The 57,351-nt window shown below is 62.8% G+C and carries 50 protein-coding genes (1 of these 50 only partly in view); 32 read left to right on the top strand and 18 right to left on the bottom strand.

The window, feature by feature from the left end:
- The 8 genes from RMO51_RS17730 to gldN all read left to right on the top strand — a co-directional run.
- Positions 1-405 carry the end of an MraY family glycosyltransferase gene (locus tag RMO51_RS17730; protein ID WP_310396867.1) on the top strand. Its footprint begins 687 nt before the window's first position, so the window shows 405 of its 1,092 coding nt (coding positions 688-1,092); its start codon lies beyond the left edge, outside the window; it ends in the stop codon at positions 403-405.
- Between the two features lie 8 nt (positions 406-413).
- Positions 414-1,601, top strand: coding sequence for a DUF4271 domain-containing protein (locus tag RMO51_RS17725; protein WP_310396866.1), 1,188 nt, complete (start codon positions 414-416; stop codon positions 1,599-1,601).
- Positions 1,602-1,675: 74 nt separating this feature from the next.
- A complete protein-coding gene (locus RMO51_RS17720; protein WP_310396864.1) occupies positions 1,676-2,506 on the top strand; it encodes a uroporphyrinogen-III synthase in 831 nt (276 codons plus the stop codon).
- 149 nt (positions 2,507-2,655) lie between these two features.
- Positions 2,656-3,654, top strand: coding sequence for a PorP/SprF family type IX secretion system membrane protein (locus RMO51_RS17715; RefSeq protein ID WP_310396863.1), 999 nt, complete (start codon positions 2,656-2,658; stop codon positions 3,652-3,654).
- Positions 3,655-3,902: 248 nt separating this feature from the next.
- On the top strand, positions 3,903-4,919 hold the full coding sequence (locus RMO51_RS17710; RefSeq protein WP_310396861.1) for an SUMF1/EgtB/PvdO family nonheme iron enzyme: 1,017 nt from the start codon (positions 3,903-3,905) through the stop codon (positions 4,917-4,919).
- Positions 4,920-5,003: 84 nt separating this feature from the next.
- Positions 5,004-5,807 (top strand): gliding motility protein GldL, encoded by an 804-nt coding sequence (gene gldL / locus RMO51_RS17705; RefSeq protein WP_310396860.1) that lies wholly within the window; start codon positions 5,004-5,006, stop codon positions 5,805-5,807.
- 56 nt (positions 5,808-5,863) lie between these two features.
- Positions 5,864-7,444, top strand: a complete 1,581-nt coding sequence (gldM, locus tag RMO51_RS17700; protein WP_310396858.1) for a gliding motility protein GldM — start codon at positions 5,864-5,866, stop codon at positions 7,442-7,444.
- 59 nt (positions 7,445-7,503) lie between these two features.
- Positions 7,504-8,472 (top strand): gliding motility protein GldN, encoded by a 969-nt coding sequence (gene gldN, locus RMO51_RS17695; protein WP_310396856.1) that lies wholly within the window; start codon positions 7,504-7,506, stop codon positions 8,470-8,472.
- Between the two features lie 65 nt (positions 8,473-8,537).
- Here gldN and uvrC read toward each other — a convergent pair whose 3' ends face one another.
- The 3 genes from uvrC to RMO51_RS17680 all read right to left on the bottom strand — a co-directional run bounded on the left by uvrC (position 8,538) and on the right by RMO51_RS17680 (position 16,173).
- On the bottom strand, positions 8,538-10,361 hold the full coding sequence (gene uvrC / locus RMO51_RS17690) for an excinuclease ABC subunit UvrC (protein WP_310396855.1): 1,824 nt from the start codon (positions 10,359-10,361) through the stop codon (positions 8,538-8,540).
- A 250-nt stretch (positions 10,362-10,611) separates the two neighbouring features.
- The gene (locus RMO51_RS17685; protein WP_310396853.1) at positions 10,612-12,951 is read right to left on the bottom strand and encodes a transglycosylase domain-containing protein; all 2,340 of its coding nucleotides are present in this window, start codon (positions 12,949-12,951) and stop codon (positions 10,612-10,614) included.
- A gap of 114 nt (positions 12,952-13,065) precedes the next feature.
- Complete coding sequence (locus tag RMO51_RS17680) at positions 13,066-16,173, bottom strand: hypothetical protein (protein ID WP_310396851.1); 3,108 nt, start codon at positions 16,171-16,173, stop codon at positions 13,066-13,068.
- A gap of 218 nt (positions 16,174-16,391) precedes the next feature.
- Between RMO51_RS17680 and RMO51_RS17675 the strand changes: the two genes are divergently transcribed.
- From RMO51_RS17675 to RMO51_RS17635, 9 genes are all read left to right on the top strand, one after another.
- Positions 16,392-16,619: an AtpZ/AtpI family protein gene (locus tag RMO51_RS17675; protein ID WP_310396850.1), complete on the top strand. Its 228-nt coding sequence runs from the start codon at positions 16,392-16,394 to the stop codon at positions 16,617-16,619.
- 5 nt (positions 16,620-16,624) lie between these two features.
- A complete protein-coding gene (locus RMO51_RS17670; protein WP_310396848.1) occupies positions 16,625-17,020 on the top strand; it encodes a hypothetical protein in 396 nt (131 codons plus the stop codon).
- A 47-nt stretch (positions 17,021-17,067) separates the two neighbouring features.
- On the top strand, positions 17,068-18,138 hold the full coding sequence (gene atpB / locus RMO51_RS17665; protein ID WP_310396847.1) for a F0F1 ATP synthase subunit A: 1,071 nt from the start codon (positions 17,068-17,070) through the stop codon (positions 18,136-18,138).
- Between the two features lie 192 nt (positions 18,139-18,330).
- On the top strand, positions 18,331-18,603 hold the full coding sequence (atpE, locus tag RMO51_RS17660; RefSeq protein WP_310396845.1) for an ATP synthase F0 subunit C: 273 nt from the start codon (positions 18,331-18,333) through the stop codon (positions 18,601-18,603).
- Positions 18,604-18,773: 170 nt separating this feature from the next.
- Positions 18,774-19,268, top strand: a complete 495-nt coding sequence (locus RMO51_RS17655; protein WP_310396843.1) for a F0F1 ATP synthase subunit B — start codon at positions 18,774-18,776, stop codon at positions 19,266-19,268.
- Positions 19,269-19,367: 99 nt separating this feature from the next.
- A complete protein-coding gene (atpH, locus tag RMO51_RS17650) occupies positions 19,368-19,928 on the top strand; it encodes an ATP synthase F1 subunit delta (protein WP_310396842.1) in 561 nt (186 codons plus the stop codon).
- 200 nt (positions 19,929-20,128) lie between these two features.
- A complete protein-coding gene (gene atpA / locus RMO51_RS17645) occupies positions 20,129-21,712 on the top strand; it encodes a F0F1 ATP synthase subunit alpha (protein ID WP_310396840.1) in 1,584 nt (527 codons plus the stop codon).
- A 113-nt stretch (positions 21,713-21,825) separates the two neighbouring features.
- Positions 21,826-22,710 (top strand): ATP synthase F1 subunit gamma, encoded by an 885-nt coding sequence (gene atpG, locus RMO51_RS17640; protein WP_310396838.1) that lies wholly within the window; start codon positions 21,826-21,828, stop codon positions 22,708-22,710.
- Between the two features lie 269 nt (positions 22,711-22,979).
- Positions 22,980-23,360: a T9SS type A sorting domain-containing protein gene (locus RMO51_RS17635; RefSeq protein ID WP_310396837.1), complete on the top strand. Its 381-nt coding sequence runs from the start codon at positions 22,980-22,982 to the stop codon at positions 23,358-23,360.
- A 112-nt stretch (positions 23,361-23,472) separates the two neighbouring features.
- Here RMO51_RS17635 and RMO51_RS17630 read toward each other — a convergent pair whose 3' ends face one another.
- Positions 23,473-23,895: an HU family DNA-binding protein gene (locus RMO51_RS17630; protein ID WP_310396835.1), complete on the bottom strand. Its 423-nt coding sequence runs from the start codon at positions 23,893-23,895 to the stop codon at positions 23,473-23,475.
- A 65-nt stretch (positions 23,896-23,960) separates the two neighbouring features.
- Positions 23,961-24,107: a hypothetical protein gene (locus RMO51_RS17625; protein ID WP_310396833.1), complete on the bottom strand. Its 147-nt coding sequence runs from the start codon at positions 24,105-24,107 to the stop codon at positions 23,961-23,963.
- Positions 24,108-24,193: 86 nt separating this feature from the next.
- Between RMO51_RS17625 and RMO51_RS17620 the strand changes: the two genes are divergently transcribed.
- The 3 genes from RMO51_RS17620 (at position 24,194) to RMO51_RS17610 (ending at position 27,642) form a co-directional block, all read left to right on the top strand.
- Positions 24,194-25,996 carry an alkaline phosphatase family protein gene (locus RMO51_RS17620; RefSeq protein WP_310396832.1) on the top strand — a complete coding sequence of 601 codons (1,803 nt, stop codon included), beginning with the start codon at positions 24,194-24,196 and terminating at the stop codon, positions 25,994-25,996.
- A gap of 147 nt (positions 25,997-26,143) precedes the next feature.
- Entirely contained in the window at positions 26,144-26,695 is a 552-nt protein-coding gene (locus RMO51_RS17615) for an inorganic diphosphatase (protein WP_310396830.1), read from the top strand.
- A gap of 68 nt (positions 26,696-26,763) precedes the next feature.
- Positions 26,764-27,642: a hypothetical protein gene (locus tag RMO51_RS17610; RefSeq protein ID WP_310396829.1), complete on the top strand. Its 879-nt coding sequence runs from the start codon at positions 26,764-26,766 to the stop codon at positions 27,640-27,642.
- A 7-nt stretch (positions 27,643-27,649) separates the two neighbouring features.
- On the opposite strand, the gene RMO51_RS17605 is transcribed toward RMO51_RS17610, so the two are convergent.
- Positions 27,650-29,197 (bottom strand): NAD(P)H-hydrate dehydratase, encoded by a 1,548-nt coding sequence (locus tag RMO51_RS17605; protein ID WP_310396827.1) that lies wholly within the window; start codon positions 29,195-29,197, stop codon positions 27,650-27,652.
- 155 nt (positions 29,198-29,352) lie between these two features.
- On the opposite strand from RMO51_RS17605, the gene msrB reads away from it, so the two are divergent.
- The 3 genes from msrB (at position 29,353) to RMO51_RS17590 (ending at position 31,439) form a co-directional block, all read left to right on the top strand.
- Complete coding sequence (gene msrB / locus RMO51_RS17600; RefSeq protein WP_310396825.1) at positions 29,353-29,817, top strand: peptide-methionine (R)-S-oxide reductase MsrB; 465 nt, start codon at positions 29,353-29,355, stop codon at positions 29,815-29,817.
- Positions 29,818-29,985: 168 nt separating this feature from the next.
- Positions 29,986-30,888: an L-serine ammonia-lyase, iron-sulfur-dependent, subunit alpha gene (gene sdaAA / locus RMO51_RS17595; protein ID WP_310396824.1), complete on the top strand. Its 903-nt coding sequence runs from the start codon at positions 29,986-29,988 to the stop codon at positions 30,886-30,888.
- A gap of 92 nt (positions 30,889-30,980) precedes the next feature.
- Positions 30,981-31,439, top strand: a complete 459-nt coding sequence (locus RMO51_RS17590; RefSeq protein ID WP_310396823.1) for a GNAT family N-acetyltransferase — start codon at positions 30,981-30,983, stop codon at positions 31,437-31,439.
- Positions 31,440-31,491: 52 nt separating this feature from the next.
- Here the strand turns inward: RMO51_RS17590 and RMO51_RS17585 are convergent, their stop codons facing one another.
- From RMO51_RS17585 to ispF, 6 genes are all read right to left on the bottom strand, one after another.
- Entirely contained in the window at positions 31,492-32,550 is a 1,059-nt protein-coding gene (locus tag RMO51_RS17585; RefSeq protein ID WP_310396821.1) for a hypothetical protein, read from the bottom strand.
- 71 nt (positions 32,551-32,621) lie between these two features.
- Positions 32,622-34,001, bottom strand: a complete 1,380-nt coding sequence (locus tag RMO51_RS17580; RefSeq protein WP_310396819.1) for a LutB/LldF family L-lactate oxidation iron-sulfur protein — start codon at positions 33,999-34,001, stop codon at positions 32,622-32,624.
- Positions 34,002-34,042: 41 nt separating this feature from the next.
- Positions 34,043-34,372, bottom strand: coding sequence for a GxxExxY protein (locus tag RMO51_RS17575; protein ID WP_310396817.1), 330 nt, complete (start codon positions 34,370-34,372; stop codon positions 34,043-34,045).
- A 110-nt stretch (positions 34,373-34,482) separates the two neighbouring features.
- Positions 34,483-36,165, bottom strand: a complete 1,683-nt coding sequence (locus tag RMO51_RS17570) for a M28 family peptidase (protein ID WP_310396816.1) — start codon at positions 36,163-36,165, stop codon at positions 34,483-34,485.
- Between the two features lie 201 nt (positions 36,166-36,366).
- Positions 36,367-38,037 carry a M28 family peptidase gene (locus tag RMO51_RS17565; protein WP_310396814.1) on the bottom strand — a complete coding sequence of 557 codons (1,671 nt, stop codon included), beginning with the start codon at positions 38,035-38,037 and terminating at the stop codon, positions 36,367-36,369.
- Positions 38,038-38,069: 32 nt separating this feature from the next.
- Complete coding sequence (gene ispF, locus RMO51_RS17560; RefSeq protein WP_310396813.1) at positions 38,070-38,549, bottom strand: 2-C-methyl-D-erythritol 2,4-cyclodiphosphate synthase; 480 nt, start codon at positions 38,547-38,549, stop codon at positions 38,070-38,072.
- Between the two features lie 330 nt (positions 38,550-38,879).
- Between ispF and RMO51_RS17555 the strand changes: the two genes are divergently transcribed.
- From RMO51_RS17555 to RMO51_RS17530, 6 genes are all read left to right on the top strand, one after another.
- Complete coding sequence (locus RMO51_RS17555; RefSeq protein ID WP_310396810.1) at positions 38,880-39,494, top strand: TetR/AcrR family transcriptional regulator; 615 nt, start codon at positions 38,880-38,882, stop codon at positions 39,492-39,494.
- Positions 39,495-39,603: 109 nt separating this feature from the next.
- Complete coding sequence (locus tag RMO51_RS17550; protein WP_310396808.1) at positions 39,604-41,298, top strand: TolC family protein; 1,695 nt, start codon at positions 39,604-39,606, stop codon at positions 41,296-41,298.
- A 125-nt stretch (positions 41,299-41,423) separates the two neighbouring features.
- Entirely contained in the window at positions 41,424-42,533 is a 1,110-nt protein-coding gene (locus RMO51_RS17545; RefSeq protein WP_310396806.1) for an efflux RND transporter periplasmic adaptor subunit, read from the top strand.
- 70 nt (positions 42,534-42,603) lie between these two features.
- Positions 42,604-42,984 (top strand): four helix bundle protein, encoded by a 381-nt coding sequence (locus RMO51_RS17540; protein ID WP_310396804.1) that lies wholly within the window; start codon positions 42,604-42,606, stop codon positions 42,982-42,984.
- Positions 42,985-43,004: 20 nt separating this feature from the next.
- Positions 43,005-46,448: an efflux RND transporter permease subunit gene (locus tag RMO51_RS17535; protein WP_310396803.1), complete on the top strand. Its 3,444-nt coding sequence runs from the start codon at positions 43,005-43,007 to the stop codon at positions 46,446-46,448.
- A 113-nt stretch (positions 46,449-46,561) separates the two neighbouring features.
- The gene (locus RMO51_RS17530) at positions 46,562-46,828 is read left to right on the top strand and encodes an acyl carrier protein (protein WP_310396801.1); all 267 of its coding nucleotides are present in this window, start codon (positions 46,562-46,564) and stop codon (positions 46,826-46,828) included.
- Positions 46,829-46,919: 91 nt separating this feature from the next.
- On the opposite strand, the gene RMO51_RS22620 is transcribed toward RMO51_RS17530, so the two are convergent.
- The 3 genes from RMO51_RS22620 to RMO51_RS17515 all read right to left on the bottom strand — a co-directional run bounded on the left by RMO51_RS22620 (position 46,920) and on the right by RMO51_RS17515 (position 49,942).
- Entirely contained in the window at positions 46,920-47,813 is an 894-nt protein-coding gene (locus RMO51_RS22620; protein ID WP_409025051.1) for a YkvA family protein, read from the bottom strand.
- Between the two features lie 259 nt (positions 47,814-48,072).
- Positions 48,073-49,257 (bottom strand): trypsin-like peptidase domain-containing protein, encoded by a 1,185-nt coding sequence (locus RMO51_RS17520; protein ID WP_310396799.1) that lies wholly within the window; start codon positions 49,255-49,257, stop codon positions 48,073-48,075.
- 106 nt (positions 49,258-49,363) lie between these two features.
- On the bottom strand, positions 49,364-49,942 hold the full coding sequence (locus RMO51_RS17515) for a sigma-70 family RNA polymerase sigma factor (RefSeq protein WP_310396798.1): 579 nt from the start codon (positions 49,940-49,942) through the stop codon (positions 49,364-49,366).
- A 162-nt stretch (positions 49,943-50,104) separates the two neighbouring features.
- Between RMO51_RS17515 and RMO51_RS17510 the strand changes: the two genes are divergently transcribed.
- Positions 50,105-50,362: a hypothetical protein gene (locus RMO51_RS17510; protein ID WP_310396796.1), complete on the top strand. Its 258-nt coding sequence runs from the start codon at positions 50,105-50,107 to the stop codon at positions 50,360-50,362.
- Positions 50,363-50,452: 90 nt separating this feature from the next.
- Here the strand turns inward: RMO51_RS17510 and RMO51_RS17505 are convergent, their stop codons facing one another.
- Positions 50,453-51,493 carry a 5-methylcytosine restriction system specificity protein McrC gene (locus RMO51_RS17505; protein WP_310396795.1) on the bottom strand — a complete coding sequence of 347 codons (1,041 nt, stop codon included), beginning with the start codon at positions 51,491-51,493 and terminating at the stop codon, positions 50,453-50,455.
- Positions 51,494-51,817: 324 nt separating this feature from the next.
- Here RMO51_RS17505 and RMO51_RS17500 point away from each other — a divergent pair, with 324 nt between their 5' ends.
- Positions 51,818-53,815, top strand: a complete 1,998-nt coding sequence (locus tag RMO51_RS17500) for a T9SS type A sorting domain-containing protein (RefSeq protein ID WP_310396793.1) — start codon at positions 51,818-51,820, stop codon at positions 53,813-53,815.
- Positions 53,816-53,823: 8 nt separating this feature from the next.
- On the opposite strand, the gene RMO51_RS17495 is transcribed toward RMO51_RS17500, so the two are convergent.
- Both RMO51_RS17495 and RMO51_RS17490 read right to left on the bottom strand, forming a co-directional pair.
- Complete coding sequence (locus RMO51_RS17495) at positions 53,824-55,146, bottom strand: AAA family ATPase (RefSeq protein WP_310396792.1); 1,323 nt, start codon at positions 55,144-55,146, stop codon at positions 53,824-53,826.
- Positions 55,147-55,276: 130 nt separating this feature from the next.
- A complete protein-coding gene (locus RMO51_RS17490) occupies positions 55,277-56,122 on the bottom strand; it encodes a hypothetical protein (protein ID WP_310396791.1) in 846 nt (281 codons plus the stop codon).
- 133 nt (positions 56,123-56,255) lie between these two features.
- Here RMO51_RS17490 and RMO51_RS17485 point away from each other — a divergent pair, with 133 nt between their 5' ends.
- Complete coding sequence (locus RMO51_RS17485; RefSeq protein WP_310396789.1) at positions 56,256-57,230, top strand: 2-oxoglutarate and iron-dependent oxygenase domain-containing protein; 975 nt, start codon at positions 56,256-56,258, stop codon at positions 57,228-57,230.
- The last annotated feature ends 121 nt before the right edge of the window (positions 57,231-57,351 follow it).

The following is a 57,351-nucleotide window of genomic DNA, read 5'->3' as shown; positions in this document are numbered from 1 at the left end:
CTGGCCATTCAGTTCATCGAGATGGGGCTGCGGGCGGGGCAGCCCTTTGGCTCGTCGTCGCCATCGGTGGCCGTGGGCATTCTGTTCGTGCCCCTGTTCGATACCATTCGGGTGTTCTCGCTGCGGATGGTGGCCGGTCGTTCGCCCTTCTCGCCGGACAAAAACCACATTCACCACCGCATTCTGGCCATGGGCTTCCAGCAAATCAGCACCGTGCTGCTGTTGGGACTGCTCAACGTGCTGGTCATTCTGTTCGTCATCCGCTTCGCGGCCCTTGGCAACACCATCCTCATCGCGGCTCTGGCCAGCTTCTCGGCCTTGCTGAGCATTTTCTTCGGCGTGTACCAAAGCCGCATATCCCGGCGCCAGCTGCAGGAGTTGCAGGCGGTCGAAAGCAACAGCTAATCGTTTCAATGGTGCCCATAAGCTCGTCGCGTCCGGGGCTGCTCAGGTTAAGCCTGCTGCTGGGGCTGGCGTGGGCGTGGTGTGCTGCCCACGCCAGCGAGTACCGCCAGCTGCCGCCCGCGCCGCCCACGGCCCTAGCCCCCGACTGGCTCATTCACGATGCGGCCCGCAACCGCCTCATCTTTTACTTGCCGGGCTACCACCAGCCGGCCCACGCGTACTACCAGTGGGTGCAAGTGAGTCGCAACCAGCCATTCCCGTTGTCCTTTGCTGCGCAGCCGGGTCTGAGCCTATTTCTCGACAATCAACTCGTGTTCACGGCCCGCACGGCCACCACGTATTCGCTGGACCTCGCGCAACTGCTGCCCCCCCAGTTGCCGGCCGGCACCCATTTGCTGGCCGTGTGGCAGCCCGACGGCTCACCGGCACTGGCCTCGTTCGTGGGCGTACCGGTCAGCAGCGCCGGGCCCGGCCAGCCCGGCACCCAAGCCGGCCGGGCCCAGCCCCGGCTGCCCAGCCCCCAAGGCCAAAACGTGTACCTCGGCTTTCTGCTGGTGCTCGGCCTGTCGTACGGCGCCGTACGCACCACTTATCAGCCCGGGCTGGCGCGCATTTTTCAGATTGACGAGCTGTTCGGCAACGGCAGCGACCAGCAAGCTTTTTTGACCAAACCCGCTTTTTCGCTGCTCAACCTGCTGCTGGTGCTGCTCTTTGCCTTGTCGTTTGGGCTGCTGCTCACCGCCTTGCACCCCGACCTGCAAAACCTGCCCCTGCTGCGCCGCTTTTTCGACGTGCCCGAAACTGCCATCGTCGCCCGCGTGCTCCTTTACACCGCTATCATCACCATGTTTGTCTTTGGCAAGTACCTGTACGTGCGGATTTTGGCCTACATTTTTGGTTTGCAGGGACTCGTCAACATTCAGTACCGGGAGTTCTTGCGCACCACGCTCCTGGCCGGCTTGTTTTTGCCCCTGGTGCTCCTGCTCTACCTTAGCCTCAACGGTGGTTTTCCGCGCCCCGTGGCCTGGGCGGCCAATGCCGCCGTTGGCATTGTGCTGGCCGGCACCGTGCTGCGCGTGGCCCGCACGGTGCATCACCACGCCTCCCTCCTGAATCTACATTTGTTTGCCTACCTTTGCGCCACTGAAGTACTGCCCTTGCTAATTTTACTCAAACTGGTGGTCTTCACGTACTGATTGGCTCTGCCACGCTGTTCGCTTTTGTTTATTTTCTCCTCTTTATTGTCCTAGCATTACCCCTTCCTTCCTGTATGGCCGAGAGTGCAGATAAGCCGGGCACAGGCCGGCATGCCAAGCGCATCAGTAGCATCCTGGTTACCCAGCCCAAGCCGACCAACGACGTCTCTCCTTACTTCGCCATCGCCGAAAAATACGGCATCAAGGTGGATTTTCGGGAGTTCATTGATGTGCAGCCCGTATCCTACAAGGACTTTAGGCGCGAAAAAATAAATATAGTAGAGTATACGGCGGTCATCTTTACCAGCCGAAACGCTGTCGACCACTTCTTCCGCATCTGTCAGGAAGCCAAGCTGGAGATGCCAGCCGAAATGAAGTACTTCTGCATTTCGGAGCAAACGGCCAATTACCTCCAGAAATACATCGTGTTGCGCAAGCGCAAACTTTTTGTTGGCGAGCGAACTGCGGCGGACCTGTTTGACGTTATCAAAAAGCACAAGGGGGAGAAATTTTTGTACCCCTGCTCTGATATTCGGAAGGACGACCTGCCGGTATTTATGCGGGCCAACAACCTCAAGTTTTCGGAGGCTGTTATCTACCGCACCGTGGCCAGCGACCTCTCCGATTTGTCGGATGTGAAATACGACTGCATTGCGTTTTTTAGCCCCTCGGGCATCAGCTCACTCTTCATCAACTTTCCCGATTTTGTGCAGGACGGCACCCGCATTGCTGCTTTTGGCCCCACCACCGCCAAGGCCGTTACCGACGCCAACCTGATTCTGGACATTGAAGCGCCGCACCCCAACGCACCGTCGATGACGGGCGCAATTGAAGCTTACATCCGCCACCACGCCCAGGCGGAAGTGAGCAAGGCCAGCGCCAAAAATGCCAAGCCCAACAGCTAGCGCCGCGGCTGTTTGAGGGTTCGAAAGCCGGTGCAACCCCCACGGCGCCGGGTTTTTTGGGTGAATTTTTTGGAGAGAGTTTTTGCCTTACATTTGGAAGCCGTTCTCCTTTTCGCCCCGCACTACCCGCCCTCTCCCCGCCCCGCCCCATGAAAGGAACGTTCCTTGCGACCCTGCTGCTCGTGGCTGCGGCGGGCTCGGCCGTTGCCCAGCAGCAACCCCAGTTCACTCATTACGGCTTAAATGCAATGTCTTTGAACCCGGCTTATGCCGGCATCAAGGGCCAGGGGGAAGTAAATCTCATCGGGCGCTATCAGTACTTGAATTACAACGGCAGCTACGATGGCAACGCGGGCTCCCCTCGCACGGGCCTCGTCACGGTTTCGCTGCCCATCTTGGCCATCAGCGGCGGAGTGGGCTTGGCCGTGTACTACGACCAAGCGGCTCAGGCCAAAATGACCAACGCAGCGCTTTCGTATTCGCAGCACATCAAGCTGGGGCCGGGCAAGCTGGGGCTGGGCATTCAAGGCATTTACACCTACTTGGGCAAAGGTACTTACATCGCCATCGACCCCAACGACTTGAACGTGCCGAAAGATGCTTCCGACAACAAGTTTGATATCGGCGCTGGGGTTTGGTACGAGGCCCCGAAGTTCTACGCGGGGTTGAGCCTCAACAATCTGGTCCGCTCCGAGTATTCGTTCAAGAGCGGCGGTACCGAGGGCACCCCAAGTCGGTACCTGGCCGAAAACCACGCCTACTTCACGGCGGGATATAATATTGACGCCACTGCTTCCGTTGTGGTCACGCCCATGGTGTTGGTCAAAACCGTTTTGCCAGGCGATTACTCCAGCAGAACTAAATTTGACAACCCGAAGAACTACTCTTTTGAAGGCGGCGTTCGTGCCACTATTGATGATAAATATTGGGCGGGCGTCAATTACCGACACGAAGAATCCTTCTCGGGATTACTCGGTTTGAGCATTTCCAAGGACAACGCCGTTCGCTTAGGCTACGCGTTTGACTTCATTGCTTTCGACCAAGCCGCGCGGGCCCTCAGCTCGCACGAAATCATGCTCTCCTACCGCTTGCCCAAGCCGGGCCTAGTTGTCCGGCCGGCAATTCGTACGCCGCGCTACAGCTTCTAATTTTCCTATTTTCTTATTCAGCCTATTGGGTCGCCTTGTTACCGTTAAGTTAGGATAAATTTTAGTCGGCCTCTTGAGCCTTTAAACGGATTAACCGAGTTATTTGCGCTATTCAGCGTGTTTATCCTGAATTTAGTCGCGTGCAGGGAAAGTGAGGTATTGCACAGCATCCCAAAAAAGTGTAGATTTGCCAGCCCATCTAAATGGATTTTAGCGGTATCGGCAATTAATCAGAATTTCTAACTCTCATGAACAAGCTTCTAGCAATATCCCTTTTCGCTATTTCCGGGGCATTATTAGGCGGGTGTGGCTTTGGCAAAGGCCCTCAGGGCGAATTGGTTGGCGCCAATGACCGCCCTATTTTTAACCCGCAGGAGGTTCCGTTGGGCATGGTGCCCTGCCCCGGCGGCACGTTTCATATGGGCCAGACCGACCAGGATATTTCCGCGTCGATGGTGAACATGAACAAGCAGGTGACTATCGCCGGCTTTTACATGGACGAGACGGAAATTACCAATAATGAATACCGCCAGTTCGTCGACGCCATCAAACAGGATTCCTTGGATGTGTTGGGAGAGGAATACGTGATGACGGAACTGTACCCGGACACCACGGTCTGGGTGCGGGACTTCACCTATCACATGGGCGACCCGCTGCTGGAGTACTACTACACCCACCCGGCCTTCGACGAATACCCCGTGGTGGGCGTTGACTGGTTTGCCGCCAAGTATTTCTGCAACTGGCGCACCAAGTTTCGGAACGCCGCCCGCGAAGAAACCGGCTACGCCAATGACCCGAACTTCCGCCTGCCCTCCGAGGCCGAGTGGGAGTACGCCGCCCGCGGTGGCCGCGACTTGGCTACTTATCCTTGGGGCGGCCCCTACTTGCGCAACAGCAAGGGGTGCATGCTGGCTAATTTCAAGCCCGGCCGGGGCGACTACGTTTCCGACGGATTCGCCTACACCTCCGAAGTGGGTTCTTTCTTCCCCAACGACTTCGGCCTGTATGACATGGCCGGCAACGTGTCGGAATGGTGCGACGACGCCTACATGGAAGCCTCGGTGCCCGTGGTGTGGGATTTGAACCCCACCAACCCCGACGACAATGAGCCGCGCAAAGTGGTGCGCGGCGGTTCGTGGAAAGATATTGCCTACTTCCTTGAAACCGGTAGCCGCAACTTTGAATACCAGGATTCGGCCCGTTCCTACATCGGCTTCCGGTGCTCGATGATTCAAATTGGCATGGGTTCCAACAGCTCCCTGTGATTAGCACACCAAACGGCTGACGCCATCTTTTCAACCACTTCCCCTTCAACACCTTCTTCAATCCCTTTCAACGGTTAAACTATCATGGCAGCTAACAGAAGTTTTCTCTACGACACACTGATGCCCAAAATCTACGGCCTTGGTGCGGCAGTAGTAATTATTGGTGCCCTATTCAAGATTGAGCACTGGGCTGGTGCGGATACGATGCTAATCATTGGTTTGGGTACCGAAGCTGTCATTTTTGCCCTTAGCGCCTTCCAGCCACAGTCACACGAGCCCGATTGGGCCCTGGTTTACCCGGAGCTGAACGAAGGCTATGACCCTTCAACCGGTAACAAGCTGCCCGATAACAACGCCAAAGGGTTGACGATGAAACTGGACGATATGCTGAAGAACGCCAACGTCACTCCCGAAGCCCTCACCAATTTGGGCCAGGGGTTGAACCGCCTCAGCACCACTACCTCGCAAATGTCGCAGTTGGGCGAAGCCGCTAACGTGACCGACGAGTACACCAAGAAGGTGCGCTCGGCCGCCGACTCGCTCGACAAAATCAACGTGGCCTACGGCAACACGGTGGAAGCCATTACGGCCATGTCGGGCGCTACCGCCGACGCCAAGGAATACCACATGCAGGTGCAGAACGTGACCAAAAACCTGGGCGCGTTGAACGCGGTGTACGAGATGGAATTGCAGGACGCCAACACGCACCTGAAGTCCATGAACCAGTTCTACGGCACCCTCAGCCACGCCATGGAGAACATGACCCAGGCTGGCAAGGACACCGAGCAGTTCCAGAAGCAGGTGGCCGACCTGACGGGCAACCTGACGTCGCTCAACCGGGTGTACGGCAACATGCTGAACGCCATGCGCGCTCCGGCCCAGGCCTAGCTGCCAGCGGGCAGCAAATCAGTTAGTTCTTCATCTACTTTTAGAGGAAACAGATAATGGCAGGCGGAAAAGAAACCCCGCGGCAGAAGATGATTGGCATGATGTACCTCGTGCTAACGGCTCTTCTGGCGCTCCAAGTGAACTCGGCCATTCTGCTGAAGTTCAAGTTTATCGACGACAGCCTTCTGGGCGTCAACGGCAAAACCTCGGCCGCGGCCGATGGCACGATTAAGGGCATTCAGGCGGCGGTGGTAAAAAACCAAAACCAAGCCCGCGACAAAGCCGTGCTGGTGCAGAGCGAGGAAATCCGCGCCAAGACGAAGGACATGATTACCTACCTGCGGGACATTCGGCAGCAATTGCTGAAGGCCACCGAGAACACCGGGCCGGAAATTGTGAACATGAGCGGCGAGGACAAAGTGGCCATCACCATGCTGGGCGGCAAGAAAAACGGCGTGGCTTACACGGGGCTCAAGCCCAAACTCAACGAGTACGCTGATTACATCAAACGGTACGTACCCGAAGCCGGCCAACTGGCGCTGGATGGTAAGGAGGACAAGCGGGTAACGGAAGTATCGCAAAAGACCAAAAACTTCGCGGAGCTGAACTTCGAGAACACCCCGGTGGTGGCGGCCTTGGCCACTATCTCGCAGAAAGAAACCGAAATCCTGGAATACGAAGCGGAAGCGTTGAAGAAGCAGGCTGAAAAAGTAGGCGCCAAGACGATTGTGTTCGACAAAATCGGGGCCTTCGCCAGCGCGGAATCTAACACGGTGGCAGCCGGGACCAAGTACAAAGCTGAACTGTTCCTGACGGCTTCGGCCACCAGCATCAGCCCGCGGATGACTCTGAACGGCTCGCCGCTGTCGGTGGGGCCGGATGGTCACGGCAAGATTGAGTTTACCGCTCGCCCGGGCAGCTTCGATGCTTCCGGCAACGCCAAAGCTTCCTGGAACGGCACCATTCGCTTCAACCAGAACGGCCGCGACACTACTTTCCAAGTGAAAGTGCCCTACACCATCACCAAGCCGGTGATGCAGATTCAGTCGGCTTCGGTGCAAGCGCTGTATTTCAAGTGCGGCAACAAGCTAAATGTGTCGGTACCCGCTTTGGGCGCGCAGTACAAGCCGGGCTTCTCCGCCTCAGGCGCTTCGGTGCTGCAAGGCGCTAAGCTGGGCGACGTGACATTGGTGCCCAACTCCAAAGAGGTAACGCTCAACGTGAGCAGCGGCGGCAATGCCATCGGCTCGCAGACTTTCCAGGTGCGCCCCATTCCCAAGCCGACGATTGAAGCCTTCGTAGGTGGCCGGCCAGTCAACGAAAAGCAGGGTACTCCCGGTACTGCCGTGCGCTCGATGACGCTGCGAGCCATTCCCGATGCGGGCTTTGCCACTTTCTTGCCGGACGATGCCCGCTACCGCGTGTCGCGCTACGAGGTGACGCTGGTGCGCGGCAAGCGCCCGGCTATCCCTACCAGGACCATCAATGGCCCGGAGGCTAACCTGAGCGACGTGGTGAACGCCTACCGCGAAGGTGACCGCCTGTACGTGGAAGTGAAGGAAGTGCAGCGCCAGAACTTTCAAGGCAACGTGGAGCCCGTTAACGTATCCAAGCAATTCAACGTGCCCCTGTTGTAATATCTGTGGCCCCGGCTACGTTAGCGAACTATCTTAAAATCAATTTGCTTTTGCCCGTTATGAAATCCATTCACACGTTGGCCGCAATCGCGGCAGGTTTGTCGCTGACGCTGACGGCGGCGGCTCAGGAGCAAGCCACCACGGCGAGCAGCACGGGCTCGCACCGGCCAATCCCGCCTTCCGACCAAATGTTTCGCAAGAGCATCTGGCGGCAGGTGGACCTGCGCGAGAAGCAGAACAAGCCAATGTTTTCGGAGGGCAAGGAAATTAGCCGTATTATCCTCGAAGCGGTGAAGCGCGGCGAACTGCAGGCTTATAAAAACGATTCGCTGACATCCACGTTCAACCCGCAGGAAGTAGCCGGCAATATGTCGTACGCCGACGAGAAGGTAGAACTGAGCGCCGACGAAAAGGCGGCAGGTTTCAGCGAAAAGGACTTGGGCGGTGGTAGCGACGATGGCTGGGGGGCGCCGGCTCCCAAAAAAGCGGCCGTGAAGAAGGTAGCCAAATTGGATGCTGCCGGCAAGCCGATGAAGGACAAAAAGGGTCGGACGATTATGGTGGCCGCGGCCGCTGCGCCCGTCGTAGCGCCGAAATCGCTGGCCAACGAGTACCGCTACAAGGACTTGTATGAGATGGAGATAAAAGAGGACATGATTTTCGACAAGAAACGGTCGAGAATGTACCACGACATCAAATCCATTCAGCTATTGGTGCCCTCGACGCTGGCTGCCAACATTTCGGGCATCGAGAAGCCTATCGGCACGTTCAAATACAGTGACCTGGTGAAGGTGTTTCGCAATAATCCGCAAAACGCCATCTGGTTCAACGCTGAGAACGACGCGCAGCACAAGAACCTGGCCGATGCTTTCGAGCTGTGGCTGTTCAACTCCTACATCACCAAAGTATCGAACGCGGGCGACAGCCGGTTGGACGACATCTACGGCGGGGCGCAGCAAGGCATTTTGGCCGCCCAGCAAACCGCGGCCGACCTAATTGAATACGAGTACAACCTGTGGAGCTTTTAACAGCCTGAGTTTTTTACACAAAAAAGCCACCGCATTGCTGCGGTGGCTTTTTTGTTGCCCGGAAATTACTGCGCGGGTTGGGGGTGGGACGGCGCCTCGTTCTGAGCAAAGTAGTTCTGCAAAACCCGGGCCTTGGCCTTGCCAACTTCGGCAATCAACTCGACCTCGGTGAGCTCCCGGATTTTCTTAACGGACTTGAACTTGTTGAGCAGCTTATCGGCCGTGACCGGGCCGAGGCCTTTCACATCGGTTAGCTCGGTTTTGAGGGTGCCGGCGTCGCGCCGCGAGCGGTGGAAGGTGATGCCGAAGCGGTGCACCTCGTCGCGCATCCGCTGGAAGAGGCGCAGGGATTCGCTCTTTTTGTCGATGTAGAGCGGCAGGGGGTCGTTGGGCACGTAGATTTCTTCGAGGCGCTTGGCGATGCCGATGACGGCCATCTGGCCCCACAGATTGAGGTCTTTCAGGGCCTTGACGGCCATGGTGAGCTGGCCCTTGCCGCCGTCGACGATGACGAGCTGGGGCAGGCTGGCGCCCTCGTCGACCAGGCGGCGGTAGCGGCGGTGCACCACTTCGTACATCGAGTCGAAGTCGTTGGGGCCGATGACGGTTTTGATGTGGTAGTGGCGGTAGTCCTTTTTGCTGGCCTTGGCGTTGCGGAAGCACACCATGGCCGCCACGGGGTTGTCGCCCTGAAAGTTGGAGTTGTCGAAGCACTCGATGTGCTTGGGCAGCTCGGTGAGGCGCAGGTCCTTCTTGATGGTTTCCATGATGCGTACCTCGTTAAGGTCCTTGCTGCGGTCGTTCATGCTTTCCTTCTCCTTGCGGGCGTAGAGCACGTTTTTCAAAGCCAGCTCCAGCAGCTTGCGCTTATCGCCGATTTGGGGCACCGCGACGGTGACGCCGGGCAAGGGCAGCTCCAGCGCTACGTTGGCGAGGATTTCGCGCGACTCGCTCTCGAATTCCTGCCGCAATTGCATCACGAGCGGGGCCAGGATTTCGGCGTCTTCCTCGTCCAGCTTCTTCTGCACTTCCAGGCTCTGGGTGAGGATGATGGAGCCGTTCATCACCTTGAGGTAGGTGATGAACGCCGATTTCTCGTTGCTGGCGATGGCGAAGACGTCGATGTTGGTGAGCGTGGCCGACACGATGGTGCTCTTCGTCTGAAAGGCCTCAATCTTGTCGAGCTTGACCTTGAACTGGTGGGCCAGCTCGTACTGCATGTCCTGGGCGGCGGCCGTCATCTGGTCGCGGAAGTACTGCTTGGGCACGCGCAGGTCGCCGTTGAGAATGTTGCGGATTTGCTGGATGTAGCCGCTGTACAGGGCTTCGTCCTCGTGATTCTCGCAAGGACCCTTGCAATTGCCGAGGTGGTATTCCAGGCACACCTTGAACTTGCCGGCCGCCACGTTGGCCGGGCTGAGGTTGAAGTTGCAGGTGCGGAGCGGATACAAGGCCCGGATGAGTTCCAACAGCACGTTCAAGGCGGTGCCGTTGGCGTAGGGGCCGTAGTAGCGCGAGCCGTCGTTCACCTTGTTGCGGGTGGGGATGAGGCGTGGGAACCGCTCGTTGGTGAGGCAGAGGTAGGGGTAGGTCTTGCCGTCCTTCAGCAGGATGTTGTACTTGGGCTGGTGCTGCTTGATGAGGTTGTTTTCGAGCAGAAACGCGTCGGATTCCGAATCCACGATGGTGAATTCGAGGCGCTTGATGTTGCGGACCAACTGCTGGGTTTTCTTGTTGTGGTCCTGCTTGGTGAAGTAGCTGCTCACTCGCTTGCGCAGGTCGATGGCCTTGCCCACGTAAATAATGCCCTCGTCGTCGAAGTACTTGTACACGCCGGGCTTGTGGGGCAGGGCAGAAATGAGGGCTTGTAGCTCGGGGTTGGCGGCCATAAATAATCGCAGATGGTGCCGAGGCCGCAGATGCGGACGGCGCGTTCAGACTTGTGTAACGAACAACAAAAAAAGGCCGCCGAAAGTGGCCAGCCGTGCGCTATGTCCGGGGGCAGCGGCGGTTCGTTCCCTCAACCGGTAGAGCAGGTAGCCGGGCTATTCGACCGGTCGGCACCAAGGGCACTTGCGCTTCGGCCAGGTCGCCTGCATCAGCGGCATCCGCATCATTTGCGCCGCCTGCGATTAGATGTTAGATGTCCTCGTCGTTCAGCGCATCGGCGTCGGGCACGTTCAGCTTTTGATCGTCGGGAATGGTATCGCGCTGGCCGCCGTAGTATTTCGAGCAGTCAATCTCAATGCTGAGCGGAGCGGCCGGCTTGGGGAAAGGGGCGGTGCTGATGCCAATGCTCTTGTCCTTGTATACCTTCTGCATGAACAGGCCGTAGAGCGGCAGTGCCAGGCGCGCGCCCTGGCCGTAGCCGCCGTTGCGAAAGTGAATGCTGCGGTCTTCGCCGCCTATCCACATGCCGCACACGAGGTCGGGGGTGATGCCCATGAACCAGGCGTCGGAGTAGTTGCTGGTGGTGCCGGTTTTGGCCCCGATTTCGTACGGAAACTTGAAGCCCGTGTGCAGGATGGTGCTGGTGCCGCCGGGCTCGGTGGTGCTGGCCTGTAGCATGTAGGTCATCAGGTAAGCGGTTTCTTCGCTGAGCACTTCCTTGGTTTGGGGCACGAATTCGCGCAGCACGTTGCCGTTCTTGTCCTCGATGCGCGTGACCATGACCGGCGACGTCCACACCCCCTTGTTCACGAACGTGGCGTAGGCGCCGCACAGCTCGAAAATGTTGCAGTCGGAAGCACCAAAGCCGATGGAGGGCACGGCATCAATCTCGGAGTTGATGCCGAGCCGCTTGGCGTAGCCCGCAATGGTTTCGGGCGTGAGCTTCATCACCAGCCAGGCCGTGATGGAGTTCATGGAGCGGGCCAGGGCCTGCCGCAAGGTGAACACGCGCCCCGAGAAGCCGCCCTCGAAGTTCTTGGGCGTGTAGGGCGCCCGGCCCGCCACGCCGGGAAAGGTGGTGGCCACGTCGGGCCGCGGGTAGCAGGGCGAATAGCCCTGGTCGATGGCGGCCGTGTACACGATGGGCTTGAAGGCCGAGCCCGGTTGGCGCTTGCCCTGACGCACGTGGTCGAACTTGAAAAACTTGTAGTTGGCCCCGCCCACCCAGGCCTTAATCTGGCCGTTGAGCGGGTTCATGGCCATGAAGCCGGCCTGCAGGTACCGCTTGTAGTAAGCCAGCGAGTCGAGCGGCGACATAAGCATTTCTTTCTCGCCCTGCCAGGTAAACACCGGCATCTTGTACTTCTTGCGCAGGTAGTAGTTCACCGAGTCGCGGTTGCCGTCGTAGATGTTCATCAGCGACTTGTAGCGCTGGGTGCGGCGCATGGAAATGTTCAGAAACTGGGGGATGACCTTGCCGTTCTCGTCGCGCCACGGCAGCTGGCCCTTCCAATGCTGGGTAAACCACTTCTGCTGCAAGGCCAAGTGCTCGGCTACTGATTTCTCGGCATAGACCTGCATCCGCGAGTCGACGGTGGTGTAAATTTTCAGGCCGTCGGAGTACAGGTCGTGGTCGGTTTCCCGGGCCCAAGTCAGCAGCGACTTCACCACCTCGGCCCGGAAGTAGGGCGCCAGGCCCTTGCTGGGGTTCTCCACCGAGTAGTGCAGCACAATGGCTTTCGCGGTGTCGCGGGCCAGCTCCGAGGCCGGCAGGTAGCCGTACTTGGTCATCTGGCGCAGCACCCAGTTGCGGCGCTTGCGCGAGCGGTCGGGGTGCAGCTTGGGGTTGAAGGCCGTGGGCCGGTTCACGATGCCGACCAGCGTGGCCGCCTCGGGCGTGGTCAGGTCCTTGGGCGCCTTGTTGAAGTAGGTTTTGGCCGCCACATTGATGCCGAAGGCATTCGAGCCGTACTCCACCGTGTTGAGGTACATGCGCAGGATTTCGCGCTTGGTGTAGTTGCGCTCCAGCCGGATGGCCAGAATCCACTCCTTGATTTTGATGATGAGCAGCCCCAGCTTGCCGTCGCCGTTCAGGCGGCCGTCGTTCAGGTCGGCTCGGGTGCGGAACAGCACCTTGGCCACCTGCTGGGTGAGGGTGGAGCCGCCGCCGCTGCGGTTGAAGGTGGCCACGCCCGCCACGCCCCGAAAAATGCTCTTCATGTCGATGCCCGAGTGCTGCTCGAAGCGCACGTCCTCGGTGGCAATCAGGGCGTCAATCAGGTTCTGGGGCAGGTCTTTGTAATCGACGGGCGTGCGGTTCTCGCGGAAGTACTTGCCCAGCAGCACCCCATCGGCCGAGTAGATTTCCGAAGCCAGCTCCGAGCGCGGGTTTTCCAGCGTCTTCAGGTTGGGCATGCGCCCAAACAGGTTCAGGAAATTGCCGCTCACGGCCAGCACCAGCAGGCCCGCGCCCACGATGCCCGCCCCAAACAAGAGCCACATGGTGCGCGCAAACGCCGTAAACCGCCCTTTGCGCACGGGCTTCGGGGGCGTCGGCTTGGAGCGGCGGGCAGGGGGGGAAGTGGGCATAGGAGGCAAAGACGAGTTAATGTAGCAAAAATAAAGCCTCCGGCGCGGGCCGAGGGCTTTGAAGTTTCTCGTTGCTCGTTTTTGTTATCAACCAGCAACCAGCGACGAGAAACCCTATTTGTACACCCGCTGGTAAAAGCTCAAATACCCGGCCAGGTCCCCCGTGGCTTGCAGCAGCGCCAGGTTCTCCAGGCTGATGACCACCGTCTGGTAGCCCGCCCCGCGCAGCCGTGCCAGCGGCGACTGCGGCCCCCGCAGTTTGGTGGCGTAGCTCTGGGCTACTTTGGCGCCGGGCAGGGCCCGCACCACCAGCAGGGTTTGGTCGGCCCCGAGGGCCGGGGTTTCTATCTGCAAGCTGTTGGCCCGGAAAAATCGGTTGTTGTACGTGCCCAGCTGCGTGGGTAAGTCTGCCGCCGCCGAGGCCGCTTTTGGAAACACCAGCACCACCGCATGGGCGCTGCTAAGCAGGGTGGTGTAGGCAGTGGCCGGGACCGTGGGTACGGCCGGAGCGGGGGCCGGGGCTGCGGCAGTCGCGGGCGCTGCCGTGCCACCGGGTGTTGCTGCGGGAAGGCTGGCGGGAGCAGGCAGACTGGCCGGTGGCATTGCGCCCGGGGCCGCCGGCGGCCCCGCTGCTCCCGCCACCGCGGTGGCGGGTTGTTTTTCTGCGGGTGCGGGCGAGGAAACGGCGCCTGTTGCGCTGCCGGCCGCGGGCGCGTTTGACTTAACCCCCGGCACCAGTTCGGGTGTCGGCGCGGCTTTGGGGGCCGGTGCGGCGGGGCTCAGCGCCTTGGCCGGGGTTTCGTCTTCGCGGTAGTAAATGCGCATCCGATTATCCACTTCACCGGGGCGGAAGAGCGACACGACGGGCTTCTCGGTCGAAGCCAGCGCGCCGGCTATCTGGCCCGACTCGCGCTTCTTGTACGAGTCGGCCAGCGCCTGGGCCTGGGGCACCAACGGACTTCCGGGGTAGTCCTTGTAAAACTTCTCGACCGAGGAGCGCGCCGTGAGCGGCGGCTGCGTGCGAATGACGAGCAGGGTTTTCAGGTAGGCCACCCGGTCGGTCAGGTCGCTTTTGGGGTACTGCTTTTCGGTGCGGGCCAGCACGGCCGTCGCCTTTCGGAATTCCTGGTTTTTGTAGTGCGTAAAAGCCGAGTCTACCCGGCTGGCCACGGCGTTGTGCAGGGCCAGCTCGTGCTCGCGGTACTGCGGGTCGGCAATCAGCTTGGCGTAGATGGACGTCGGAAACTCGCGCTGGAGCGCGGCGGCGTACTGCGCCGTTTTGGCGGCATCGGGCTTGTCCTTGTTGTAGAGGTACAGCAGGTAGTAGGCATCGGGTGCGTGGCTGCCGCGCACGTAGCGCGTCACCTGCTTCTCGTAGGTTTCAAAGCCCTTTTCGCGCTCCTTCAACTGCTCCTTGTAGATGCCGGCCAACTCGTAGAGCGCCGTTTCTACTTGCGCATCCGACGCCTGCAACTGCGCCGGGGTGAGGGGAATGTCTTTCCGAAACTGAGCTACCAGCGTGCGTTTTTCGGCGTCGGGGTCGGCCGCGGCGGCGGTGGCGGCCGAGTCGGCGCGGCCGCCATTCACGCGGGTGTTGTCGTTGCCGGTAACCGCCAGGGGCGCCCCGCCGTTGGGCGCGGTGTTGGGGGAGCTGCTGGCCTGGCGGTTGGTGCGCCAGTTGTCCTGCAGTGGCCGGTCGCTGAACTTGCGAATGAAGTCGGCCCGCGCCGTGCCCAGCGCCGCCGGGTTGTCGAAGTACCACTTGGCCCCGGTGCCCGCCGCCGTGGGGTCAAACGCCAGCAGGTCGGCCGCCGGCGCCAGGCCCGGCAAGGAGCTGGAAGACGGCCCCGGCAGCGAACTGGGGGCAGTATTGGCGGTGCGGCCGGCAATTTTGTCGGCGCGTTCCCGGGCCTTCTGCAACGCCGCGAGCCGGGCGGCTTCTTGCTTCTTCGCCACGATGGCCGCGTCGGCGTAAAGGTTGAGCCGCTCGTTCAGCGCTTCCTGGCTCAGCTTGGCCAGGGCTTGCAGGCTGTCCTGCGTTTCGATGACGGTGTACTGGTTGGCAAATTCTTTCAGGATTTCGCTGCGCTCCTTGATGGCGGCGTACGTTTTAGCTTCCGGCGCCAGGTTCTGCACCGTGCTGTCGTAGTAGGCCGCCGCGAGGCGGTATTTCTGCAGGTCGTCGTAGTAGATGCGGCCCGCCAGCAAATACGTGTAGCTTTTCTGCAATCGGTTGGTCGAGGTGGCCTTGATGGACTGCCGCAGCAGTTTCAGCGCCTCCGGGTAGTTCTTTTCGCGGTAGTTGAGCCGCGCCATTTCGTAATAAATCTTGTCGCGGTAGTCCTTGTTCTTGGGGTCTTTCTGCAGGCCCGCGAAGTTCTTGTTCAGCCGCGCCTGTTCCTCGGGCTTAAGGTCCGACACCTGCGCAAGCAGAAGCTTGGCCTGGAAGTCCAGCTCATACGGCGGGTTGTGGGCCAGCACCTGGTCGAGTTGCTCGTAGGCCTTCTTGTTCTCGCCCGCGTCCTGGTGCAGCTGCGCCAGAATGTAGCGCGTCCGCAACCGTTCGTTCTTGAATGCTATCAGCGGAATGGCCTTCTCCAGCTGCGGAATGGCTTTGGCCGGCTCATCGGTGCGAATGTAGTAGTCGGCCCGCGTCAGGAACAGCTGGCGGGCATCCTGCGGCAGGCCGGTTTCCTTGTCCAGCAGGTCCGACACCGCCTTGGCGCTCCCAAATTCGCCCTGGGCCACAAACGTCCGCATCAGGCCAATCAGCGCTTCGTGCTTGGCGTTGGCGTCCTTGCTGGTCGAGTTCACGTACTTGAACGTCAGGGCCGCGTCGTCGAACTGCATCTGGTAAAACCGCGCCCAGCCCACCAGCACGTAGGCGTCGTCGGTCCAGTCGGACCCCGGCCGGTGCTGAATCGGCATCGAGGCTTTCTTGATGATGTCGTTCAACTCGGCCCGACTGGCCCGCACGGTGGTGCTGTCCAGGGTCGGGAACAGCGGCAGGGTTTGGTTGTAGTCGTTGATGCGTCCCTCGTACAGCTTGTCTTCCAGCACCTGCAGCTTCTCGCGGGCCAAGAAGTAGGCGTTGTCCCGCGCCGCCACGTTGTTGAACGCGTGCGCCACCAGGTTTTTGTCGGAGGCGCAGCCCGCCGCGCCCAGCCCCAGCAAGAAGATGAGCAGCGCCGTCCAGCGGCAGGTCAGCGAATGTTGTGTCAAAGCCAAGGGAAAGAATAATTGCAGCCAACTGCTCCCGGAACGTGCGAGCGAACCCAAAATGTTCGCCCGGCCGCGCCTTCACCAGTTGGCTAACGTAGCCGGCGGGGTAAAATTACGTTTTTTCATTTCGGCCGGCCCGGCCCCGTACAAGGATGCCGGAGTCACCGGGGTTTTGCCCGCTACCTTGCCGCCCCTGTTAAAAAACCGCCGCCCCGCCAATGTCCCCTGACCCGCCCAAGCCCGATTCCTCCGCCGACCAGGCCAGCAACGTGGCCAAGTACTCGGGCATTGCCTTCACCATGCTGGCCATCATCGGCCTCAGCGCCTGGGCCGGCACCTGGCTCGACGGTCACTTCCAGAACAAAACCCCCTACTACACAGTAGGATTGATGGTGCTCGGCTTGTTCGTGGCGCTTTACCAGGTCATCCGCTCGCTGACGAAGTAATTGCCATGCTCCGGTTCCTGCTGTATCTGGCGCTGTTCACCCTGGGCCTGGCCGCCGTCATCTACTTGCTAGGCGCGCAATTCGGCCCGGCCATCATCCACCCCTACACCGGGCGCGTGCTGCTGCTCATGGCGGCCCTCACCGGCGGCACCTACTACCTCACGGCCCGCGTCACGGCCGTGAAGCAGGACTATTTTATCGCCGCGTATTTCGGCGGCGTCGTAGTCCGCTTTATGGGGTCCTTGCTGGTGCTGGGCATCTACTTATACCGGGCCGGCGGGGGGCGCCAGGAGGGCACCCTGAGCCTGCTCATTGGCTTCTTCATCCTGTACTTTTTGTACGCTGGGTTTGAAATTTGGGCTATCCTTAGTAACTTGCGCCCGTTTTCAAAATCAGGGTAATCGGACCGCCGGCTCCTTTCGCCGCCCCCGCCCCTAAGTCTGACTGAATGAAGCATTTACTGCTCGCCCTCTGTTTTTTCTTTACTCTGCCCGCCTTTGCCGCGCAGCCCGAAACGGGGGCTGCCGAGGGCGCTAAGTCGGAAACTTTCGACCCCGGCCGCGTTATCATGGAGCACGTGGCCGACGAGCACGAATGGCACTTCGCCACGCTCGGCAACGAGGAGACCGGCACCCACCTCACCCTGCCGCTGCCCGTCATCGCCTACCAGCCCGGCAAAGGCTTGTCGGTGTTCTCTTCCAGCCAGTTCCACCACGCGCCGGGCGGCGTGCACGCCGGCCTGAAATTAGAAGAAGGCCACTTAGTTGCCGAGGACGGCGGCAAGGTCTACGACTTTTCCATCACCAAGAACGTGGCCTCGCTCATCCTGAGCTGCCTGATTCTGATTCTGGTGTTCCACACCGTGGCTGGGGGCTACCGCACCCGGCAGGGCAGCGCGCCCAAGGGCGTGCAGTCGCTGCTGGAGCCCATCGTGGTATTCATCCGCGACGAGGTGGCTAAGAAGAGCATCGGCCCGAAGTACGAGCGCTACATGCCCTACCTGCTCACCATCTTCTTCTTCATCTGGTTCAACAACCTGTTGGGCCTCACGCCGGGCGCGGCCAACCTGAGCGGCAACATCACCGTGACGTTCATGCTGGCCCTGGCCACGCTGCTCATCACCCTGTTTAGCTCAAACAAGTACTACTGGTCGCACATCTTCCGGCCGCCCGGCGTGCCGCTGCTGCTGCTGCCCATCATCGTGCCGGTCGAAATTGTGGGCATCTTCATCAAGCCCATCTCGCTCATGGTGCGACTGTTTGCCAACATCACGGCCGGGCACATCATCATCCTGAGCTTCATCAGCCTGATTTTCCTGTTCAAGGCGGCCACGGTGGGCATCATCGCCATCCCGTTCGCGCTGTTCATCAACTTGCTGGAGTTGCTGGTGGCGCTGTTGCAGGCCTACATCTTCACCCTGCTGTCGGCCATGTACATCGGCGGCGCGGTGGAAGAGCACCACGACGCCGACTTCCAGATGGGCGGCGGCAGCGAGGGCGACCAGGCCCACGCTCACTAAATTTTAGCTAATAGCTGGTAGCCGTTAGCTGTTAGCTAGTCAACTAATTTTGATTTTCGGTCTGAAAAGCTAACGGCTATCAGCCATTAGCCAACAGCTAAAGCAAAGATTTTTCCTGCGAACCCGCGGCGCCCCTCCCCCCAGTCGCGATTAGCTGATTTTCAATTTCTTTTTTCTCTTTTTTTCAAGTTTATGCTTCTCTCTTTGTTTTTGCAGGCCGTGGCCGAAGTGGCTGGCAATGGTAATAACCTTGCCGTAATGGGTGCCTGTATCGGTGCTGGTTTGGTGGCTTTGGGTGCTGGTGTGGGCATTGGTCGCATCGGTGGCAGCGCCATGGATGCCATCGGCCGTCAGCCCGATGCTTCGGGCAAAATCCAGACGGTGATGCTGATTGCCGCCGCTCTTATCGAAGGTCTGGCGCTGTTCGCGGTGGTGGTTTGCTTGCTGGTGAGCTTCAAGCTGTAGCAGTAGCCGCTACGAGTTCGGCAGCCCGCTGGCGCGTCCGCCCCACGCGGCGCGGCGCGGGCTGCTTAACGTTTGAGCTGTTAGCTAATAGCTGTTAGCCGTTAGCTTTTAACCAAACTGAACAAACTATCAGCTAACAGCTATTAGCTAACAGCTTACACAACGATACCATGGACTTAATCACCCCCCAATTGGGCCTGCTGTTCTGGCAGACGGTCCTGTTCTTGCTGCTCCTGTTCATCCTCACCAAGTTCGCCTGGAAGCCCATCATGGCTGGCCTGCGCGAGCGGGAGGACAGCATCGAAAGTGCCCTGCGCATGGCTGACCAGGCCAAAGTGGAGATGCAGCAGTTGAAAGCCGGCAACGAAAAATTGCTTGCCGACGCCCGCCAGGAGCGCGACCGCATGATGCAGGAAGCCACCGTCATGGTTAACCAATTCCGCGAAACGGAAAAGATCAAGGCCGTGGAAGAAGCCAACCGCATTACGCAGCAAGCCCGCGAAGCCATCCAACAGGAGAAAAACGCCGCGCTGGCCGACGTGCGCAACACCGCCGCCAAGCTTTCCCTCGACATCGCCGAGCGCATCCTGCGCCGCGAGCTAACCGACCCGGCCGCCCAAACGCAGCTGGTGGACTCGTATCTGAAGGACGTAAAATTGAATTAGTGGTTAACGGTTAGTGATTAACGGTTAATTTTTTATTCGTTTACCGTTACGCATCAAGACCACTAACCACTAATCACTGACCGTTAACCACTAAAGAATATGGCTGACCAACGAGTAGCGGCCCGCTACGCCAAGTCGCTCCTCGACTTGGGCAAGGAAATGGGCACGCTGGATGCCGTGAAGCACGACATGGACCTGCTGAGCAAGACCGTGGCCGAAAGCCGCGAGCTGCGCCTGCTGCTGCGCAACCCGATTGTGAAGCACGACAAGAAGCTGGCCATCCTCACCGCCATTTTCCAGGGCAAGGTGTCGGACGTGGTGATGAAGTTCTTCACCATCCTCACCCAGAAAAACCGGGAGTCGGCGCTGGAAAGCATGGGCACCGAGTTCCAGGTGCAGTACAATGCGCTGCAGGGCATCCAGATGGCGCAGGTGACCTCGGCCACGCCGCTCACGCCCGAGTCGCGCGCGCAGTTGGAGCGGCTGGTGACCCAGCAGACTGGCCTGACTGACGTGAAGCTCACCGAGAAAGTAGACCCGGACCTCATCGGCGGCTTCGTGCTGCGGGTGGGCGACAATCAGATTGACGATTCGGTGCGCACCAGCCTGCGGAAGATGCGCATCTCCTTACAAGAAAATACTTATCAACAAAAGGTGTGATGAGGTAATGAGGCGATGAGGTGATGAAGTTAAACGGGCGGTCATGCTGAGCCTGCCGAAGCATCTCGCTCGCACCGTTGAACGATTGGATTGCTACCCCATGCGAGATGCTTCGGCAGGCTCAGCATGACGTTCATCGATTCATTGCTCCCTTCATCACCCCGTCACTCCATCACCTCATCATTTAGATTCCCAAAACCATGGCTGAAGTACGCCCCGACGAAGTCTCCGCAATTCTGCGGCAGCAACTGTCCAATTTCAAGTCCGAAGCCGAGCTGGAAGAAGTCGGCACCGTGTTGCAGGTGGGCGACGGCGTGGCCCGCATCTACGGACTGGGCAAAGCGCAGGCCGGCGAGCTGATTGAGTTCGAGAACGGCCTGCAAGGGCTGGTGCTCAACCTGGAGGAGGACAACGTGGGCGCGGTGATGCTCGGCGACTACTCCGGGGTCCGCGAGGGCGCTACGGTGAAGCGTACTAATAAAATTGCGTCGATTAAGGTCGGCGAGGGCATTGTGGGCCGCGTGGTGAACACGCTGGGCCAGCCCATCGACGGCCGCGGCCCCATCACGGGCGAGCTGTACGAGATGCCCCTGGAGCGCAAGGCGCCCGGCGTAATTTTCCGCCAGCCGGTGACCGAGCCCATGCAAACCGGCATCAAGTCGATTGACGCCATGATTCCCATTGGCCGGGGCCAGCGCGAGCTGATTATCGGCGACCGCCAGACCGGCAAGTCGGCCGTAGCCATCGACACCATCCTGAACCAGCGCGAGTTCTTCGAGGCCGGCCAGCCGGTGTTCTGCATCTACGTGGCCATCGGCCAGAAGGCCTCGACCATCGCCCAGGTGGTGCAGTCGCTGACCAAGGGTGGCGCCATGGACTACACGGTGGTGGTGGCCGCGCCGGCCGCGGACCCCGCGCCGCTGCAGTTCTACGCGCCCTTCACGGGTGCCGCCATCGGCGAGTTCTTCCGCGACACGGGCCGGCCGGCCCTGGTGGTGTACGACGACTTGAGCAAGCAGGCCGTGGCGTACCGCGAGGTGTCGCTGCTGCTCCGTCGTCCTCCCGGACGCGAGGCATATCCCGGCGACGTGTTCTACCTGCACAGCCGCCTGCTGGAGCGGGCCGCCAAAATCAACGCTTCGGACGAAATCGCCCGGAACATGAACGACCTGCCCGACAGCATCAAGCACCTGGTGAAAGGCGGCGGCTCGTTGACTGCTCTTCCTTTGATTGAGACGCAGGCGGGTGACGTGTCGGCCTATATCCCGACCAACGTGATTTCGATTACCGACGGCCAGATTTTTCTCGAGACGAACCTGTTCAACTCGGGGGTGCGGCCGGCTATTAACGTGGGCATCTCGGTGTCGCGCGTGGGCGGTAATGCCCAGATTAAGTCGATGAAGAAAGTGGCCGGCACCTTGAAGCTGGACCAGGCCCAGTTCCGCGAGCTGGAAGCCTTCGCCAAGTTTGGCTCCGACCTCGACGCTTCGACCAAGCTCACCATCGAGCGCGGCCGGCGCAACCTGGAGATTTTGAAGCAGCCCCAGTTCTCGCCCGTGAAGGTGGAAGACCAGGTGGCCATTATCTACGCCGCCACCAACGGCCTGCTCGACACCGTGCCCGTGAACCGGGTGCGGGAGTTCGAGAAGGAGTTTGGCCAGACCATGAACTCGCGCTATCCCGACGTGCTGAAAGCCCTGAAGGCCGGCAAGCTGGAGGACACCGCTATCAAGGCCATCCGCGAGGTGGCCAAGGATGTGGCGGCGAGCTACGCGGCGAAGTAGATTATCAATGAGGAATGAAGAATGAAGAATGAGGAATTAAGGGTTGCGCATCGTGAGAATAGCGCCTCTAGGTAATTCCTCATTCCTCATTCCTCATTCTTAATTTCCAAAGAATGGCCAACCTCAAAGAAGTCCGCAACCGCATTCAGTCGGTGAACAGCACGCAGCAGATTACCAAAGCCATGAAGATGGTGGCGGCGGCCAAGCTGCGCCGGGCCCAGGACAACATCATTCGGATGCGGCCCTACGCCCAGCGCCTGACCACCATTCTGGCCAACCTGACGCGCACGGCTGATGCCGACATTGCCAGCGACTACGGCGTGGCCCGCGAGGTGCGCCGGGTGCTGGTCATCGCCATCACCTCGGACCGGGGCCTGGCGGGCGCGTTCAATTCAAACGTGTTCAAGGGCGTGAATGCGCTGGTGGCGGAGCGCTACGCCGGCTTGCCAGCGGCCAACATTTCCTACCTGGCCATTGGCAAGAAGGCGCACGACTACTACACCCGCAAGAGCAGCGTGGTGGGCAACTTTACCCACGTCTTCGCCAAGCTCTCGTTCGAGACGGTGCGCGAGGCGGCTGAGGTGGCCATGGACGGCTTCCGCAACGGCGAGTACGACCAGGTGGTGATGGTGTACAACGAGTTCAAGAACGTGGCCACCCAGGTCGTCCGCACCGAGCAGCTGCTGCCGCTGGTGCCGGTGGCGGCCCCGGTGTCGGCCACGCCCACTTCGAACGTAGACTACCTCTTCGAGCCGAATAAGGAGGAAATTGTGCAGACGCTCATTCCGCAGTCGCTCAAGATTCAGCTCTACAAGGCGGTGCTGGAAAGCAACGCCTCGGAGCACGGCGCCCGCATGACGGCCATGGACAAGGCCACCGACAATGCCGGCGAGCTGCTCAAGGCCCTCAAGCTAACTTACAACCGGACGCGGCAGGCGGCCATCACGACTGAGATTCTCGAAATCGTGGGCGGCGCCGAAGCGCTGGCGGCGGGGTAATGGTTGATTCTTCGATGTGCTGATGTGCTGATGAAGCAACGACGTAGAAAGGCCCGTTTCCGGTGGAGACGGGCCTTTTTGTGCGGTTGAAGCAACGGAGAGCACAGGGTGCCCAACCGGGACTCGTCGGGGACAGCGGGTGGTTGGTCGGGAAAGCGGGCTGGTTGAACAGTGCGGGCATACGCCCTGGCCCGCTGCGTCGTTGAACCGACCTTGCCGCGCTGCTGGCGCTGCTGCCCGTTCTATTCGCCCTTTCCAACACCTCCGCTATGTTCACCACTGTCTCATCCGGCCTGCTTTCCGCGGGCCGCCAGCTGGCCTTGCCGCTGCCGCTGTTTATGCTGCTGGCCGGGCCCGCCGCCCGCGCCCAGGCGGCCGACTCGGCCGCCGCGCCGCTGGCCGACCTGAGCGTGTACCCCAACCCGGCGCACATTCGGGCCACGGTGCAGGTGCCGGCGGTGCCGGGCGCCACCCGGGCCACGGTGACGGTGACGGACGCCCAGGGCACCGTGGTATTTGAACAGCCGGTGAGCATGGTTGAGACTGGGGGTACGACGCAAGTGCCGCTGCTGGGACGCGCGCCGGGGCTTTACCGCGTGGTGGTGCAGGCGGGCGCCCAGCGGGTGGCCAAGACGTTGAAGGTGGAGTAGGGGCTCTACCACCGACCCCGCCGCCCACACGACCGGTCGTCAAGCCGCTGACGACCGGTCGTCGGACCTCTGACGACCGGTCGTCAGGCGCCCGACGACCGGTCGTCGTATTTTAGGCCTTCTTGGCGGCTTTGCGCACCACGGGCGGGTTGGCCGCCACGCGCCGCAGCACGGCTCCCGACAGCAGTTGCTCGAACAGGGCGCTGGGCACGAAGTTGACTTTGATGCGACTCACCCGGGCGCTGGTGAACTCCTCCTCCGTCTCGGTGCCCTCGCCTTGCAGCGTCACCCGAAACGAGCCCAAATCGCCGAGCTGCACGATTTGGCCGTCGGCCAGCTCCCGCGGAATCTCTTGCAGCAGCGACTCGATGGCGGCCTTCACGTCGGTGGAGCTGAGGGAGGTGCCGCGGCTGATTTTGTCGGCCATGTCGCGCTCGGTGGTCGTGCCGCTGGAGCGCACGTTGGCGTACCACTTCTTGGGGCTGTTGGGCTGGGCGGGTAGGCCGCGCTGCACCAGGCTGTATTCGATGGGCATAAAAGAAGAGAAGTAAAGTGAGGCGGTAATATACACGCGCAATTGCGGACCCCACCCTGGTCCGCTCATCCCATTAGCTGGCGGGCGTGGGTGGTCAGCCCCAGGTTGCGGAAGAGCAACTGGAAGGCGCGGGCCTGGTAGGCCGTGTTGTCGACGGGCACGCCGTCCAGGCCCAGGATGAAGGCGGGGGCAAAGCAATTAATAGTGGGCAATGAGCAATGGCCGGCCATTCTTTATTTCTCACCAAGCCCAGCGCCCGCCGGTATCTTTGCCACCGCTCAGCCTTACCTGCTTTCCGTTGAAAAAGATACTTGCCTTTGTGTTAGCGGCCCTGGTAGCCGGCCCGGCCCTTGCCCAAACCGCCCGGCGCGGCGCCGCTCCCAAGGCGCCCGGCGCCCCGAAACCGGCGGCCGGCATCCCGGCCCGCCCCAAGCTGGTGGTGGGCATCGTGGTCGACCAGATGCGCTACGACTACCTCTACCGCTACTGGGCCAAATTCGGCTCCGGCGGCTTCCGGCGGCTGCTGGGCGAGGGCTTCAGCTTCGAGAGCTGCCGCTACAACTACGTGCCCACCTACACCGGGCCGGGCCACGCCAGCATCTACACCGGGGCCACCCCTTCGGTCAACGGCATCGTGGGCAACAACTGGTTTGAGCGCGAAACCGGCCGCAGCACCTACGTCACCGAGGACAAAACCGTGCAGGGCGTGGGCAGCAGCGGCACCGCCGGCCAGCAGAGCCCCCGGCACATGATGACCACCACCATCACCGACGAGCTGCGCCTGGCCACCAACTTCCAGAGCAAGGTCATCGGCGTGTGCATCAAGGACCGGGGCAGCGTGCTGCCCGCCGGCCACGCCGCCACCGCCGCCTACTGGTACGACGGCGGCAACGGCTCCTTCATCAGCAGCACCTTCTACCAGAACGCCCTGCCCGAGTGGGTGGTGAAGTTCAACCAGCGCGGGCTGGCCACGCAGTACCTCTCGCGGCCCTGGACCACGCTACGGCCGCTGGCCGAATACACCGAAAGCACGCCCGACGACGTAACCTGGGAGGCGCCCTTCAAGGGCGAGGCCGCGCCGGTGTTTCCGCACAACCTGCCCGCCATCAGCGGGGTGCCGGCCGCCGCCCGCAAGGACAACCGGCCCGGCCCCGCCACCCGCACCGCCGCCGACGGCCCCACGGCCTCGCTCACGCCCACCCCCGGCGCCACCCCGGCCAACGCCGCCACCCCCAACCTGGGCGTATTGCCCAACACGCCCTTTGGCAACAGCATCACCACCGATATGGCCCTCGAAGCCCTCCGGGCCGAGCGCCTGGGCCAGCGCGGCACCACCGACTTCCTGGCCCTGAGCTACAGCAGCACCGACTACGTGGGCCACCAGTTCGGCCCGAACTCCATCGAGGTGGAGGACACCTACCTGCGCCTCGACCAGGAGCTGGCCCGCCTGTTTGCTTACCTTGACCAGACCGTGGGCCAGGGCCAGGCCCTGGTGTTCCTCTCGGCCGACCACGGCGCGGCCCACTCGCCCGAGTTCCTCAAGGCCCACCGCCTGCCCTCCGGCGTGGTGAGCGCCGCCCTGATGCGCGACACCCTGCAAAACCGCCTCGCCCGCCGCCACGGCCCCGGTAAGTGGGTGCTCGACTACGAGAACCAGCAAGTCTACCTCAACCGCCAGTTGGCCGCCGAGAAGAAGCTTAAGCTCCACGACCTGGCCGAGGAAGTGGTGCAGCTTCTGGTGGAGCAGCCCGGCGTGAGCCGCGCCCTCACCGCCGAGGACGTCCAGAAGTCGCACTGGGACAGCGGCACGCTCATGTACCTCGAAAACGGCTACTACCCCAAGCGCTGCGGCGACGTGCTGGTGGTGCTCGAGCCCGGCTGGTACGAGGCCTACAGCATCCCGGCCAAGGGCACCACCCACGGCGCCTCCTGGGCCTACGACACCCACGTGCCCCTCCTCTTCTGGGGCTGGCACGTAAAGCCCGGCGCGTCGGCCGCCCCGGTCAACGTGGTGGACATTGCCGCCACCCTGGCGCGCCTGCTGCACATCCAGGAGCCCAGCGGCTGCTCGGGCGTGCCGCTGCTGGAGGTGCTAAAGTAAAATCCAGTCCAACACTCGCGCAGGGTTTCGCGAGGTTGAAAGAAGTTTCGCAAGGGGGCATCCTGGGAAAAAACTTTGCGAAACCTCTTTTAACCTTGCGAAACCTTGCGCGTAAGCCCCATCACCCCATTACCCCATCACCCAAAAATGACCCATTTCAACCCCTGGCACGACGTGTCGCGCGGCGACCAGAACCCCGCGGTCGTCCAGTCCATCATCGAAATCCCCAAAGGCAGCAAAGGCAAGTACGAGCTTGATAAGGAGAGCGGCCTGCTGAAGCTCGACCGCGTGCTGTTCTCGGCCGTGCACTACCCGGCCGCCTACGGCTTCATCCCCCAAACGTATTGCGACGACAAAGACCCGCTCGACATCCTCGTGCTCTGCTCCGTCGACATCGTGCCCATGTGCCTCGTGGAGGCCAAGGTCATTGGCGTGATGCAGATGGTGGACCAGGACGAGGAAGACGACAAAATCATCGCCGTGGCCGCCCACGACATCTCCGTGAACCACTACAACGACATCAGCGACCTGCCCCCGCACACGCTGCTCGAAATGCAGCGCTTCTTCGAGGACTACAAGGCCCTGGAGCACAACAAGCACGTCACCGTGGAGCGCTTCATGGGCAAGGAAGACGCCTACCGCATCATCAACGACAGCATCAAGCTCTACGAGGAAACCTTCGGCGACCGGATGAAGTAGTGGAGTGATGGAATAAGTAGCCGCCCGCCCGGAAAGTCCGCACCGCGGCCGCCCCGCTACTTTCGCCCGTGCCCAAGCCGCATTTCCCCTCTTCCGCTGACCCTCGCCCTCGGTGGGGCCAGCTGCCCGACGCCGCGCTCTACAGCAGCGCGTGGCTGGCGGCGGCGGCAGCGGCCCAGACGGCGGTTACCCTGCAGCTGCACCCGCCCATGGGGCCCGGCGGCTACCGGCTGCTGGCGCTGGTGTTCGCGGCCACGCTGCTGGTCTACAACCTCGACGCGGCCCTGCCCTTCAAGCACCGCGAACCGGCGGGCACTTCGGCCCGCAAGGCCTGGCAGCAGCGCCACCGCCGCGGGTTGGTGGCGGTGGCGAGCGGGGCGGCAGTGGCAAGTGGCGCGCTGTTTCTGCTGGATGGCTGGTGGCGCTACTGGCCCGCGGTGCTGCCGCTGGCGGCGCTGGCGCTGCTCTATTCGTGGCCGCTGGGCCGCTGGGCGGGCCGGCCCCGGGCTCTGCGCGAGGTGCCCCTGCTCAAGGGCCTGCTGATTGCCGGCGTGTGGACGGCCGTGACGGTGGGCCTGCCCGTGCTGCAGCTGGGCCAGCCGCTGCGGGCCGTGGCGGGCCTGGCGGGGCAGCGGTTTCTGCTGGTGCTGGCCCTGACCATCGTGTTCGACATCCGCGACTACGGGCGCGACCGACGGGCGGGCACCCGCACCTTTCCGGGGCTGTTGGGCATCTCGTGGGCCAAGGGCCTGGCCCTGGTGCTGCTGGCCGGCGCGGTGGGGTTGGGCCTGGCGCGCGGGGCCGCGCCGGCGGCCGTGCTGCTGCCCGCGCTGCTCACCGCCGCCGTGGTGCTGGCCGCCGAGGAGTCGCGCGGCGACTACTTCTACGCCCTGCTCACCGATGGGCTGCTGCTGGTGCAGGCAGCGGCATATTTCGTCTTTGAGTAAGTAGCAACTAAAACGCCGGCTCCGCCACTAGCTCCCGCAAAGCCGGGCCGATGAACCGCACCACGTCGCCGGCCACCAGGCCCGCCTGCCCGGTTTCGGCGGCCGCCAAATCACCGGCCCGGCCGTGGGCATACACCCCCAGCCGCACCGCCTCGAACGCCGAAAGCCGGGCGTCGGCGCGCAGGGCCAGCAGCAGGCCCGTCAGCACGTCGCCGCTGCCGCCGGTGGCCAGGCCGGGGTTGCCGCTGCTGTTGAAGTGCAGTTCACCGGCGGGTGTGGCCAGGCAGGTATACGCGCCCTTAAGCACCACCAGGCAGCGGTGCTGTCGGGCAAAGTCGCGCAGCAGCGCCAGGCGGTGGTAGTCGTCGTGGGCCGGCTCGGTCAGGCGCTCGAATTCCTTGGGGTGCGGAGTGAGCACCGTGTTTTCGGGCAGCCGCGCCAGCAACTCGCGGTGCTGGCCCAGCAGATTCAGCGCGTCGGCGTCGATGACGAGCGGCAGCGGGTGGGGGCGGGTTGCGGAAGTAGCCAAAGCCGCTTCCAGCAACTGGCGCAGCACGGCGAGGCTGGCCGCGTCCTGCCCCAGGCCGGGGCCCATGCCCACTGCCTGGTACGGCCGCAAGTCGGGCAGTTCGCTGATGACGTCGGGGTGCGGGTCGGCCAGGCACATGGCTTCGGGCACGCTGGTTTGGAAGATGTCGTAGCCACAGCCCGGCACCCGGGCCGTGAGCAAGCCCACCCCGCCGCGCAGGCAGGCCCCCGCCGCCAGCACCGCCGCCCCAATCTTGCCCCGGCTGCCGGCCAGCAGCAGCGCGTGGCCGAAGGTGCCCTTGTGGCCGAACTTGGCGCGCGCGGGCAGGGCACCGGCCATAGCGGCCGCGTCGGTGTAGCGCCAGGGCGTTTCGGTTGCGGCAATGAATGGCTCGCTCAGCCCAATATTCAATACGTGCCATGCGCCCACGAACTTCGCGTTTTGCGGCAGCAGAAACGCCAGCTTCGGCAGCTCAAAGCTGACGGTGTGCTGCGCCCGCACCACCGGCGCGGTCGGGTCGGGCTGGGGCGCGTCGGCCAAAAGCCCGCTGGGAATATCCACGGCCACCGCGCGCGCGCGCCTCTCGTTGAGGTGTGCGACCACGGCGGCGGCCAGTCCCGTCAGCGGCCGGCTCAGTCCGGTGCCAAACAGGGCGTCGATGACCACGGTACCGGGTAAAATGTCCGGCAACTGCGACGCGCTGATTTCGGCCACGGGCACGGCGGCGGGCAGGCGCTGGCGGTTGTGCTGCCAGTCGATTGAGTGCTGCTCGGCCGGCAGCAGGGCCACGCGCGCCGCGTAGCCGGCCTGGTGCAGCATGCGGGCCGCCGCGAGGCCGTCGCCGCCGTTGTTGCCGGGGCCGCAGAGCACCAGGATTTCGCCGGCCTCGTCCGGGCCAAGCCGGCCGAAAAACCATTCGACAAAAGCCCCGGCAGCCCGCTCCATCAGCTGCGCCGATGTCAGGCGCTGCTCTTGGATGGTGGCTTGGTCGAGCAGGCGGGTTTGGGCGGCGGAGAAGATTTTCATTGGAGAGTACTGGCTTGACAAATGACCGAAACGAAGGTGCGCAGCCGCAAGCGAAAGCCCGGTAGCGCGTCTACCCCGCTGCTACGGCAAACCTCCCGGCCCGGGCCGCGTTTAGCTCATTACCGCTTTCTTCCATCACCTCATCACCCCTGAATATGCAAACCTGGAACGACGTCATCCGCCTTGCCAACCACCCCGCGCCCGCCCCGCGCCGCGTGGAGAAAACCCCCGCCGAATGGCGCCAGCAGCTCACCGCCGAGCAGTTCCACGTCACCCGCGAGCACGGCACCGAGCGCGCCTTCACCGGTGAATACTGCGAGGCCCACGAGGCTGGCCTCTACGCCTGCGTGTGCTGCGGCACCCCGCTCTACGACTCGCGCACGAAGTTCGAATCGGGTACCGGCTGGCCCAGCTTCACTCAGCCCGTCGACGAAAGCGCCATCCGTTACCATAAAGACACCAGCTTCGGCATGACCCGCGTGGAAGTGCTCTGCAACGTGTGCGATGCCCACCAGGGCCACGTGTTTCCCGACGGGCCGGCGCCCAGCGGCCTGCGCCTGTGCATCAACTCGGCCAGCGTGAAACTGGTGACCGAGAAAAGCGGCCAGCCCGCAGGGTAGCACTGGCTTGGTCAGCAGAACGTAGTGCCGCGCGCGGCCGAGGCAACTCGCGTGGGGGAGTAATTCAATCGTTCCGCGGTTTTGAGTACTACCATAAGCGAGCTGCCTCGGCTGCGTGCGGCACGACGTTCTATTTTTGTATACACATCCTCCCAGCTCCCACCCGCCATGTCGCTCCTCTTCACCGATTTTGCCTCCTGGGGCGCGCACTGCGCCGCCACCAGCGAGCCCCTGCACCAGCCCGTGCTCGATTACGAAATTGAGCAAAAAGGCCGCACCGAAGAGGAAATATGGGCCGGCCTGCAGCGGGCCTACGACGTGATGCGCGACGCCGTGCACGAGGGCCTGACCGGCGACATGACTTCGCGCTCGGGTATGATAAATAACGGCGCCAAGAAGATTGCCGCCTCGCCCGTCACCGTCCTCTCGCCCGAGTTCAAGCAGCTCATTACCCGTGCTTTGGGGGCCAAGGAGGTAAATTCCTGCATGGGGCGGGTGGTGGCCGCGCCCACCGCCGGGGCCTCAGGCATCCTGCCCGGTGTGCTCGTCACCATTCAGGATTTGCACAAGCTCGAAGACCGCCAGATTCTGGAAGGCCTGCTCGTGGCCGCCGGCATTGCCCTGATTATTGAGCAGAACGCCTCGCTGGCCGGGGCCGTGGGCGGCTGCCAGGCCGAAACGGGCTCGGCCGCGGCCATGGGCAGCGGCGCCATCGTGTACTGCCTGGGCGGGCCGGTGGAGCAGGTGTTTGCGGCCGTGGCCGTCACCATCCAGTGCATGTTGGGCCTGGTGTGCGACCCCGTGGCCGGGCTGGTGGAAGTGCCCTGCGTGGTGCGCAACGCCTCGGCCGCCGCCATTGCCTTCAGCTCGGCCCAGATTGCCATTGCCGGCATCGACCCGGTTATTCCCGTCGACCAGTGCGTGGCGGCGCTCGGCGAAGTGGGCCAGGCCATGGAAACCCGCTACAAGGAAACCGCCCTCGGCGGCCTGGCCAACACGAAGCGCGGCCGCGAAATTGAGCAGCGCGTGCTGGTGCACGACATTAACATCCTGCCTGATACGGGGGAGTGAGCAGGTCGGCTTGCTTGGCTAAAAGCATAGGTTCCGAGGGCGCCGTATGTTTGCCTGGCGGACGTAGCAGTCAGCCAGTAAGCCGCTTAGCCATGCCACACTTGACCCGGACGACCTCCGAAAACCCCGACTTTCGGGCACTGATCCAATTACTCGACCAGGACTTGCGGGAGCGCGACGGCGCCGACCAGATATTCTACGCGCAGTTCAACAAGATTGACAAGATAAACCACGTGGTGGTGGCGTACCGAGATGACGCGCCCGTGGGCTGCGGGACTTTCAAGGAATTCACTGCGGAGCTGGTGGAAATCAAGCGTATGTTTGTGCGGCCCGCGCACCGGGGGCAGGGCGTGGCGCAGGCGGTGCTGGCGGAACTGGAGCGGTGGGCCCACGAGCTGCACTACGCGGGCTGCGTGCTGGAAACGGGCAAGCGCCAGCCGGAGGCCATCGGGCTTTACCAAAAATGCGGCTACCGGCTCATCCCCAACTACGGGCAGTACATCGGCGTGGAGAACAGCGTGTGTATGCAGAAGGAAATACATCGGTCCTGACGGGGGCCCGCCGCTCGGGGCGCGGCTTCCGGGGGTGCGGGCTCATCGGGGCTCATACCGTGGGTTTCAGGCCTGGCGCCATGGTGAGGCGGGCCAGAAAATCCAGGGCCGGAACGTAGCGGCTGCGCAGCTCGCAGTACCGGAGCCAGGCGGCGGCGCGGTCCTCGCACAAGGCCAAGCCGTGTTCGGCGAGCTCGCCGCAGGCGGCATCAAAATCCGTGCGCCCGGGGTCGTCGGTGCCGCCTTCGGGCAGGGAGTTCGTGGGGGCGGCGCCCGCTTTTTCGTCAAAGAAGCGGTACACTCGGTTCAGGGCCAGGCAGCCGGCTTTGAAGGTGATTTCGACCTGCCGGGGGCGGGGGCCGTCGACGACGGCGAACAGCAGCGCGGCCGTGTCCAGAATCAGGCCGCTGCCGTTCACCCAGGAGCGCCCCGGCTGCGGCGACCGGAAAAAGGTGAGAATGGGCAGCGAGGTGTGGCTTTCCTCAACCTCCACGAACCATCGTTCCCACTCGGCCCACTGCTGGTCGTCGTTCTGCACCGAGCCATCGGAATTGAGCCAGCCCAGCAAGTTGGCGGCCGTGGCCGGGGTGCCGGCCCGCAGCTCCAGCAGGGCCACCGTCACCTCGCGCCGCGAAAATGCCTGGTAGATGGTGGGCAGGTACGAAAGCAGCAGCGTGAGCAGCAGCAGCCCCAGCGTGGCTTCGGAATAGGTGAGGGCCGCCGTGAGGGCGTGGTTCATGTCGGTGGTGCCCAGCGTGAGCAAGGAGCTGCCGCTCAGCTCGTAGCAGTGGCGCCAGCTGCCCTCGCCCACGGCCCAGTACAAGGCGGTGTAGCCCACGCTGACCAGCGCCTCCCACACCACGGGCAGCGCCACCAGGGCCACGGGCGCGTAGTGGGCCATTATCCGGTCGCGCCGCTCGTAGGAATTGGCCAGCCTGGCGGCCCCGTCGAAAAACAGGCGGATGCTTAGAAACACCCACACGTTCAGGCGCACCACCTCGTTGCGGGGCAGCACGAACGAGCGAATGGCGGCCGACAAGGCGGTGATAATCAGAACCACGCCGCCCAGACCAGTGAGCAGGCGCAGGCCCAGAAACAGAGGATGGGGCATAAAAGCGTAAAACAGCCTCTTACGGCAGTCCGCGCCAAAACGCTGGTTGTGGCCGGGTTGACTGCGGCTTGCTATGCCGGCGAATGGTCCCGCTTCCACAGCTCCCGGAACGAGAGCGGGGCAATGGCTAGCGCCTCGCGCCGCTTGTTCCAGCCCACCTGGCCCAGCAGGCGGCCCAGGCTCCAGTCCTTCACCCGGGCGGGCAGCACGTCGAGGGCCCAGCGGTGCTGCATGCTCCACTTCCAGAGGCCAATGGCCACCCGCTCCTCGGCGGGCGCGTAGCCCTCCTGCACGCTCTGCTGGCGGTTAAGCAGCAGCAGACTGTGCAGCGGCACCCGCACCGGGCACACGGTGGTGCAGGCCCCGCACAGGCTGCTGGCGTAGCTCAGGTGCTTGTGCTCGGGCAGGCCGCTCAGGTGCGGGCTGATGACCGAGCCGATGGGCCCGGAGTAGGTGGTTTCGTAAGTGTGGCCGCCGATGTTCTTGTACACCGGGCACACGTTGAGGCAGGCGCCGCAGCGAATGCAGCGAAGGGCGGCGCGCTTGTCGGGCTGGGCCAGCAGGGTGGTGCGGCCGTTGTCGAGCAGGATGACCACCATTTCCTCGGGCCCGTCCACCTCGCCGGGCTGGCGCGGGCCGAAGTACACCGTGTTGTAGACCGTGACCTGCTGGCCGGTGCCGCTGGTGCTGAGCAGTGGCCAGAACAGGTCCAAATCGAGCAGGCTCGGAATGACCTTTTCGATGCCCACCACCGCAATGTGCAGCTGGGGGAAGGTGGCCGAGAGGCGGGCGTTGCCCTCGTTTTCGGTCACGGCCACCGCCCCGGCGTCGGCGATGAGGAAGTTGCCGCCAGTGACGCCCACCTCGGCGGCGGTGTATTTGTTGCGGAGCAAGTGCCGGGCCGTGAGCACCAATTTCTGCGCGTCATCGGTGCTTTCGGTGCCCAGGTGCTTCATGAAGATGCCGTTGATGTCGGCCTTGCTCAGGTGCATGGCCGGCGTCACGATGTGGTAGGGCCGCTCGCCGTTGAGCTGCACGATGTACTCGCCCAGGTCGGTTTCGACGGACTCGATGCCTTGGGAAGCCAGGTACTGGTTGAGGTGAATTTCCTCGGTGGTCATGCTCTTGGCCTTCACCACGGTTTTGGCGTGGCGGGCGGCGGTCAGTTTGCCAATTTCGGCCAGGGCCTCGGCAGCGTCGCGCGCCCAAATGACCCGGCCGCCGCGGGCCGTGAAGTTGGCCTCGAACTGCAGCAGGTAGTCGTCGAGCTTTTCGAGCACGGTGGCTTTGAGGTAGGCGCCGCGGTCGCGGGCCAGCTCGTGCTGGTCGTAGAGCTTCATGCCGACGCCCACGGCCGCGTCGTACTTGCCGATGTTGAAGCGGATTTTGCGGCGGTGTTCGCGGTCGAAGGCTTTGACTTCGGCGTCGTGGAGAAATTGTTGAGCCTTCATTTGAGCGCAGAGTTTCGCGAAGTCGGCGGAGTTTCGCGGAGTTAAAGCCCGTTTACCAAGCGGATTATGCCATCGCGTAGTGAGCCGGTATTAAAGTTAAGCAACAGTCCCAGTTTTAGGTGCGACAGCTTGAGATAATTTGTGAGTTGCTTGGCGTGAATAGGCGAGAGTAGTTCTACGGACTTTAATTCCACAATAACCTTGGCCTCAACCAGCATGTCCAGCCGGTAGCCGACTTCCAGCTTTATCCCGTCATACAGAACCGGCAGCGCCACTTGCGTCTCTACTCGCAGCCCTGCTTTGCGCAACTCGTGCGCCAGTGCGGCTTCGTATACTGCTTCCATTAAACCAGGCCCCAAGACGGTATGCACTTAAAAAGCACCTTTCAAAATAGCTGACGAAATTTCGTTCTCGTGCATAAAAACTGCTTTATTCTTATTCAAGCTCCGCGAAACTCTGCCCACTCCGCGAAACTCTGCGCTCAGGGTTTAGCAGAGTCCACCACAATGCGCGCCTCCCGGTTCACCAGCTCCCAGGCCGTGTGAAACACCAGCCGCGCCCGCTCGGCCAGCTTATCGAACTCGATTTTCTCCACGTCATCGGTGGCCTTATGGTAATCGGCGTGCTCCCCGGTAGTGTAGAAGATGACCGGGATTTTGCGCCGCGCGAAGTTGTAGTGGTCCGAGCGGTAGTAGATGTGCTCCGGCTCGTTGGGTACGTTGAAGCGGTAGTCGAACTCCAGGTGCGTGTAGTCGCGGTTGGCCGCTTCGTTGATGCGGTGCAGGTCCGACGACAGCTTATCCGAGCCCACGATGCACACGAAGGGCCGCTTGGCGCTGTGCTTGCGGTCGGTGCGGCCCACCATGTCAATGTTGAGGTCGGCAATGGTGTTGGTCAGCGGGAATACCGGGTGGGCCGTGTAGTACTCCGAGCCAAACAAACCTTCCTCCTCCGCCGTCATGGCCACGAACAGGATGCTGCGGCGCGGGCCGTGCCCTTCTTTTTTAGCCTGGGCAAAAGCCTGGGCAATGGCCAGCACCGCCACCGTGCCCGAGCCGTCGTCGTCGGCGCCGTTGTAAATCGTGTCGTGCTTCACACCCAGGTGGTCGTAGTGCGAGGAAATGACCAGCACCTCATCTTTCTTGTCGGTGCCCTCCAAGAATCCCAGCACGTTCTCGGTGGTGAGTTGCTCCTGCGGCTGCGGGATGTGAATGGTCGCGGCCGGGGCTCGGAACGCCGCCGGCACCGGCCTTCCCGCCTGCCCCACCGCCCGCACGTAGCCAAGCAGACCTGCCATGTCGGTGCCCGCCAGCTGCAGGCCCAAATCCTGCGAGGTGAGGTACACGCCAATGCCCGGTGGAATGTCCTCGCGCACCGTGTCGACGACGGCCGGGCCGGGGTCGGGCAAGGAAAAGGCCGGCTCGCGCAGGGACTCGCCCAACTGCGTGGTCTGCTTGCGAAATGCCGTCGTGGGTGCAAACGTCACCAGAAAAATGCTCCGGGCGCCCTTGGCCTTAGCCAATGCCGCCTTGCGCAGGCCCGAGTCCCAGTAGTCGGCCGCTCGGCCGTTGGGCTTGAGCAGTTTGCGGCCCCGCTCGTCCTGCGGCTCGCCCATGAGGGCTACCACGTCCTGGCCCGCCACGTCCAGCCCGGCGTAGTCGGAGTAGGCGCCCTGCTCCACCCCAAAGCCCACGAACACCGGCTGCGAAACCGTCTCGGCACGAAACGGCGACGGCATCGGCCCGTAGCTGAAAAAGTCACTCAGCCACTCGTAGCGCTGGCCGTTCACCCGCAAGAATCCGCCCTCGGCGTGCGTGCCGCGAGTGAGGGCAAAGTGCTGCAAGTACGGATTGTCGCCGCCGGTCACGGGCCCCTTCAGGCCCAGCGCCGCAAACTGCTTCACCAGGTACTCAGCTGCCAGCTTCTGGCCCGGCTGCCCGGCCTCCCGCCCCAAAAATGCATCGGAAGCTACCACGGTGAGGTGCTGCCGCAGCTCTGCGGGCCGGATGGTCGCGGCGTAGGTGCGGGCCCAGTCCGGGGCGGCCGGAGTAGCGGGGGTAGCAACGCCTTTGGTCTTGGTTCTTATCTTGGTAGAAGCCTGCTGAGCCACGGCGGGGAATCCGTAAATCAGCGCCAACAGGCCGCACAGTAGCAGTTTTTTCATGTAATCGCGAAGAAGAAAAAGAGTCCGGGAAGCAGATAAAGAAGTGAAAAGGACGCAGCGGGTGCAAAAGGCCAAAAAAGAACGTCATGTCGAGCTTGCCGAGACATCTCGCCGCGCAACTAATTGTGTTTAGTGCAGCAGTAGAGGTGCTTCGGCAAGCTCAGCATGACGTTCTTTTCTATTGGTTAATGGCTCGACGCCTTACGGCTTGTTGGAGTCCACCACGATGCGGCCTTCGCGGTTGGCCAGCTCCCAGGCGAGGTGGAACACGAGCTGGGCGCGCTTCTCCATTTTCGGAAACTCAATCTTGCTGATTTCGTCGGTTTCCTTGTGGTAGTCGGCGTGCACGCCGTTGAAGAAAAAGGCCACCGGTATCTTGTTCACCGCGAAGTTGTAGTGGTCGGAGCGGTAGTAGAAGCGGTTCGGGTCGGCGGGGTCGTCGAAGCGGTAGTCCAGGTCCATCTGGGTGTACTGCTTGTTCTGGGCCTCGTTAATCACCTTGAGCTCCGAGGCCAGCTTGTCGGAGCCGATGACGTACACGTAGTCGGGCTTGCCCTCGTGCTCCACGTCGGTGCGGCCAATCATGTCCACGTTCAGGTCCGCCTCGGTTTGGGCCAGTGGAAACACCGGGTGCTTGGCGTAGTATTCCGAACCGAACAAACCTTTTTCCTCGCCCGTCACGCTCAGGAACAGCAAGCTGCGGCGCGGGCCGTGGCCCTCCTTCTTGGCCTTGGCAAACGCCTCGGCCATGGCGATGATGGCCGACGTGCCCGAGCCGTCGTCGTCGGCGCCGTTGAACACCTGGCCGTCTTGCGTGCCCAGGTGGTCGTGGTGGGCCGAAACCACGATGATGTCTTCCTTCTTGTCGCTGCCTTCGATGAAGCCCAGCGCGTTTTCCGTTTCGAGCGGCGTGCGGGTGCGGGTGGCCTTAATCTGCAGCGGTACCACTTTGAACGCGGGTTTCACCGGCTGCTTCGCGGCGTTGATTTTGGCCAGATACGCCTGCATGGCGGCGTCCTTGGTGCCCAGCACCTGCAGGCCCACGGCCGGCGAAATGAAGAACGAGGGCGCCCGGCTGGGCTTCTCGCCCGCCAGCACCGTGCTGGCCCGCATGATGGCCGGCGTGAGGCGCGCGGCCTGCTTGGCGAAGTTGCTGGTCGGGTTAAAGCTCACGTAGAACACCGACCGGGCGCCCTTCTGGGTGGCCAGCTGGGTTTTGGCGCGGTAGTCGGCGCCCCATTTGGTGGGCGCGCCGTCGGCGGTCAGCAGCGCCTTGCCGTCGGCCGCGGTGGGCTCGCCGAGCAGGATGAGGACGTCCTTATCCTGCACGTCCAGGCCCGCGTAATCCGAGTAGCCGGGCTGCTCGATGCCGTAGCCCGCGAACACGAGCTTCACGGTGGTTTCCGTGGCAAACGGCGAGTCGCCCAGGCCGTAGAAATCGGTGAGCCAGGCGTAGCTGGTTTTGCCCACTTTCAGGGTGGCGCCCCCGGCCCAGGTCACCTGCTCCACGTTGAAGCGCTGCAGGTACGGGTCGGTTCCGCCGGTAACCGGACCGGGGATTTCGGCGTTTTTGAACTGCTGGGCCACGTAGGCGGCGGCCATGTGCTGGCCCTTCATGCCCGTTTCACGGCCTTCGTACTCGTCCGACGCCAATACGGCCAGGTGGGTGCGCAGGCGCTCCGCCGACACCAGGGCGGCGTACTGCGCGCTCCAGTCGGTAGGGGTAGCCGCGGGGGCGGCGGGGGCCGCCATCGGCGCGGCGGCCGGGGCCGAGCGGCCCTTCTTGGTTTTAACTTTCACCTTGTCCTGCGCGCGCACGGGGGCCGCGCAGGCCAGGGCCAAGAGAACAATAAGCAGGTTTTTGGAGGTCATCAGAAAACGTGAATGGTGGGAATAGGCGGTGGTTAGGGACGATAAATGAGGACGGTGGCGTACGCCGCCACGCCTTCCTGCCGGCCCACAAACCCCAGTTTCTCGGTCGTGGTTGCTTTGATGGAGATATCATCTTCCGCAATGCCCATCACGGCGGCCAGCACGCGCTGCATTGCCGGGATGTGGGGGTTCACCTTGGGCTGCTCCAGGCAAATGGTCGAGTCGATGTTGCTCACTTCGTAGCCCTTGCCGCGCAGCAGGCGCAGCACCTCGCCCAGCAGGCGCTTCGAGTCGATGCCCTTGTACTGCGGGTCGGTGTCGGGGAAGTGGAAGCCGATGTCGCGCAGGTTGGCCGCGCCCAGCAGCGCGTCGCAAATGACGTGGATGAGCACGTCGGCGTCGGAGTGGCCCAGCGCGCCGTGGGTGTGCGGCACCTGAATGCCGCCGAGCCAAAACGGCAGCCCTTCTTGCAATTGGTGAACGTCGTAGCCGAAGCCAGTGCGAATTTTCATGGGGTTCGGATGGAAGCAGGCCCACGGGGGCGGTGCAAAAGTACCCGCCAACCGGCTTTCCCCGCGCGCCGGGCCAGGTCAACTATTCACAAACTAATAACAGCGTTAATAGGTATAATTCGGCTAAAATAATTAGCTTTGCATTACTATTCAAATTAGCTCATCGGTTGGCGCAAGCCGGCCATAATTTTTCGCGATGGCTAAAGTAAACCGTCCCCCCATCCGTCCTTCCCCGGGCGACAACCGCATCCACTCCCCAGCCGGTAGCGAAAAGATAATGGAAACTTTGGAGACGTAAAAAGTTTCCGTCGTATCTTTGCCCCGTCAGCTATGGAAATCAAAGACCGAATCTTGCTCCACGCCTCGGCGCTGTTCATGCGCAACGGCATCAAAAGCGTCAGCATGGACGACATCGCGGCCGAGATGGCGATGTCGAAAAAAACCCTCTACAAGTGGTTCGCCACCAAGGACGAAATGGTGCACGCTGTGATGGGGCAACACCTCGAAACCACCCAGGGCGAGTGCGCGCAGCTGCAGCAGCAGGCGGGCTCGGCCGTCGACGAGCTGTTCCGGATGATGGGGTGGATGCGCCAGCAGTTCGCCGACGTGCACCCCAGCATCTTCTACGACATGCAGAAGTTCCACCCCGCCACCTGGCAGCTGTGGGTGGCGCACAAAAACCAGTACATCCTGGCCCAAATCACCGATAACCTGCACCGGGGCATTGCCGAGGAGCTGTACCGCGCCGACCTCGACGTGGACGTGCTGGCCCGCCTGCGGCTCGCCCAGATTGAGCTGGCCTTCAACGCCGACGTGTTTCCGGCCCGGCAGTTCGACGTGCAGCGCCTCCAGCAGGCCATTCTCGAGCACTTCATGCTGGGCATCGCCTCCCTCAAGGGCCACAAGCTCATCAACGACCTCCGCCACGTGACGGAAGCCGAATAAAAAACAACGATTACGAACTAGTGACAAACAGCTGATGGCCAACAAGGGCTGGCTCACTAATCACTAACCGTTAATCCCTAATCACTGTCAACACCCTTCTCTTTTGCTGATGAAAGAACTATTTTCACCCAAGCTGCTGCTGCTGGCCGCACTGGCCGGCGCGGCCCCCGCCGCCCTGCGCGCGCAAACGGCCCCGGCCGCCTTGCCCCAGGCCCCGCCCACCGGCGGCGTGATGACCCTGAGCCTGCCCCAGGCCGTGAGCTACGCCGTGCAAACCAAGTCGACCCTGCTGGCCACCCGCCTGGCCGAGCAAACGGCCCGTGCCCGGGTCGGCGAAATCAGGAGCGCCGGTCTGCCCCAGGTGACCCTGGCGGCCAGCGTGGCCGACAACTTTAAGCTGCAGAAGTCGCTGGTGGACTTTGGCGCTTTTGGCGGCGCGCCGCTGCAAGGCACCACCCTCACCGCCGCCGACGTGGCCGCCGCCCAGGCCGGCACGGCCGTCACGCTGAGCCCGGCCTACGGCGAAGCGCCCCGCACCGGGCCCACGCCCTTCGCGTTCGGGCTGCAGTACGCCGGCTCAACCAGCGCCAGCGTGTCGCAGGTGTTGTTCGACCCCTCCCTTTTCATCGGGCTGAAAGCGGCCAAGGTGTACGAGCAACTGGCCAAGAAGCAGACCCAGCAGGCCGAAATCGACGTGGTGGAACAGGTGAGCAAGGCCTACTACAGCACGCTGGTGGCCCGCTCGCGCCTGACGCTGCTGGGCCGCAACGTGCGGCGGCTCGACACGGTACTGTACCAGACGCGCAAGATTTTCCAGGCCGGCTTCGCCGAAAAGCTCGACGTGGACCGCCTGCAGGTGCAGCGCAACAACCTGGTGGTGGAGCAGCAGAAAGCCCAGCGCCTGACCGACCTGAGCCTGGCCCTGCTGAAGTTCCAGATGGGCCTGCCGCAGCAGCAGGCCGTGCAGCTCACCGATTCGCTCGGGGCGGCCGTGGTGGACGCCGGGGCCCTGCGCCAGCGCCTGGGCACGGCCAGCCCCGGCGCGGGCGGCGGCGCGGGCGGCACCAACGCCCTGCCCGGCCAGCCCGCCGCCACGCCCGGCCAGGAAAACACGGCCGCGCAAAACCGCCTCGACCAGCAAACGGCCCTGAGCGGCGCCCGGCCTTCGCAGTCAGCCGCGGCCTTCAACTACAATAACCGCATCGAGTTTTCGGTGCTCGAAACCCAGCAGGCCCTGGCCGGCCTCGACCTGAGCAACCGCCGCGCCGGGGCCTATCCGCGCCTGCTGCTCACCGGCGCTTACGGCTTCACCGGCTCCGACCCCAGGCTCGGCGGGTTGTTCGGCTTTCGCGGGCCGGACTCGCGCAACGGGGCCGGCTTCATTAATCAGAACTGGTTTGGCTTCGGCAACGTGGGCCTGAGCTTGCAGGTGCCGGTGTTCGACGGCTTCCGCCGCAAGTACCAGGTGCAGCAGGGCCGCATTGCCCAGCAAACCATCGAGCGCGGCTTCGAAACCCTGCGCCAAAGCATTGACCTGCAAGATGCGCAGAGCCGCGCCACCTTGGTGAATGCCTTGGACGTGCTCGACAGCCAGCAGGCCAACCTGGACCTGGCCACCGACGTGGCCCGCGTTACGCGTATCAAATTCAACGCCGGCGTGGGCTCCAACCTGGAGGTCATCACGGCCGAAACCGACCTGCGCTCGGCCCAGACCAACTACTACGGCGCCATTTACGACGTACTGGTGGCCAAAGTCGACCGCGACAAAGCCACCGGCGAGCTGTATTCGCAAGCCAAGAAATAACCATACAACAGCAAAAAGAACGTCATGCTGAGCTTGCCGAAGCATCTCGCGTGAGACGTTAAACGATTGAATTACCACCCCAGGCGAGATGCTTCGGCAAGCTCAGCATGACAACAATTTTTCCTATGCGCCCCATCTCCTTTGTTTTTCCCGCCCTCGCCGCCTTGTTCCTCACTGCCTGCGGCGGTGGCGCCAAAGACCCCAAGGCCGAGCTGGCCGAGCTGCAAAAGCAGCAGGCCGACACCCAGGCCAAAATCGCGGCCCTCGAAGCCAACAACAAAACCGCCGCTCCGGCCCAGCCGGCCGTGCCGGTCACGGCGGTGGCCATCAGGCCCGAGAGCTTCAAGAGCTTCCTGGAAGTGCAGGGCCGCGTGGAGTTCGACCAGAACGCCACCGTGCCCGCCCGCATGGCCGGCACCCTCACCAGCGTGCGCGTGGTGCGCGGCGACCGGGTGGGCGCCGGCCAGGTGCTGGCCACGATTGACGCCAGCGTGCTCGACGCCAGCGTGGCCGAGCTGCGCACCCGCCTCGACCTGGCCCGCACGGTTTACGTGAAGCAGAAAAGCCTCTGGGATCAGCAGATTGGCACCGAAATCCAGTACCTGACCGCCAAGAACAACAAGGAAAGCCTGGAGCGCAACCTGGCCACCCTCAACCGCCAGCGCGCCCAGTACAACGTGGTGGCGCCCTTCGGTGGCACCGTGGACGAGGTGCTGCCCAAGCTGGGCGAGGCCGTGGCCCCCGGCGCGCCGGTGGTGCGCATGCTGAGCGGCCAGGGCGGCAAAATTGTGGCCGACGTCTCGGAAAACTACGCCAGCAGCATCAAGGCCGGCGACGTGGCCATGGTCACGCTGCCCGACCTGAGCGACGAGGAGTTTCCGACCACGGTGCGCACCGTGAGCCGCGGCATTTCGGCCACCAGCCGCACGTTCACCGTGGAGCTGAGGGTGACCGGCAAGTACGCCCGCCAGTTGCGCCCCAACCAGGTGGCGCAGGTCCGCATTCAGAACTACGCCACGGCCAGCGTGCCCGTGCTGCCCGTCGACGCCGTGCAAAAGGACGAAACCAACTCGTTCGTATACGTGGTGCAGGGCGGCAAAGCCACGAAGCGCATCATCAAAACCGGCAAGACCTACAACGGGAAAGTGGAAGTGAACGACGGCCTGAAAACCGACGACAAAGTCATTACCGGCGGCTACCAGAACTTGAACGAGGGTCAGGCCGTGAGCTTGTAAATTTTGGCTTACAGCTGGTAGCTGATGGCTATTGGCTTTTTCGGAAGGAGGCCACCACCAGTTCGAACAAATGAAGAATTACAAAGAACTTAGGGTCTGGCAGCGTGGGCTGGAACTGGCGGCTATGACTTATGCGGTGGTGCGGCAGTTGCCGCGCGAAGAAGCCTACGGTCTACGCAGCCAGATGACGCGGGCCGCGGTTTCAATTCCATCGAATATTGCTGAAGGAAGCAGCCGCGCGAGCGAGAAGGAATACCGACACTTCCTGGAAATCGCACTAGGCTCTTGTTTTGAACTGGACACCCAGCTCATCATCGCAGTTCAGGCAGCGCTCATTACGCTCGAGCCGGACAACCAGCTGCCGCAACTGCTGGAAGAACAAATCAAAATGCTGCACAGCTTCATCAATCGTTTGACCCAGAACGAGAAGCTGCCAGCTAAAAGCCATTAGCCACCAGCTTAAACAAAGTCATGCAGGAAACTCAAAAAGAATTCAAGCCCACCAGCTGGGCCATCGACAACCGGACGAGCATCTACATCATCACGGTTATCATCACCATCGCGGGCCTGTTCACCTACCTGAAGCTTCAGAAGGAGAAGTTTCCCGACATCGTGGTGCCGCGCATCATCGTGAGCACCGTGTACCCTGGTATTTCGCCGGCCGACATGGAAAACCTGGTGTCGCGCGTCATCGAGAAAGAGTTGAAATCGGTGAACGGGGTGAAGAAAATCAACTCCACTTCGAACCAGGACTACTCCATCATCGACGTCGAGTTCAACGCCGACGTGGAGGTGGAGTACGCCAAGCAGCTGGTGAAGGACGCCGTGGACAAGGCCCGCACCGACCTGCCCAGCGACCTGCCCGCGCCCCCCGGCGTGAAGGAGGTCAGCTTCTCGGAGTTCCCGATTATGAACGTGAACCTGAGCGGCAACCTGCCCCTGGTGAAGCTCAAGAAGTACGCCGACGACATCCAGGACCAGATTGAGAGCGTGCCCGAAATCACCCGCGTCGACATCGTGGGCGCTTTGGAGCAGCAGGTGAACGTGGACGTGGACCTGTACAAGATGCAGGCGTCGAGCCTGAACTTCGACGACGTGCAGCGGGCCATTCAGGCCGAAAACCTGAACGTGAGCGGCGGCTCCGTGACGGTGGGCGCGCAGAAGCGCGCCGTGCGCGTGGCCGGCCAGTACGCCCGGGCCGCCGATATCGCCAACATCTTCGTCAACAACGCCGAAAACCAGCCCATTCGCCTCGGCGACGTGGCCACCGTCACCGACGGCTTCAAGGACCGCGAGAGCTACGCCCGCCTCGACGGCAAGACTGCTATCACCCTGAATGTGGTGAAGCGCAGCGGCACCAACCTGATTGACGCTTCGGACAAAATCCGCGAAATCATCAACCAGGACCAGCGCACCGTGCTGCCCAAGGACCTGAAGGTGACCATCACCGGCGACACGTCGAACGACACCCGCGTGACCCTGACCGACCTGATTAACACCATCATCATCGGCTTCATCCTCGTCACGCTCATCCTCATGTTTTTCATGGGCACCACCAACGCCCTGTTCGTGGGCCTGTCGGTGCCGCTGAGCATGTTCCTGGCCTTTCTGGTGCTGCCCATCCTGGGCTTCTCGCTGAACATGATTGTGCTCTTCAGCTTCCTCCTGGCCCTGGGCATCGTGGTCGACGACGCCATTGTGGTGATTGAAAACACCCACCGCATCCACCACGACAACCACGAACTGAGCACCGAGCAGTCGGCCAAGTTCGCGGCCGGCGAGGTGTTCGTGCCCGTGCTGGCCGGCACGCTGACGACCGTGGCGCCGTTCATTCCGCTGGCGTTCTGGCCGGGCATCATCGGCAAGTTCATGTACTACCTGCCCATCACGCTGATTGTGACATTGCTGTCCTCGCTCATCGTGGCCTTCATCATCAACCCGGTGTTTGCCGTGAGCTTCATGCAGCGCGAAGACCACAACGCGGCCGAGAGCAAGCGCCCGCCGCTCACGCGCAAGTTTCTGGGCTGGATGGGTGGTCTGGTGGTCATTGCCGGCCTCGGCTATGCTTTCGGTTCCCCGTTCGTGGGCAACCTGACGCTGTTCCTGGTCTTCTTCATCTTCCTGAACCGCTACGTGCTCAACCGGGCCATTGCCTACTTCCAGCAGCGCATGCTGCCCGCCTTCCAGAACGGCTACGCCCGGGTGGTGGACTGGGCCGTGCACGGCTCGGGCTGGCGCCAGGGCGGCATTCTGGCCAGTATGCTGGGGCTGCTGGTGCTCTCCGGCGTGGCCGTGGGCATCCGCAAGCCCAAGGTGGAATTCTTCCCCGAGGGCGACCCCAAATTCATCTACACCTACCTGACCATGCCGGTGGGCACGGCCGTGGAAGTGACCGACAGCATCACGTCGGTGCTGGAAAAACGGGTATACGGCGTCATCGGCAACAATAATCCCGACGTGGAATCGGTTATCACCAACGTCGCCATCGGTGCCAACGACCCGCAGGAGCAGACCGGGGCCGCTCAGTCCAACCTCGGCAAGGTGGCCGTGGCCTTTAAGGAACTCAGCGAACGCACCGGCCCGAAAACCGGCACCTACATGACCAAAATCCGCGAAGTAGTAAAAGGCATTCCCGGCGCCGAGGTCACCGTCGGCCAGGAGAGCAGCGGCCCGCCCCAGCAGAAAGAAATTGCCATTGAAGTCACCGGCGACGACTACCAGCAGCTGGCCCGGCTCAGCAAGCGCGTGCACCGCTACGTGGACTCGCTGCAAATCCCCGGCGTGGAAAAGCTGCGCTCCAACCTGGAGGACGCCAACCCCGAAATCGCCGTGCGCGTGGACCGCGAGCGCGCCAACCGCGAGGGCATCAGCACCGCCCAGGTGGGCCTGTTGGCCCGCACGGCCATCTTCGGCCGCGAGAGCAGCAAGTTCAAGACCCCGGATGACGACTACGACATCCAGGTGCGCTACGCCGACAAGTACCGCAAAAACGTCGACGCCCTCATGGACGCGCCCATCACCTTCCGCACCAACCGCGGCACCCTGCGCCAGGTGCCCATTTCCGCGGTGGCGGATTTGGAGTACGGCACCACCTACGGCGCCATCAAGCGCAAAAACCTCAAGAAAATCATCACCATTAGCTCCAACGTGCTCACCAGCCAGGGCTACACCGGCGCCGACGTGGTGCCCCAGATTACCCAGGCCCTCACCCGCTTCCGGGTGCCCGACGGCTATTCGGTAAAAATGGGCGGTGCCGCCGAGGACCAGAAGGAAACCTCCGATTTCCTGGGCGTGGCCCTGGTGCTGGCCATCGGCTTGATTTTCATGATTCTCGTCACCCAGTTCAACTCCCTGGCCAAGCCGCTCATCATCCTGTCCGAAATCATCTTCTCCATCATCGGGGTGCTGTTCGGCTACGCCCTCACGGGCATGACCATCAGCATCGTGATGACGGGCGTGGGCATTCTGGCCCTGGCCGGCATCGTGGTGAAAAACGGCATTTTGCTCATCGAATTCACCGACATCCTCCGGGCCCAGGGTGTGCCGCTGCGTGCCGCCCTCATCGAAGCCGGCCGCACCCGCCTCAACCCCGTGATTCTGACGGCCACGGCGGCCATTCTGGGCCTTATTCCGCTGGCCGTGGGCCTGAACGTCGACTTCTACGGCCTGTTTGCCGCCGGCGAGCCGCACTTCTTTTTGGGGGGCGAGTCGGTGGTGTTCTGGGGCCCGCTGGCCTGGACAATAATTTTTGGGTTGTCGTTTGCAACCATTATCACCCTGTTGGTAGTCCCGGTCATGTATCTCCTCAACGAAGAGATTCAGGCCTACTTCACGGGTCGCGACGTGGATGCTCCCATGGCGGTTGCCATCAGCCGCGAGGAATTCGACGCCGCTACTCCCTCGGTGCTGGCCTGATTTCAGGTGATGAAGTAAAAAGTGATGGGGTGGTGGGGTAGGAAACGGCTTGCCTCTCCTCCTCTCACCCCTCATCACTCCATCGCCTCATCACTGCATTACCTTTTTCTGTCATGTACGTATCCACCATTAGCCCCACCCACACGCCCTCCATCGAGCAGCAGGTTTTCCGTATCATCAGCAAGCGCAAGGCCATTCGGGCCAGCCGCGTGCGCAAAACTGCCAGCCTCGCCCGCGACCTGCGCTTCGACGCTGTCGACGTGGTCGACATCATCCTCGAACTGGAGCGCAGCTTCAGCATCACCATTCCCGATGAGGTGCCGTTGTTCACCGTGGGCGACTTTGTGCGCTACGTGCGCGACCACGCCGCCGCCGCGTAGAGGGGAAACCCAGTTTGGCAGAGGTGATATGCCACAGCAAAAAAGGCCCCGAAACAGCTGTTTCGGGGCCTTTTTTGCTGAAAAGCGTGGGTTAGCGCACGTTGCCGCCCGCGTCGTTCGTGGCGTCTACGCTGCCGGTGCGGCTGCTGTCCGAAGTGCGGGCAACGTCGTCGCCGTGCGCCGCCGCCCCGGCCGAGGGCGTGGCGTCGGGGCCGGCCTCGTGCACGGGCCGGGCGCTGCTGCTGTCCGGCGAGCCCAGGCCGGCGTCGGTGGCCGACGGCCTGGCCACGGGCGGCGCGGCGGGCAGGTCGGTGGTGCCGGCGTGCTTGGCCGATTCCTTGGCCGGAACGGCGCGGTCGGCCAATGCGGTGGTGCTGCCGGCTTTGCCCGGAGCGGGCGCGGCGGCGGCCTGTTCGTCCAGCGCGTCGGCTGCGTGCTTGGCTTGGTTGCCGGCCGTAGCTGTGGCCGTAGCCGTGGCCGCCGCGGCTTCTTTGTCGGTGGGGGAGTAGGCGCCGGCCGCAGCGCCTGAGGTTACCGGCTGGGCCGGCAGCACCTGCGCGCTGCTCTTTTCCCACTCCTCAAACTTGTCCAGCTCGCCTTTCAGCGTGGTTGAAAACCAGGCCACCAACGCCACGTCGTCGAGCAAACCCAGCACCGGGATAAAATCCGGAATCAGGTCAATGGGGCTCAAAAAGTAGATGAACACGGCCACGGCGGCGGCTACGGTGGTGCCGGGCACGCCGGTATATTCGCCCGACAAGGACGCTTTGACGAGGCGGAACATGGTCTGGAGCGTCTCCCAGGCCTCGTGGGCCAGCGAGCCCACGTCATTTTTTTCGCTGGCTTTTTTGTAGGCGTCCGTCAGCAACTGCTTCATGCGGGTCGGCTGCCGCACGTAGCCTTCCGCCGTGCTGAGAAATTTCTTGAAAAGTGCGGAGCCAGCAACGTCATTGCTGGTAGGCGGGGTTTGTTGATTTTCAGCCACGGGGTGCGGGGTTTAGGAGTGCGAGAGAGAAAATGACGAGCCTGATTTGTCTAGGCCTAAATACTGTTTTGCGGCGCGCAAGGTTATCGGAAACACGTTTTTTGGCCAAGCAGACCCGAAATAACGCACTCAAATTGCATTGTGAAAACGCCCGTTACATATCAGCCAGAAACAGACAAGCACAAAGGCCCGCTGCACTGAAGAAACGGGCCTTTGTACGATTTGAGAAGCCGCCGCGCAAAGCCGCGCAGCGCGCGGTTTATTCGAATACTTTCACCACAAACACAAAATCCTGCAGCTTCTTGATTTGCTGCGGGCGCCCGGTGCCGGCCAGCTGGCCGTAGTGCGGCAGGTGGTACGGCGCCGTTGGCTTGGCCGCCGCCAGCGAATCCACCAAGCGCACCAGGTACGACGACTTAGTGGCAAATGCCGCGCTCTGAGCATCGTTCTGCCGGCCGCTCACCACCCCAATCAGGTTGCCGCGCTCGTCGAGCAGCGGGCCGCCCGAGTTGCCCGGGTTCACCGGAATGCTGACTTGGTAGAAGGCCGTGTCGCCCTCAAAGCCCGAGCGGGCGCTCAGGGCGCCTTCGCCGTACACCACGTCCTCGCGCGGGTAGCCCAGCGTGAACACCCGCTCGCCCAGGTCGGCCTGGCCCGACTTCACGGCGTAGGGCAGGCGGCCGAAGCCGGTGAATTTCTTGTCGGTGATGCGCAGAATGGCCAGGTCGTGCTTCACGTCGGAAAACACGGGCTCGGCGTGGTAGCGCTGCCGGTCGCGGCCCTCAATCAGCAGCGAGTCGGCCCCTTGAATGACGTGGTAGCTGGTTACCAGGTAGCCTTCCGAGGTGAGGGCGAAGCCCGTGCCGCTGAACTTGCTCTCCTTCAAGGCAGTTGTTCCGGCGCCGGGCTTGCCGAACTGGTTCAGGGTCAGGGTCAGGTCTTTCTGGCTTTTCTTGATGCGCTCCACCTCGCGGCGCAGCACCGTGTAGCCGTACAGCGACGGCTGGGTTTTGGCCGCCCGCCACCACTCCAGGCCCAGCAAGGTGCCGAACACGGCCAGAATGGCCACCGACGCCGCCACGCCCACTGTGGCCCGGTGCCCGTTCCAGAAGTCGCGCAGCCGGCGCTCGGTGCGCGAAATGTGCAGCGCGGGGTTCACCGTGTGGGTCAGCTTGGCGGGTTGGGCGCCGGTTGCGGGCTGGGCAAATTCGTCGGCCGCGTCGGCGGCCAGCATGCCGGCGTGGATGCTTTGCAACTGCTGGCGCACGTGGCGGCGCTGGCCGTAGGCGCGCAAGGTGCTGGCCAGCTCCGCGAAGTCGGCGTAGCGCAGGGCCAGGTCGGGGTCGGCCGCCAGGCGCGCTTCGAGACTGGCGCGGGCGGGCGCGGCCAGCTCGCCGTCGGCGTAGGCTTCAAATAAGGCGTAGTAGTCGGCTTCGGTCATCATATCACGGGTTGTCAGTTGCTGGTTGTTAGGCGTTAGTCGGCAGCGTTGCAAAGCAGAGAAACAACGATTCTGACGACTGATGACCAGCAACTGGCAGCTAAACAGGTCAAATGGGCTCTTCTTTATAGTGGGCAAAGAATAATTTTTTCAGGCGCACCAGGCACTTGTATTTTTGGTTTTTTGCGTTGTCGGCGTTGGTGTAGCCGAATTCCGCGGTGAGGTCCTGCATCGATTTGTCGAGCAGGTAAAAGCCTTCCAGGAGCGAGCGGCACGGCTCCCCGAGGTGGTGCAGGGCCTCGCTCATGGTGGCGAAGCGGCGGTCCTGTTCCTCCGCGGCGAGCAAGTCGTCCTCGGCCCCCGTGTTGAGGTAGGGGCCGTGCTCCTCGTCGTCGAGCAAGCGCACGCCGAAGCGGCTTTTGCTCGTCAGGCGCTTGAGCCACAGGCGGCGGCACACGGCGTAGAGGTAGGTTTTAATCTGGCAGCTCAGCTCCAGCGAACCGTCGCGCACCTTTTCATAAAACACCATCACGCCTTCCTGGTACACGTCCTGGGCGTCGTCCTCCGAGCCGCTGTTTTGCAGCACGAAGTGCGACACCATGGGCCAGTGCAGCCGGTAGAGGCGGGCCAGGGCCCGCTCATCGCCGCCGCGCATGGCGGCAATCAGCGCGTCGTCGGTGGGAGGCAAAGAAGAGGAAGAATTGCCTCTGCTCATTCACTTTGGTTGTTAATACAAGCGCGGGCGGCAAGTAACCCGGCGGCAAAATATTTTTCTGGGCCGGGTTACCTTTCTCATGAGCCGGGATAAAGGGCGTTTTTTAGCTAACCCATTTTCAAAATTACCCCCAAAATGAATAACCTGTTGAAAGTTGCCGCTCTGGCCCTGACCCTGACCGCTGGCCTGACCTCGTGCGAGTCGAAAACCACCGAGTCGACCACCGTTGAGACGCCGGCTGCTACCACCACCACCGAGACCACGACCACCGCGCCGATGGACAGCACCGCAACGGCTGCTCCGGCTGCTGATGGGGCGATGGCTCCCGCTACCACGGACGCTGCTGCGCCCGCTGCTGGCACCACCACGACCACCGAAGAAGTTAAGAAGTAGTTGGCCGCTGGCCTTTGGCCAGCCCCGGTCTACTCTGCTCGGACAGCCCGGACTTTCCAACTGGAAAGTCCGGGCTGTTTTTTTTAGCCCCTACGCAATCAGCCCCAGCAGGTCGGCGGCGATGCCGGGCCAGGGCTGATGCAGGTTGAGCGTGACCACGCGCACTGGGTGCCCGCCCAGGGTGTAGCGCACGTCCACGGCCCGGGCGGCGGCCGGATAAAGGAGAATGCCTTCCAGGGCCTGGCCCGGGCCGGGGCGCTGGTTTTGCAGGTAGGCGTAGAGCTGGTAGAGGTGGGGAGCAATGAGGCGCTGCCGGTCGTAGCGCGGGCGCAGGGCGGCGGCGTAGTACTTGGTGTCGAGGATGATTTTGCGCTCGGGCGCGTCGAGGGTCGTGTCGGTGAGCATGGTGGGCAGCAGGGCCAGGTCGGCGGGCTGGCCGGCTTCGGCTTGCCAGGCAATGGTTTCGGCGTACACGCGGTAGTGGCGCTGCTCGCGGCGGAAGAAGTTGCGGGTGAATTGCTCAAACAGCCGTGCCATCAGCACTTCGTCGCGCCGAAAATCGGCGAAGCGACGGCGGCCTGCGGTCGCGGGCTCGGGTAGGGCCGACAGCCACACCAGCTCGCACACGTGCAGCAGAAACGCCGCCGGGCCGCCCGGCCGCTGCCGCCGCAGCTCCCGGAACGCGGCGGCGGTGGGCGGCGGGCCGGGGGCGGCGGTGAGCCCCGCTGGGAACCGCCGGCGCACCTGGTGCAGCTCGCGCCGCAGGGCTAGCGGCAGGCTGGCGGCGCCGGCCAGCGTGGCCAGCGTCTGGGCCAGCAGGCGGTGCAGCGGCGAGTCGGCAGTCAATTCGTCAAACGTGCAGATGGCGCGGCCCCGGGCCAGCAGGCCGCGGCCCAGCGTGGGCGCCAGCTCCACGCGGCCGCGCAGGCTGGTCAGCTCGGCTTCCTGGGCCACGAAGGCCCGCGGCAGGCCGGCCCGCAGCAGGCGGCGGGTACCGTGCAGCAGCACTTGGGCCAATAATCCTAGCGGCCGGTGGAACGGCGCCGCCTCGCTGGCGCGCAGCACGGCCGGCTCGGGCAGCCGGTTCCAGGCGTAGCAGAGGAAGTAGTAGAGGGTGGCGAGGGGAATCACGAGGAGGTAAAGTTCGGGCTTCCCGCCGCCAAGAAACAGCACGGGGAGTTTCGTGAAGACGGGGGTTAGCGCAGTGCTTGCACGCTGCCCGGCGATGGCACACCATCAGGCGAGGGTTGCATTGGGGAACAGGCACTCCGCTTTGGAAAGGAGCGGCGGCGGCGTACCAAAAATGCCTTTGTACTCTCTGCAGAAACAATTTCAATTTGGCCGCTTCCCCGAACGAACGAGCAATTAGTGCCCCTTTTCGATTTAGGTTTGTCTTTATCAAGCACTCTGTCTGATGTTTAAAAGATTAATTTTTTCGCCACTCATCAACTAGTTATGAAAAAATTTACATTGCTTTTCTTCTCGTTGGCTTTGGGCACTGGCCAGTTGGCGGCCCAGTCCGTCACCATTGACGCCAGTGCGGGCGGACGTCGGCAGGTCATCGACGGCTTCGGCACCTGCTTGGCGGGAACTTCGGGCGAAAGGCCCTGGATGCAAAGCCTTTACTACGATGACGCCTACTGCTCGGTGCTGCGCATGGACTTGGTGCCGCACTTCAAGGCGCCGTACTCGGATTTTACGTACAACTCGCCTTGGTTTCACAACAGTCCGGCCCTGCCCGGGCCCGACAACAACAACGTCCGAACCTACACCAACGCGGCCGATTACGGCCGCTCCTTCGCGGGTCGGCAAGCCCAAATTGCCGTGATGGGGGCCGACATCGACCAGAACATCCAGAAATTCGACCTGGATGACGAGGGCCCCCGCGTGGCGGGGGCCATGGCCCGGAAAGGAAACGACAAACGGGCACAGCTGGGCGACTTCAAGCTCATTGGTTCGATTTGGTCGCCCGCGCCGTGGTTGAAAATCTCATCTGGCAACACCTACGGCAGCAGCGGGGGCATCTTCCCCACCCAGGGCACTCCCTTTCCCTTCGTCTGGGGGGGCAACTACGCCGGGGGCCGGCTCGACGTGTCCGGTACGCCCCGGGCCGAGTTTGGCAACACCAGCGCCCTTACGCAGTTTGCGCGCAGCACGGCGGCCTACGTGCGTGGTTTTCAGAACAAATACGGCGTGCGGTTCTACGCCCTCAGCATCCAGAACGAGCTTAATTTTGAGGTGTTTTACAACAGTTGCACCTACCCGCTGTCTGCCCAGTACATCGCGGCGCTGAAAGCCGTGCGCGCGGAGCTCGACCGGTACCCCGACCTGGCCGGCATCAAGCTCATCGGCCCCGAAGACCTGCTGGGCGACAACGCCTACAGCCTGTGGCAGTACGGCGGCGGCAATTCGGCGGTGCACAAAAACCTCCAGTACTTGACCGAGCTGGCCCGGGACCCGGCCGCGCAGGCCGCCGTGGATTTCTACTGCATCCACGGCTACGCCGCCGACGGGGTGAGCAGCGGCGGGGCCAACCCCACTTCGTGGGACTGGTGGGCCAGGGGCTGGGCCGCTTCGCCCGCCGCGGGCATTCCCGGCAACGTCAAAGGATTCCGCGACTACAACAAGAAGTCGTGGATGACGGAAACTTCGGGCGAGAACCCGGCGTGGCTCTACCCCACCACGGGCTTCCCCAACAACGGCGGCTTCAGCGTGGCCCTGAGGATGCACCAGGCCCTTACCACCGGCTACCAAAGCGGGTGGGTGTACTGGCAGTTTGCGGATGGCTCCACCCTCAGCGACTTCACCCTAACCGATGAGCCGACGGGCAGCAACAGCGGTAAGTACGCGGCCTTTAAGCACTTTGCGCGCTACATCCGCCCCGATGCCGTCCGGCTGGAGAGCGCCGTGAGCGGCGGTAGTGGCTTGAGCGCCAGCAGCTACCTGCACGACGCCAACCGGACGCTGACCGTGGTGCTCATCAACGGCAGCAGCAGCGCGCAGAACGTGACGGTGAACGTTCCCGCCACTGGTTTCACGGTGCCTTCTTTTCAGGCGTACACTTCCAACAACGGCAATCTGTGGCAAAACAGCACCGTGGCAGTGTCGGCTGGCCGCGCCTCTCTTGCCGTCCCCGCCTATGGGGTGGCTACCCTCTACGGGAGCGGCGGCGTAGTCACCGCGGCCCGGGCTAAGTTGGACCAGGCCGCCATTGAGGTCTACCCCAACCCGGCCAAAGGTGAGCTGCTCCTGTTCCTGCCCAAGGCGAAAGCCGGGGAAGTAGGCATTGTTTTCAGCAATTCCCTGAACGCGGCAGTGCTCAAGGAAACCCGGGTATTGGGTGCGAATAAGCAACTGACGCTCTCGGTGGATAAGCTGCCAGACGGCTATTATTTCCTGACCGTCACGCAGGGCGGCCAGCGTTTTGTCAAGTCCGTCATCGTGGCGCACTAGCCGTCATTTCACGCCAGCAGTTTGCGCAGCTGGGCGGCCGCCGTGGCCGGCTGCTCGCGCCAGTAGTCAGCCAGCAGCGGGCCTATTTCCTGCTCGAACACCAGGCGGAGCCAGTCGGCCGCCTGGGCCGGGTCGGGCGGGGGCTGGCAGAAGTAGCTGTGGCCAATCTCGAAATCAGGGCCCAATTCGGGGTCGTCGGCAATGACTTGGTTGAGGGCCAGCAGGCGCGTGCACAACTGCTCAGCTAGGGCTTCGGGCACGCGCCGGGCCGCCAGCAACTGCCGCAGCGGCGGCCCGAACTGCGGCCCCAGCGCCACGAAAGCGAAGCGGCGGCGCAGGGCGTAGTCCAGCGGGCTGAGCGAGCGGTCGGCCAGGTTGAGGGTGCCGATGACGTACAGGTTGTCGGGCACGAAGAAGCGCGGGGCCTCGGGCGGGGCGTAGGGCAGGCGCAGGGCGTGGGCGGGGCCGCGCTTGTCGGCTTCCAGCAGCAGCAGCAATTCGCCGAAAATGCGCGGCACGTTGCCCCGGTTCACCTCGTCAATCAGCAGGAAATACGGCCGGTGCGGGTCGGCCGCGGCGCGCTCGCAGAGCAGCGGCAGCACGCCGGGCACCAGGCCAAAGCGCCCGTCGGCGTCGGGTCGGAAACCCAGCAGGAAATCCTCGTAGCCGTAGCTGGGGTGGAACTGCACCAGCTCGATGCGGCGCTCGTCCTGGGCACCCAGCCGCAGCCACGCCAGCCGCCGGGCCAAAAACGTTTTGCCCGTGCCGGGCGGGCCTTGCAGCAGCAGGTTGCGCCGCCGCGCCAGGCCCGCCAATGCCGCATCGAGTTCTGCTTCGCTGATGAACAGCTCGGCCACCGCGTCGGCGCGGGTGTAAGCGGGGGCAGCGTAGGCGGCCGTGGGCTCGGCGGCTTCGGTGACGGCGGCGGCCCCGGCATCTTTTGCCAGGCCCGTGTACAAGTCCTCGGCTTGCTGGCGGGCGGTTTCTTCGCCGTCGGGCCCCGAGCCGGAGGTCAGCACCGGCCGCTTGGTGCTGATGGTGAAGTCCAGGCGTTCGAGCAGGGCGTTGGTGGGGGCGCCGGCGGCGCGGGGCCAGTGGGCGGTAGGGTTGCCGGTGGCCAGGCGGTAGGCCAGCTCGGCCACGGCGCGGGGCGGGTAGCGGCGGCCCCGGTACACCAGCTCGTACACGGTGCCGGGCGGCAGCGGCCGGCCTTCGCGCGCCACTTGGCGCAGGGCCCGCAGCACCTGCTCGCGGGTGAGCAGCGCCGCCGGGCCGGGCAGTGCGGCACCGGGCACGGCCGAGGCAGCAGAATCGGGTGGGGCGGCGGGCATGAAGGGCAAGGTAGAACCGGGACAACAAACGGCAGCAACCAAAAAAGCCCCTTGGCCAGGCCAAGAGACTTTTCGGGGAAAATAACAGAAACACCGCGGCGCGGCGCAAACCGGCAAGCCGCAGCGGGCGCTACGGCGTGACGGTGAACGTGCGCGTGACCGAGTTGTAAGCGCCCGGAATCATGTTGCCGCTGCCGTCAATCAGCTCCAGCTTCACGGTGTTTTCGCCGGCCGGCAGCCCTTCCATCTGGTAAGGCATCCAGCGGTCGAGCATGAACTCGGCGCCGTTGATGGTGGCGCGGACGCGGGTGCCGCCGGGCGCCAGGGTGGTGTTCACGAGGTAAAAGTCCAGCATGATGCGCTTGGCGTCGGCGCCGGCGTAGGTGTCTTTCGGGCGGCTGTAGAACAGGTTGGGGCCCTTCACGTCGATGATGGGCGTGGCGGGCGCCGGGGCATCGCCCACGTTGATAATGCGCAGGTCATAGGCGCCGCGGTGCTTGAGGCTTTCGTGGTAGGAGCGCGACAGGAACGAAAGCACGGCGTGCTGCCCGTCGGGAATGGCCTTGGCAAACCTGGGCTCGTAATGGGCCGAGTAGGGCTCGTTGTCCACGATGTTGTGGATGTGCTGGCCTTTCACGGCGTTGGCCATTTCGGCCATGCGGGGCCCGCCGCTCATCTTGGTGAGCTGGAAATTCGTAACCTGGTAGTCAAAAGGCACTTCGCCGCTGGCCACGGTTGAGTTGCCGATGGGGGACCGCAGCTGTATCTGGGCCTCGGGGAACTTGGGCGAGTCGCTGAAGGGCGTCAAGCGAATGCCGTTGGCTTCCATGCTCTCTCCGCTCGCGCCGCCCGCGGCGGCGGGGTTGCGGCTGCCGGCGGAAGCGCTGGCGTCGGTCGCGGGCTTGCTGGTTTCGCAGCTCGCCAACAAAGCCAGGGTAAGGGTCGTGCTGCACAGCAGCCAATGGGAAGGTTTCATGTAACAGTTGCTCAAGAAAGTTGGTTGTGGGCGAGAGCCGGGCTGCTTACGGCGAAGGCGGTGCGAGGTTTTGCTTAACTTGCAGCATTGTTCACCGTGGGGCGATACGGCGTCAAAGTAAACCTATTTTTCCATGCAAGACCAACTTCTTGACCACGTTCCTTCGCTCGACCTCGCCGATTTCCGGTCCGGCGACGCCGCACGCAAAGCCCGCTTCGTGCAGCAGCTCGGGGAAGCGTACCAAAACATCGGCTTCGTCGCCCTGAAAAACCACGGCCTCAACGACGAGCAGACCACGCAGCTCTACGCCGACGTGCAGGCGTTTTTTCAACTGCCCGACGCCGCCAAGCAGCGCTACGAAAACCCGGCGCTGGCCGGCCAGCGCGGCTACATCGGCAAGGGCAAGGAGCACGCCAAGGGCCGCAACACCGGCGACCTGAAGGAATTCTACCACGTGGGCCAGGTGGTGGACGCCGCCGACCCCATCAAGCACGAGTACCCCGACAACATCTGGCCCGAGGAAGTGCCCGGTTTCCGGCACAGCACCTTCCTGGCCTACCGCACCCTGGAGGCGGCCGGGCAGGACGTGCTGCGCGCCATTGCCTTGTTCCTGGAGCTGCCCGAAAATTACTTCGACGACAAGGTAAAACACGGCAACAGCATCCTGCGGCCCATTCACTACTTCCCCATTGAGGACCCGGACGCGGTGCCCGCCGACGCCGTGCGCGCCGCCGAACACGGCGACATCAACCTGATTACCTTGCTCATGGGCGCCAGCGCCGACGGCCTGCAGGTGAAGCGCCGCGACGGCCAGTGGATTCCCATCACGGCCCTGCCCGACCAGATTGTGGTGAACGTGGGCGACATGCTCCAGCGCCTGACCAACGGCGTGCTCAAGTCCACCATCCACCGCGTGGTGAACCCCGCCCGCGAGAAGATGAACACCTCGCGCTTCAGCATCCCGTTCTTCATGCACCCGCGCTCCGAGATGAGCCTGGCCGCCCTGGAACACTGCGTGACGCCCGACAACCCCAAGAAGGAAGCCGACATCACGGCCGGCGAGTTCCTCAACGAGCGCCTGATTGAGCTGGGCCTGAAGAAGAAGTAGCGGCCTACCGGGTGAAAAGAACGTCATGCTGAGCGGAGCCGAAGCATCTCTACCGCGTAACTAATCCCATCGATTGAGTTAGTGCCGAGGTAGAGATGCTTCGGCTCCGCTCAGCATGACG

The organism is Hymenobacter sp. (assembly GCF_031398885.1).
Taxonomy (GTDB): Bacteria; Bacteroidota; Bacteroidia; order Cytophagales; family Hymenobacteraceae; genus Hymenobacter.
Note: the sequence above shows the minus strand (reverse complement) of the source record. Positions and strands in the feature narration are given on the sequence as shown.

Excerpts from the sequence above, each read along its gene's own strand:
- RMO51_RS17605 (WP_310396827.1), bottom strand. The coding sequence starts at position 29,197 with ATGAAAATCTTCTCCGCCGCCCAAACCCGCCTGCTCGACCAAGCCACC.
- RMO51_RS17540 (WP_310396804.1), top strand. The coding sequence starts at position 42,604 with ATGAAGAATTACAAAGAACTTAGGGTCTGGCAGCGTGGGCTGGAACTG.
- RMO51_RS17555 (WP_310396810.1), top strand. The coding sequence starts at position 38,880 with ATGGAAATCAAAGACCGAATCTTGCTCCACGCCTCGGCGCTGTTCATG.
- RMO51_RS17545 (WP_310396806.1), top strand. The coding sequence starts at position 41,424 with ATGCGCCCCATCTCCTTTGTTTTTCCCGCCCTCGCCGCCTTGTTCCTC.
- RMO51_RS17635 (WP_310396837.1), top strand. The coding sequence starts at position 22,980 with ATGTTCACCACTGTCTCATCCGGCCTGCTTTCCGCGGGCCGCCAGCTG.
- uvrC (WP_310396855.1), bottom strand. The coding sequence starts at position 10,361 with ATGGCCGCCAACCCCGAGCTACAAGCCCTCATTTCTGCCCTGCCCCAC.
- RMO51_RS17685 (WP_310396853.1), bottom strand. The coding sequence starts at position 12,951 with ATGCCCACTTCCCCCCCTGCCCGCCGCTCCAAGCCGACGCCCCCGAAG.
- RMO51_RS17615 (WP_310396830.1), top strand. The coding sequence starts at position 26,144 with ATGACCCATTTCAACCCCTGGCACGACGTGTCGCGCGGCGACCAGAAC.
- RMO51_RS17710 (WP_310396861.1), top strand. The coding sequence starts at position 3,903 with ATGAACAAGCTTCTAGCAATATCCCTTTTCGCTATTTCCGGGGCATTA.
- RMO51_RS17490 (WP_310396791.1), bottom strand. The coding sequence starts at position 56,122 with ATGAAACCTTCCCATTGGCTGCTGTGCAGCACGACCCTTACCCTGGCT.
- gldN (WP_310396856.1), top strand. The coding sequence starts at position 7,504 with ATGAAATCCATTCACACGTTGGCCGCAATCGCGGCAGGTTTGTCGCTG.
- RMO51_RS17715 (WP_310396863.1), top strand. The coding sequence starts at position 2,656 with ATGAAAGGAACGTTCCTTGCGACCCTGCTGCTCGTGGCTGCGGCGGGC.
- RMO51_RS17565 (WP_310396814.1), bottom strand. The coding sequence starts at position 38,037 with ATGACCTCCAAAAACCTGCTTATTGTTCTCTTGGCCCTGGCCTGCGCG.
- atpH (WP_310396842.1), top strand. The coding sequence starts at position 19,368 with ATGGCTGACCAACGAGTAGCGGCCCGCTACGCCAAGTCGCTCCTCGAC.
- atpE (WP_310396845.1), top strand. The coding sequence starts at position 18,331 with ATGCTTCTCTCTTTGTTTTTGCAGGCCGTGGCCGAAGTGGCTGGCAAT.
- gldL (WP_310396860.1), top strand. The coding sequence starts at position 5,004 with ATGGCAGCTAACAGAAGTTTTCTCTACGACACACTGATGCCCAAAATC.
- ispF (WP_310396813.1), bottom strand. The coding sequence starts at position 38,549 with ATGAAAATTCGCACTGGCTTCGGCTACGACGTTCACCAATTGCAAGAA.
- RMO51_RS17570 (WP_310396816.1), bottom strand. The coding sequence starts at position 36,165 with ATGAAAAAACTGCTACTGTGCGGCCTGTTGGCGCTGATTTACGGATTC.
- RMO51_RS17530 (WP_310396801.1), top strand. The coding sequence starts at position 46,562 with ATGTACGTATCCACCATTAGCCCCACCCACACGCCCTCCATCGAGCAG.
- RMO51_RS17500 (WP_310396793.1), top strand. The coding sequence starts at position 51,818 with ATGAAAAAATTTACATTGCTTTTCTTCTCGTTGGCTTTGGGCACTGGC.
- atpG (WP_310396838.1), top strand. The coding sequence starts at position 21,826 with ATGGCCAACCTCAAAGAAGTCCGCAACCGCATTCAGTCGGTGAACAGC.
- RMO51_RS17670 (WP_310396848.1), top strand. The coding sequence starts at position 16,625 with ATGCTCCGGTTCCTGCTGTATCTGGCGCTGTTCACCCTGGGCCTGGCC.
- RMO51_RS17630 (WP_310396835.1), bottom strand. The coding sequence starts at position 23,895 with ATGCCCATCGAATACAGCCTGGTGCAGCGCGGCCTACCCGCCCAGCCC.
- RMO51_RS17720 (WP_310396864.1), top strand. The coding sequence starts at position 1,676 with ATGGCCGAGAGTGCAGATAAGCCGGGCACAGGCCGGCATGCCAAGCGC.
- RMO51_RS17510 (WP_310396796.1), top strand. The coding sequence starts at position 50,105 with ATGAATAACCTGTTGAAAGTTGCCGCTCTGGCCCTGACCCTGACCGCT.
- RMO51_RS17535 (WP_310396803.1), top strand. The coding sequence starts at position 43,005 with ATGCAGGAAACTCAAAAAGAATTCAAGCCCACCAGCTGGGCCATCGAC.
- RMO51_RS17550 (WP_310396808.1), top strand. The coding sequence starts at position 39,604 with ATGAAAGAACTATTTTCACCCAAGCTGCTGCTGCTGGCCGCACTGGCC.
- RMO51_RS17585 (WP_310396821.1), bottom strand. The coding sequence starts at position 32,550 with ATGCCCCATCCTCTGTTTCTGGGCCTGCGCCTGCTCACTGGTCTGGGC.
- sdaAA (WP_310396824.1), top strand. The coding sequence starts at position 29,986 with ATGTCGCTCCTCTTCACCGATTTTGCCTCCTGGGGCGCGCACTGCGCC.
- atpB (WP_310396847.1), top strand. The coding sequence starts at position 17,068 with ATGAAGCATTTACTGCTCGCCCTCTGTTTTTTCTTTACTCTGCCCGCC.
- RMO51_RS17520 (WP_310396799.1), bottom strand. The coding sequence starts at position 49,257 with ATGATGACCGAAGCCGACTACTACGCCTTATTTGAAGCCTACGCCGAC.
- gldM (WP_310396858.1), top strand. The coding sequence starts at position 5,864 with ATGGCAGGCGGAAAAGAAACCCCGCGGCAGAAGATGATTGGCATGATG.
- RMO51_RS17675 (WP_310396850.1), top strand. The coding sequence starts at position 16,392 with ATGTCCCCTGACCCGCCCAAGCCCGATTCCTCCGCCGACCAGGCCAGC.
- RMO51_RS17485 (WP_310396789.1), top strand. The coding sequence starts at position 56,256 with ATGCAAGACCAACTTCTTGACCACGTTCCTTCGCTCGACCTCGCCGAT.
- RMO51_RS17590 (WP_310396823.1), top strand. The coding sequence starts at position 30,981 with ATGCCACACTTGACCCGGACGACCTCCGAAAACCCCGACTTTCGGGCA.
- RMO51_RS17580 (WP_310396819.1), bottom strand. The coding sequence starts at position 34,001 with ATGAAGGCTCAACAATTTCTCCACGACGCCGAAGTCAAAGCCTTCGAC.
- RMO51_RS17725 (WP_310396866.1), top strand. The coding sequence starts at position 414 with ATGGTGCCCATAAGCTCGTCGCGTCCGGGGCTGCTCAGGTTAAGCCTG.
- atpA (WP_310396840.1), top strand. The coding sequence starts at position 20,129 with ATGGCTGAAGTACGCCCCGACGAAGTCTCCGCAATTCTGCGGCAGCAA.
- RMO51_RS17655 (WP_310396843.1), top strand. The coding sequence starts at position 18,774 with ATGGACTTAATCACCCCCCAATTGGGCCTGCTGTTCTGGCAGACGGTC.
- msrB (WP_310396825.1), top strand. The coding sequence starts at position 29,353 with ATGCAAACCTGGAACGACGTCATCCGCCTTGCCAACCACCCCGCGCCC.
- RMO51_RS17495 (WP_310396792.1), bottom strand. The coding sequence starts at position 55,146 with ATGCCCGCCGCCCCACCCGATTCTGCTGCCTCGGCCGTGCCCGGTGCC.